This window comes from Hymenobacter artigasi (assembly GCF_012275535.1).
Classification (GTDB): Bacteria; Bacteroidota; Bacteroidia; order Cytophagales; family Hymenobacteraceae; genus Hymenobacter; species Hymenobacter artigasi.
The window spans coordinates 113,884-171,554 of record NZ_JAAVTK010000013.1 but is presented as its reverse complement, the minus strand read 5'-3'; the positions used below and the strand labels follow the sequence as shown (position 1 = coordinate 171,554).

The following is a 57,671-nucleotide window of genomic DNA, read 5'->3' as shown; positions in this document are numbered from 1 at the left end:
GCCCGGCGTTTATCTGGTGGCTGCATCCGGCAAATCAACCATTGCCTTCACTCCGCGTACCATATTCAACCACGGAGAATTACGCGATTTCGCCGCTCCTAAAGGGTTTATATTTCTGGAAGGGCCCCAGCAGCAGGTGCGGCACACCGCCCCGGCCCAGGCTACGGCGGGCCAGCCGTTGCGCATTACCGCCACCATCAGCGGCCTCTTACCCACCGACAGCGTGTTTCTGGTGGCGCAGCACTACTACGGCCCCACGCGCACCCTGCCCATGACCACCCGCAGCTACGCCAATCTGGAAGCCACCGTGCCCGCCGAGCTGCTTTATCCCGGCCAGCTCCGCTACTGGCTGGTGGTGAAAAAAGGTGCGCAGGCGCTCACGTTTCCCGGCGGCTTCAGTGGCCAGCCGCGCGACTGGGACTTTGCCCATAACGAGCATTACGAAGTACCCATTGTGGCGGCCGGCGCGCCGCTGCCGCTCTTCCAGGCCAGCCGCGACCAGGAGCGCATCGAAGCCCACGGGCTGGCTCCCATGAGCTGGACCGACTACGTGACGCTACCCGACGGCGCGCTCGCCCTGCGCCTTGTGCAAGGCCCGCCCCGGCCCAACCAGCCCGATGCTACCGGCCCGGCCGCTAGTCTGCGGGCATTTTTCGGCGATAAGCTGGCTGGCCGCACCACCGATTTGGCGGGTTTTACGACTATCGTCGTGCGGGCCCGCAGCAGCCAGCCCAATGCCAGCGTCAGCCTCACCCTGACCACGAAAGATGCCGTGGCCTACGCCGCGCCGCTGGCGCTGAGCACGGAGGTTCGGGAAATCCGGCTGCCGCTTAGTGCCTTCCGGCCGGCGGCGCTGCTGCTGATGCCCCGGCCCTACCCCGGCTTTCTGCCGCTGCACTACCAGGCTCCCGGCGCGGGCAGCCTGAAAGTCGCGGAGGCCGAAGTGCTGCATCTGACCTGGGATGCGGCCAGCGTTACCGGCAGCCCGGCGAGTGTGGATATCGAGTCGATTTCGCTGCAATAGCGGTTCTGTCAGACTGACCGAATACTTTTCTCAATAATTTCGTAAAACCCTCTACGTTAGCCAATGCGCCAGCTAACCGCCCCCACCGCTATGATGAGAAGCCTACTTTTGTTGCTGATAATGGGGGCCCTTACCGGGCTGCCGCGCCATGCGGCCGCCCAAACCCCCGCCGCTTTTGCCAAAGGGGCCGATGTGAGCTGGGTGAGCCAGATGGAGGCCGCCAACTACCGCTTCTACAACGAATCCGGCACGCAGCAGGACCTGTTTCAGCTGCTGCACGACCACGACATGAACACCATCCGGCTGCGGGTGTGGGTGAACCCGACCAGCGGCTGGAACGGCAAAAACGACGTCATCGCCAAGGCCATCCGGGCGCACAACCTGGGCTTCCGGCTCATGATTGACTTTCATTACAGCGATGAATTTGCTGACCCCGGCCGGCAGAACAAGCCCGCCGCCTGGGTGGGCCACACCCTGGCCCAGCTGCAAACCGACGTGTATAACCACACTTACAGCATTCTCGACTCGCTGAAGGCCAATAACATCGTGCCCGAATGGGTGCAGGTGGGCAACGAAACCAACGACGGCATGCTCTGGCCCGAAGGCCGCGCCTCGACCAATATGGCCAACTTCGCCAGCCTCGTGGACCGGGGCTACGCGGCTGTGAAGGCCGTGAATCCCACCAGCAAGGTTATCGTGCATATTTCCAACGGCTTCAACAACAGCCTGTTCCGCTACCTGTTCGATGGCCTGCGAAATAACAATGCCCGGTACGATGTCATTGGCATGTCGCTCTACCCCACGGCCGCCAACTGGCCCACGCTCACGGCGCAATGCCTCGCCAACATGAATGACATGGTGAGCCGCTACCCCGGCAAGGAAGTGATGGTGGTGGAAACCGGCATGCCCGCCAACGTGCCCATTCCCACCCAGCAAATGCTGCTCGACCTGATGGCCAAAACCCGCGCCGTGCCCAACAACAAGGGCCTGGGCGTGCTCTATTGGGAGCCCCAGGCCTATAACTGGATGAGCTACGGCCTGGGCATCTGGAACAGCAACGGCCAGCCTACCGGGGCCATCAATGCCTTTCTGAACAACCCGCCCAGCCCCGGCCTGGTCTACAACCCGGGCTTCGAGTACACCGCCGCCACCCAAACGCCACTAGGCTGGAGCACCGCCACTACCGCCGATGCCGACGCCGACCTGACGCAGAACTACGGCCAGGCCAGCCTCTACCAGCTGAGTCACCAAAAAACCACCGCCTACCAGGTGCGCACCTACCAGCTGCTCGCCAACGTGCCCAACGGCACCTACACCCTGCGCGCCTGGGCCCAGAGCAGCGGCGGCCAGGCCCAGTGCCAGCTCTACGCCAACGGCTTCGGCGGTACCGAGCTGGCTACCACCCTGCCCACCACCAGCACCTGGACGCGGGTGCAGGTGAGCGGCATTGTGGTGAGCAACGGGCAGTGCGAAATCGGGCTGCGCTCCGATGCCCACGCCGGCGAAACGGCTGGCATTGATGACGTAGAATTCGTATCTTCATCCGTAACTTCTTCTGTGCCTGGCGCTGCCGGGGTGGGCTTCACGGCCCAAGTATTTCCGAACCCGGCCTTTGGGGCCCGCACCGTAGCGCTGGTGCTCGACCGCGACGAAACCGTGCAGCTCACGCTGTACACCCTCACGGGGCAGCTGGTGCGCACCCTCACGCCGGCCCAGCGCCTCACGCGGGGCGCGCATCAGCTTTCGACCCACGAAACCGGGATTGCGCCCGGCACTTACCTCCTGAAAATAATGCACGGCGACCAGGTTACGATGCGACAATACGTGCAACTGTAGCCGCCTGTCACGCCCACCGCTTTCCATCATTTTCATCCTCAAACCCACTTTTAAAAACCCACCATCATGAAAATCTTTACGCTTGCAGCGATGGGCGCCCTCACGGTCGCCTCGCTCACTGCCCACGCGCAGTTCACCCTCGATGGCCAGGCTACGGCTGCGGAAATTGGTACTGGAGTTGGCAAATACCAGCTGGCCGGCAGCTACACCGGCAATCATCTGGACGCCGACCGGGGCCTGAAAGCCCTGTACGTGGGCTACACCGCCACCACGCTGAATATTCTGGTGGCCGGCTCGGCCGAAGCAGCCACTTCGGGCAGCTACCGCGCCCTCGTAGTGTACCTGAACACGCCGCTACGCAGCGGCGCTCCGGCGGGGGTGCAGCTGGGCGGGGCCGATAACCAATCGCCCCTGAAGCACCGGCCCACGTTGGATATGCAGACGGACTACGGCTTCCGCGTGTCGGTTGGGCCCGGCGCTACCGATGTCTATTTCAGCAACGCCTCGTACGTTACCGGTACCGGAGCACCCACGGCCGGCACCGACACGTACGCCGGCTCGGGCAACAAGAACGGTACCGTGGTTACCTCCTCGGCAACCGTGTTGCCCGGCACCCGCTTTGCCTACCTGAACACGGCCAGCCTCACGGCCAACACCGGCAATGCAGGGTTAGAAATTGAGATTCCGCTCGCGGCCCTAGGCACGCCCCTACTCACCGCCGGCAGCCGCCTCGACCTGTTTGCCGCCTACACCGACGGCGACGGCATCTTCTACTCCGATGTAATACCACAAATCACGGGCCGCACCACCACCCTTGGCGCCGACCCAAACTTCACCACCATCCCCGGCACGCAATCGGTGGCATTCTCGCTGGGCGCGGGCGTGTTGGCCAGCCGCAGCGCCGTGGCCAGCAGCCTCAATTTTCAGGTGTACCCCAACCCGGCTTCGGCCACGTCCACCATCGCCTACACCGTGCCGGCCGGCCGCCAGCCCGTGGCGCTGGCCGTGTACAACGCCCTGGGCCAGCGCGTGCGCGCCCTGGCCGAGGCCGAACAAGCCGGCAACCAGCAGTTTGCCCTCGGCAGCCTGCCCGCCGGGGCCTACTTGGTGAAGCTGCAAATCGGCGACCAGCTCACCAGCCGAAAAGTAGTGGTGCAGTAGGCACTCAGGTTTGAAAATTGCGCAAAGGGCGGCTCCACATCGGAGCCGCCCTTTTTTTGGCTTTTCGTATATATATTTTATTTAATATTTAAAATGATTTTTATTGATGTCTTAATAAAAAATTCATTTTTATAAGTGAATTTTTACATATATTTAAATAATCAATATAAATCTTTCAATTCCCACATCATGAAAAGGTTTTCTACGCTCACTGCGATTGGTTTGCTAACCATCGCCTCGCTCACGGCCAGTGCCCAGTTCATCGTAGATGGCAGGGCTACGGCTACTGAAATCGGTACCGGCATGGGCAAGTACCAGCTGGCAGCCACCTATACCGGCACCCACCTCGAAGCCGACCGGGGCCTGCAGGCGCTCTACGTGGGCTACACGACCACCACGCTGAACATCATGCTGGTAGGCTCGGACGAAGCGGCTAATACGGCACCATCGGGTGGGTATCGTTCTTTCGTCATCTACCTGAATACGCCAGCCCGGCCGGGCGCACCGGCCGGCACCCTGCTGGTTGGTGGCAGCGATATTCAGTCGCCGCTCAAGCACCACCCCACCATGGACAACCCCACGGACTACGGCTTTCGGGTGTCGGTAGGCCCCACCTCAGCTACGGCCAATGATGTGTATTTCAGCCGGGTATCGTATGTGACCGGCACTGCGGTGACGCCCGGCACGGATACGTTTATCGGGGCCGGCACCAAAACCGGCGGGCAGGTGGTAGCCCCCGCCACCCTGGACCTGGCCGGCAGCAAATTTGCCTACAGCAATACGGCCACCCTCGCCGCCAATACCACCAATGCGGGGTTTGAGATTGAGATTCCATTGGCAGCGCTGAGCACTGCTACCGTGCCGATTGAAACGGGTACCAGCCTGGAGCTGGTAGCGGCCTATACCGATGGCGACGGCATTTTCTTCAGCGAGCTGCTGCCGTCGATATCCGGCCGCACCACCACGCTGGGCAGCAACCCGGACTTCACGACCATTCCGGACAACCAGTTCATCACGGTAGAGCTGGGTGCGGGCGTGCTGGCCAGCCGCAGCGCCGTGGCCAGCCGCCTCAATTTCCAAGTGTACCCCAACCCGGCTTCAGCCACGTCCACCATCGCCTACACCGTGCCGGCCGGCCGCCAGCCCGTAGCGCTGGCTGTGTACAACGCCCTGGGCCAGCGCGTGCGCGCCCTGGCCGAGGCCGAACAGGCCGGCAACCAGCAGTTTGCCCTCGGCAGCCTGCCCGCCGGCGCCTACCTGGTCCGGCTGCAAATCGGTGACCAGCTCACCAGCCGAAAAGTAGTGGTGCAGTAGCTTTGGCAAGGTCAAAAGGCAAAAAAGGCGGCTCCGTAGTGGAGCCGCCTTTTTTTTCTGATTGTGATAGGGTTAGGCCGCCAGGGCCTGAATCTCGAATCCGGCGTCCTGCACGGCTTTCACAACCTGGGCAGCAGTAGCCGTAGGGGAATTGACCGTGAGGATTTTATCGGCATTGGCGGTATCAACCTGCCAGTTATTGGCCCCAACTTCTTGGTTGAGCCCGGGCGTGACGGCCTTGATGCAGCCGCCGCAGTTGATGGTGGTTTTGAAACGAAGCGTTGACATGAAATTGACCAGTTAAGTAGTGGGAAAGCGCCCGGCCTTTGGTATGGGGGCGACACTATAAAGTTACGGCTACAACTCCCGCAGGCTGGCATAGAATTCTTACGCAAAGCTGCAGAATTCTGGCGCTGGAAGGATTCTGATTACGATTTTTTGACCAGCTCCATCTCGCAGGTGGGGCACTTGCCGGGCTTGCTGCTTTGGCTGCCGGCGCAGCCCATCGGGCATTCGTAGCGGGCTTCGGCCACGGGCGTGGCGGCGGGCGTAGTCGTAGCCGGGGCGGCGGCGGCGGCGGGTTTCTGGCTTTCGCAGCTGCTCAGCAGCAGGGGGGCTGAACAAAGGGCAGCCAGCAGGAAAGCGGGAATTTTTGGGAACATGAGGGAGTCAGGAAGAAGAAAAAGCAAGGAAACGACCGCCGCGCCGGTGGCGGCAGCCGAATGGCAAATTTAAGGCGTAAGGTTGCGTTTGGGCTGCTCGCGCCGGCATTCGAACAGGCTTTTGTCATTCCGACGAAGGAGGAATTTGACTAAAACCAAGCAAGAGTTGTCATCAGATTCCTCCTTCGTCGGAATGACAGTTCTATTTTCCGGCGGCGGCTTACTCGAAGCCGCGCCCGCCGGCATCGTCGGGCTGCTCGTCTTTGCGCTTGCTGCGGGGCGTGTCGCCCGCGTTGCCGAAGCGGTAGCTGAAGCCCAGGTACAGGATGCGCGACTCGCGCTTGTTGCGGGCCAAGGACTCGAAGCCGGGGCCGTAGGCGTTGAAGTTGAATTGCAGGGTGTTGAAGATATCGGACACCCGCAGCGTGATGTTGCCCTTGTCTTTGAGCACGCTCTGCTTGGCGGCAAAGTCGGCGCTGAACTGCGTGAGGCGCTGGCCCTGGGCCGATACCACCGGCGAGCGGTAGTTGGCCGAGAGCTGCAAATCGAGCTTTTTGGTGGGCGATACCGTGGTATTGAGCCGGGCCGTGTACACGATGTTGCTGTTGTTGAAATCCAGGTTGGTCGGCGTCGAGCCTTTGATGATGCGCCGGAACGCCGAGGTATTGGCGCTCACTTTCCAAATGCTCGTGACCGGGGCCGAGGCCACCAGCTCTAGGCCGTAGTTGGTTTCCTGGCCCACGTTGAGGCGCGTGGTGTTCGTGACGAGGGCGTTGGTGACGGGGTCGCGGAAAAACGGGTCACGGATGTTGGTAATCGTATTTTCCTCCAACCGGTAAAACGCCGTAGCGCTCACCGAGCTGCTGGCCCCGAAAAACCGCTGGTTGCCCAGCTCCAGCGAGTGCACGAACTCGGGAATCAGCAGCGGGTTGCCGGTGCGCAGGTTCAGCGGGTCCGAGCGGTCGGGAAAGGGGTTGAGCTCATCGGCGCTGGGGCGCTGCACGCGGCGCGAGTAGCTGAGCTGCACCCGGTTTTCCTTGCTCACATCGTAGGCCAGCACGGCGCTCGGGAACAGGCTCAGGTAGCTGCGCGTGAAGTGGCCGGCGGGCACGTCCGTCGACTGGTCGCCCCGGGTATTGGTTTGCTCCAGGCGCAGGCCAAACTGGTAGCTGAAATCGCCGGCCGCGTTGGCATACGTGCCGTAAGCGGCCTGAATGTATTCGTGGTAGATGAAGCGGTTGGAAGGGTCGAAGGCCAGCACGGGGCGGCTGCGGTACTGGTAGTCGTTGTCGGAGCGGCGCGAGATGCTTTTGGCGCCCAGCTCGTAGCGGCCCTTCTCCCCCACCGGCATCACGTAGTCGATTTGGGCCGAGGCCAGGTCATTCTGGGTATTGAACTGCTGGTGCTGGGAGCCGGTGGTCTGGTCGCGAAAATTCACGTCCGAATTCACTCCGATGTTGTACTGCACGGGCGTGTAAATGGCATTGGCGGTCAGCTCACGGCGCTTTTGGGCGGGCCACAGGCGGCGGTAGTCGAGGCTAAAATCGGCCTGCTTCGCCGTGCCGGCGTTGGTGACGTAGCGGGTGCTGTTGCCCAGCGGCGGCATATCGCCGGTGCTCAGGTTGGTCTGGGTCGAGAGGATGTTTTCGCGGTTGTCCTGGGTGTTGAAGCGCGGCTGCACGGTCAGGGTCAGGGTCTGGTCGGGCGTGAGGGCGTAGTCCAGGCCCAGGCGCACGGCGTGGGAAATGCCCTGCGACACGCTGCTGCGGTCCTGGTTCAGCACCACGGTGGTATCGAGGCGGGTGGTGCGCTGGCGCACCGAGCCGTAGCCCGTGCGCCGGTCGTCGCGAAAGTCGTAGGAGCCGAATACGTTCACCTTGCCCTTGTGGTAGTTCAGGCCCAGGGAGGTGTTGTACTTCTGGCCGGTGCCGGCGGTGGCGCTGGCCTGGCCATTCCAGCCGTCCTGGCGCTCCTTTTTCAGCACAATGTTGATGATGCCGGCCGAGCCCTCCGCGTCGTAGCGCGACGACGGGTTGGTGACGACTTCAATGGTCTGAATGGAGCTGGCCGGCAGCTGGTCGAGTGTGACGCCGGTGGGCTTGCCGTCCACAAAAATCTTCACATTGGTCGAGCCGCGCAGGCTTACCGCGCCGCTCTGGTCCACCGTCACGCTGGGCACGTTCTGGAGCACGTCCACGGCCGTGCCACCGGTGGCGGTGAGGTCCTTGGTCACGTCGATTACCTTTTTGTCGAGGTTATCGGTCACGATGGCGCGCTCGCCTTTCACCACCACTTCGGCCAGCTTGGTGGCGGCCACGCGCAGGCGCAGCGGCCCCAGCTGCAGCGTGGGCGCGGCGGCCGTGAGGGCCACGGCGCGCTGCCCGGTGCGGTAGCCCACCACCGAGGCGCGCAGCACGTAGCTACCAAAAGGCACTTTCTCGATAGCAAACGCGCCGGTTTCCAGCGTTTGCGCACCGGCTACGAAGCTGGAGTCGGTGGCCCGCAGCAGCACCACGCCGGCAAAAGGCAGCGGCTCATTGGTGGCCGCGTCGAGCAGCCGGCCGCTCACGGTGCCGCTAGCCTGCGCCCGGGCAGTGGATGGGCTGGCCAGCACCGCCAGCAGCAACATGCTACCCCAAAACTGCTTTTGCCCCAGCCCAATGGCGCGGACACTAAAAAACCGCACGAGGGCGGCGAGTAGACGTTTCATATCCCTAAAAATCATCGATTCACTGGCGCAAACGACACCATTCCCCCGCACTAGCTGCTTGCAGCCCCAAAATTGCAGTCCGAACCTGTGGCAATTCTGTGCCGTGCTGCCGTACCGTGGACGCGGCGAGTATGCGGTACGGCCCTACGGTTTAGCAAAGCGCGGGTCGTGGGTGAACGTGGTATCGGTGAGGGTGCGTAGGAAGGCCACGATTTTAGCCTTTTCGTCCCGGGTCAGGCCCAGGGGGTGGCCGGCCCCGAGCTTGTTGTTGCTGCCGTTCAGTATCAGCGGGTCGAGGTTGGGGCTGGCGGTGGCAATGTGCTCGTTGTAGTGGCTCAACACGCTGTCGAGGTTGGGGAAACGGCCGTCGTGCATGTAGGGAGCCGTGAGGGCGATGTTGCGCAGGGAGGGCACCCGAAACTTGCCGTTGTCGGTGGGCTTGCCGGTTTGCGCGCCCAGGCCCAGGTCGGTGAGGGTGGCGTCGAGGCCGTTGTTGCGGAAGGCATGGTCGGTTTGCAGGCTGCCGCCGTGGCAGTCCTGGCAGTTGCCGCCCCGGATGCCGGCTGGCCCGTCGGGGTGCGTCACAAACAGCACCAGGCCCTGCTGCTCGTAGCTGGTGAGGGCGGCGCGGTTGCCGCGCTGGTACTGGTCGTAGCGCGAGTTGCTCGAAACCAGGGTGCGCTCGAACTGGGCCAGCGCCTTGAGCAGGTTATCTTCCGTAATCGTGCTGCTGCCAAAGGCCTTGCGAAACAGCGGCGGGTAGGCCGCCGTGGCTTGCAGGCGGGCCACGCCGGCGGCCAAGGTCTGGTGCATCTCCACCGGGTTTTCGAGGGGGATGCGGGCTTGGGCTTCGAGGCTGCTGGCAGCACCATCCCAGGTGAGCAGGGGCTCCCAGGCCAGGTTGGCCAGCGGCATGGCGTTGCGCAGCGTGGTACCGCCGTTCACGCCCTGGGCGTGGGCCAGCCCGTCGGTGAAGGCCAGCTCCTGGCGGTGGCAGCTGGCGCAGGATATTGTGCTGTTCACCGACAGGCTTTTTTCATAGAACAGCTGCCGGCCCAGCGCCACGCCTTCCACCGTCAGGGGGTTGTTGGCGGGGGTGGCAGGCAGGGGCGGGAAGTTGCCGGGCACCGTCAGGTTGTAGGCCGTGGGGGGCACTACCGGGCCTTCCGGGTCCACGGTGTCGCGGTCGTGCTGGCAGCCGACCAGGGCCAGCAAGCCAGCGCATAGCCACACGGCGGTTGTCTTCGTAGCCTTCCGCATTTAGGTATTCAGGAGTAAAGAGTGGTTAATGGGAAGGCGGGAGGGCTAAGTTAAGAGTTAAGAGTTGGGAGTTAGGAGTTAAGAGTTGGGAGTTCGGAGTTCGGAGTTACGAGCTTGTGGCTTCCCTCTTAACTCCCAACTCTTAACTCCCAACTCTTAACTCTCAACCAAAACCTTACACTTCCAGCTCGAAGCTCACGATAGTGCCCTGCCCCAGGCGCGAGCTGATGGCCAGCCGGCCGCCCAACAGGGCCACGCGGTTGCGCACCCCGGCCAGGCCAATGCCTGGCAGCGGCTGCCCCACCAGCAAAGCTGGCTCGAAGCCGCGGCCGTTGTCCTCCACGCTTACGTCGAGGCGGCCGTTTTCGTAGGCTACGTGCACCACGGCTTCGGTGGCGTGGGCATGCTTCATCACGTTGTTGAGCAGCTCCTGCACCGTGCGGTACACCCCAATCTCGGCCTGGGAATTGAGGCGGTGGCCGAGGCCGAGCAAGTGCAGGCGCACCGGCAGGCCGGCCGGCGCAATGCGCTTCACCAGCTCCTGCAGGGCCGTTTGCAGGCCAAAGTCTTCGAGCACGCCGGGCGTGAGCTCGAAGGAAATGGTGCGCGTGGCCCGGATGGCCTCATCCAGCAGCTTCAACGACTCGCGGGCCAGGCCCGGCACCCCGGCCCGGCCCGCCAGGCTCAGCTTGGTGGCATACAGGAGCTGGCCCAGGCCGTTGTGCAGGGCTTCGGCAATGCGTTTGCGCTCGGTTTCCTGCGTGTCCAGAATGGCGGCCAGCACTTCCTGCTGCCGGCGCAGGCGCTGTTGGGTGGCCTCCTCGGCCAGACGGTCGCGCTCGGTCACGTCGCGCACCACCGTGAGCACGCCGCTGGGCTGGCTTTCGCCGCTGTGGTACAGCGGCACGATGTGGACATCGTAGCGGCCAGGCCGCTGCTGAAACTCGCGGCCGAACAGGTCGATGCGCTCGCCGGCCAGCGCCCGGGCCACGAGCTGCTGCGATTCGTTGTTGAAATAAGGCAACACCTCGGCCAGGGGGCGGCCCAGCACTTCGGCGGCTTCGCGGCCAAAGTAAGTGGTGGCCTGGGCATTCCAGGCCGTAATGCACTGCGCCTGGTCAACGGCAATAATGCCGTCGACGGTGTTATCGAGGAGGCTTTCGGTAAATTCTTTGCTCTGCCGCAGCTGTTGCTGGGCCTGCCGGGCAGCCGTGATATCGCGCCACACCGTGTGCACCACCGGCGTGGAGCCACCCAACTCGATGGGCGTAAGCACGGCCTCAACCCATATTTCCTTGCCCGAAGCGTGGCGCATCACGACTTCGCAACGCTGCGAGCCAGTGCGCAGGGCTTCGGCCATGGTGTCATGAAACAGGTCGATGGTACGGCGGCCATCGGGCTGGTATTCGGGGGAGTGGGCCCAGGCCACCTGGCCTACCAGCTGCTGCCGGTCGGCGGCGCCCAGCAGACGCAGGGCGGCGGCGTTGCAATCCACAAAGTGGTAGCCCTGCACGAGCACCACAGCAGAACAGCTTTCCGTGAACAGCTTGCGGAAGCGGGCTTCGCTGGCGGCCAGTGCGGCCGTGGCCTGCTGGCGGGCCGTGGTGTCGAGCACGGCCAAGCGGCACTGCGGGCCCGCGGGGGTATCAACCCGCAGGCCTTCGAGCTGCCCAAAAAAAGTGGTGCCGTCTTCCTGCTGCAGCTTCAGCTCGATGCTCTGCGTGCTGTCGCTGCTGAACACGCGGGCCAGAAACTGCCCAAAATTCAGGCGCTGGGCCGAAACCACAAACAGGGCGAAGCGCCGCCGCACCAGCTGCTGGCGCACGGTGCCCAGCAGCCGGGCCCCGCAAAAATTGAGCTGCTCGATGAGGCCCGTATCGGTGAGGGTGAAGTAGCCCACCGGAGCGTAGTCGTAGAGGTCCACGTACTCGCTGCGGGCGGCCTGGGCTTCGGTCTGGGTCAGCAGCAGCTCTTCGTACTGCATTTCCAGCTCTATCTGGTGCACTTGCAGCTCCTGCACCAGGCGCTGCATTTCTTCGGGGGAGTGCAGCTCGGTGGGCTGGGTCACCAGCGCCCGGCGCTGTTCGGCCCGGGTGCGCAGCTCCAGCAGCGAGGCGTGCAAATCGGTGAGGGGCGCCGGAGTATCGGGGGGCAGCATGGCGGTGAGGCGAGGTAGGCTGTGAAGGTAAGCAAGGCAGCGCACCGGGCCAGTGCGGCGCGCCGGAAACGCCTAAAAACACCGGCTTTCCGGCGGCCGGGCATCTGTATCGCTTCTCCCAACAATTACCCTCCCACCGTGTGCTCAGCTAGTTCCATTCAGCTAGTGCGGCCAGCGCCTACCAGAGCTGGTAAGTGCTATCGTTTATCGCCCCGGGCTCAGGCCAGCAGCCAGCGCACGGCCGCGCCCTCGTCGGCAAAGGCTTGCAGCAGGTAGGGCTGGCCGGGCAGGGTGGCCGGCCGCATCTCGGCGGCCACTGCCGTATCGGTGGCAAGTTCCTCGGCGCGGGAGGGGGCTACCAGGTAGGCCAGGCGCAGCGGGGCGGGCAGCAGGGCCGCCGCCCGGGGCAGCCAGTCGGTGATGACCCAGCGGGCGCTGATGGCATCGGTGTAGGGGCGACGGCGCACGTCGAACAGCCAGCGGGTGGTGCGCCGGGCTTCGGGCAGCAGCAGCAGGGCCTCGTAGTCGGGGCGGGCAGTGGCCATTAACTCGTGGGTGGGCCAGCGCACGGTGAATACGTCGAGGTCGGGCCGGTAGGCGTAGTCGGGGAAGGCAGAATCGGACATGAGCAGTAGCAGAAAATAAGGGGGCTAACGGGGGTGGCTGCCAACAGATAGGACGGCGGCCACTGCGCCCCGGCTGGGCAGGCTACGCCGGCGAGGCCTGTAGCCAGGCCACGGCCTCCGCCTCGGTCATGAAGATAGCGGCCTCGTAGGGCTGGGTGGCGGCAAGGGCGGCCTGCACGGCCGGGGCCACTTCAGCATCGTGGCGCATTTGCTCCAGGCGCTGCATCGAGCTGAACACGGCCAGCCGCAGCCGGCGCGGGGCCAGCTGCGCCACGGCCACCGAAAAGAAGTTGTGGGTGAGCCAGGCGGTTTCAGCCAGGTTGAGCGGGCCCGAGCGGCGCGAGTCGAGCAGCCAGTTGCCGCAGCCGTGGGCCAGGGCCAGCGCCAGGGCGGCCTCATATGAGGCCTGCGCTTCGGCCAGGGTGTCGGGGGCCAGCCAGCGCAGGAACACAATATCGAGGTCGGGGCGGTAGTTAAGGGTATAAGTGCTCAAGGGCGTGGGAATGAAAAATATAGGGAGCGCGCCCCGGCAGTGCGCAGCCAGGGTTTAGCCCCCGTGCGGGCATTGGCGGGGGCTGGCAGCAGGCGAACTGCAAGGTACGCCCCCGGCTCCCGTGCACCACCAGCAGGGCATCCATCCCGACATAACTTTCGCTTCGGCCCCTATGCCCAGACCCCGAAACGTCAGGTACCTGGCGTGGGCGCAGGCGGGCCGGCAGCGGCCGGCGGGCCAACGCCAAAGGCGTGCAGCAGCGCCAGCAGGCTGGGGTCGTCAATGGCCGGGCCGGCCACCAGGGGCGGGCTTTCCTGCACGGCAACCAGCACCCGGTCCAGGTCGGACGTCGCTACGCGGCCAAAGGCCATGCTCCAGCCGGCAAAGTGCCGCTCGGCCGTTGGGCCGGCGCTCACCGTCACCACCTGCGTGTGCCGGGCGTCCTGCTGAATGGCGGCGTACAAGTCGCGCACGGCCTCTTCGGGCCCTTCCAGCACCTGCACAAAGTGCCCGGCGCCGTAGAGCAGCATGCCCGAAATCCGGTGCTCCACATTGAAGCGGCGGGCCGTGTGGAGCAGCTGCCCCAGCGCCTCCTCGCTCAGCGGCGCGGTGGCCCGGCTACGGTAAAGCACCTGGTACACACTGGTATCGAGCAGCTCGATAACCTGGTCGATGGTGAGGTGGCCCGCCTGGTAGCGGGCCAGCAGCTGACGCTCGTAGCGCTGGGGCGAGAGCGCCGTATTAGCCGTCATCGCAACAGCCCAATCCACGGCCCGCTGGCGCTGGCTTTCGGTTATCAGAGAGGCATCATTCATTAGGCTAATCATACGCCGCCCTCCCCTTTGCGGGTTATCCCCATTGTGCTCCGGATAAATACGGATTTTTCATCAATGGCCCCGCTCCGCATTGCCCGCCCGGCAGGCACAGGGCTTCCTGGGGGCACTGGCGCAACGGGGCGCCCAACCGAACAATAAAAGACGAGTCAAAAATTATTATGATTCTCTTATATTTAAGTCCCCTCACCCCCCGCGCCTACTCTCGAAGTCTACCCTACCCACTTCCCGCTGTACCCCACGCACTTTTTCGATTATGAGGACATACCAACTCATTTACCAGAGCCAGGCGATGGTGCCTTTCAATGCGCCCGCGCTGCGGGCCCTGCATCGACAGGCGCAGGCCTACAACGGTACCCACGGCATTACGGGCGTGCTGCTCCACACCGCCGACGGCCGGTTCCTGCAGCTGCTCGAAGGCGCAGAAGCGGCCGTGCGGCACCTCTACCATAACCGCATTGTGCGCGACCCACGCCACCGCGACTGCCACATTCTGGCCGAAGGCCCCTGCCTGGAACCCAGCTTTGCCGGCTGGGCCATGGTGCTCCGCTTCGTGCGGCCCAACGAGGTGCGCGACCTGCTGGCCCACGTGCCCGCCGACAACCAGGCGCTGCGCGTGCCGCGCGCCCGCACCGGGCCCGAGCTGGCGGCGGCGCTGCGCGGCTTCATTGCCACGGGCCAGGCGGCCCCCCAGGCGGCCCAGCGGGCGTAGGGCCGGCGGCTAGGCGGGCACTACTTCCACGCCCAGCAGCAGGCGCCCCGTGCGCGCCCCGCCACTGGTGAGGGGCCGCCCAAACAGCCGCAGCGTGCGGGGGCCGGCCTTGGGGAAATCGGCCACGTAGGGAAAATTCAGGAAGGGCTGCTCCGGGTGGCGCAGGGTGGTTTCGAGGCGCTCGCGCAGGGAGGGCTGCTGCCAGGCCCCGCCGTCGAGCTCGCGCAGCAGCTGGCCCTTGCTGCGGTCGCGGTCGAGCCCAAACAGCGTGGCAAAGGCCTCGCTGATGGCCAGTACCCGCTGCTCGGTATCGAGCACGAGCAGGGGCTCGCGCAGGGTTTCGGCAATGCTTTCGGCAAAGCGGGCGCTTTCCTGCAGCTGGGCCTCCAGGGTTTTGAGGGCCGTAATGTCGGTGAAGGTGATAACGGCCCCGCTGATGTAGTTATCCAGGGTGCGGTAGGGCAGAATGCGCATCACGTACCACTCGCCCTGGGTGGTTTGAATGTTGGCCTCCACGGTCACCAGCCGGTCGAGCACCTGTCGCACGTCCTGGGCCAGGGTTTCGTGGCGCAGGGTGTTGGCAAAGTGCATGATGGGGCGGCCCACGTCGCTGGGCAGCAGGCTCACAATGCGGTGCACGGGCGGCGTGAAACGCTTTATCACCATCTCATTATCGAGGAAGATGGTGGCAATTTCCGTAGCGTCGAGCAGGTTCTTCATGTCGTTAGCGGCCTGGCTCAGCTCCTCGGTTTTGTTGAGGTACTGCATGTTGAGGGTCATCAGCTCCTCGTTCAGGCTTTGCATTTCCTCCTTGTTGGTCATGGCCTCCTCGTTGGTGCTTTGCAGCTCCTCGTTGGCGCTTTGCAGCTCCTCGTTGGTGCTTTTGAGCTCTTCCACGCTGCTTTCCATCTCCTCAATAGTGGTCTGGAGGCGGTGCTTGGTGTATTGCAGCTCCTTTTCCAGGGTTTGCACCTGGGCGTCGTGGTCGGGGGCCAGGGTGGCTTTGCCCAGGCGCACCCGCCGGGGCGTGGGCTGCTCCTCAAACACCACCAGCAACAGGCCGGCCAGGGGCTCGCCTTCTTCCAGCACCTTCACCGTGAGGCGTAGAAGCTGCACGCCGGTTTCGAGGCGCAGCTTCACGCCCTCGGCCACCACGTCCTGGCGGGTGGCTACGGCCTTGTGCACGGCTTCGCTCAGCTCGTAGTTGAGCTCTTCGCGGGCCATGTCAAACACGTTCATGGCGCCCAGGCCGGGGGCCGGCTCCAGAAAGCGGCCGGTGCGGCCGTTCACGTACAGAATTTCGCCCTTGGGGTTGATGACCACGGCGGGCGGCGTGTACTGGCGCAGCAGCACGCGCTGGACGAGCGCAGCAAACGGAGAATCTTTGCGGGCGGTGTGAGCCATCATGGGACTAGCGGCAGAAGCGGACGGAGCCAGGGCATGCTGCCGGGCCAGGGCAAATGGAAAATTGGCCAGCCGAATGAGCGACGACGGCGTGTCGGTACGCCGCGAAATCTTCCATTTCACGTCCAGCGACTGAAACAGGTCCTGAAAGCCGGTGAGGTTTTCGCTCGGCCCCAGAAACAGCACGCCATTCGTAATCAGAGCATAGTGAAAGATGGGGATGAGGTTTTTCTGGAGCTCGGTGCTGAAGTAGATGAGCAGGTTGCGGCACACCAGCAGGTCGAGCTTGGTGAAGGGCGCGTCCTTGTTCAAATCGTGCACGGCAAACACCACCACGTCGCGCACTTCTTTCTTGATGCGGTAGCCGTCCTCGGTTTTGACAAAGTAGTGCCGCAGCCGCTCGGGGCTCACGTCGGACACCACGTTGTCGGGGTAGATGCCCACGCGGGCAAAGTCGATGGCGTCGGGGTTGATGTCGGTGGCAAAAATCTGGAGCTTGAGGTACGCGGTGGACTCCAGGCCGTCCAGGCATTCGAGCAGGACAATGGCCAGGCTGTAGGCCTCCTCGCCCGTCGAGCAGCCGGGGGCCCACACCCGCACGGTGCTGTCGGCGGGCTTGAGGCGCAGCAGCGGCAGCAGGCGCACCTTCAGCTGCTCAAACGCCTCGCGGTCGCGGAAGAATTTGGTTACCCCAATCAGCAGCTCCTTAAACAGGGCATCTACCTCGGCCGGGGTTTCCTGGAGGTAGCGCACGTAGTGGGTAAACTCCCGAATCTGGTGTGAGTTCATGCGCCGCTCAATGCGCCGGAACACCGTGTTGCGCTTGTAAAAGCTAAAGTCGTGGCCCGTTTTGGCCCGGATGAGGTGAAAAATCTTTTGCAGGGCGTGGGCCGGGCGGGCGGCGCTTTCGGCTTCCTCGCGGCGCGGGCGGGTGGCGGGGTGGCGCATGTAGGCCAGCAGCTTGGCGGGCAGCAGCTCGGCGGGCAGCACAAAATCCACAAACTCGGTGGCCAGGGCCGAGCGCGGCATCGAGTCGAACTCGGCCGTTTCGGGGGCCTGCACCATCACCATCCCGAAGTTTTCCATCACCATTTTCAGGCCCAGCGTGCCATCGGAACCCAGCCCCGAGCAGATGACGCACACCGCCCGGTCGCGCGCATCCTTGGCCATGCTCTGAAAAAAGAAGTCGATGGGCAGCCGCCGGCCCTTGGGCTGGGTGGGCGCAAACAGCAGCAGCATTCCGTGCAGAATGCTCATGTCGCGGTTGGGCGGAATCACGTACACCTGGTTGGGGCGCACGCGCAGGCCATCGCTGGCTTCCCGTACCGGCATGGTGGTGAAGTGCTGGAGCACCTGCGCCAGCTCCGATTCCTGGTCGGGCGAGAGGTGCGTGATAACCACGAAGGCCATGCCGCTATCGGCCGGCATGGCCCGAAAAAACCGCTCAAACGCGGCCAGCGAGCCCGCCGAGCCGCCCAACGCCACCAGCGGAAACTTATCGGGCGAGAAATCCGGGTGCCGGACCTCGCGGGCCAGCACGGGGGTAATGGGCTCATCGCCGTCGCGGGGCATTTCTGCGGGCGGGGTGATGAGAATGCCGGGTTCGCCGGCGGCAGGCGCTAAGTCGGGGGCAGGCGCGGAGTCGGGGGGATTCATGAGGCAACGGGTATGGCGAGGGGCTGCGGTGAAATGCTGCCGGCGGCGCGCCAGGCGGCGGATGGCGCCCGTTTGCATTGGCGCACGCAGTCGCCCCGGGAGTAGGCCCAAAACAAATTTACCGGAAAAAGCCCGAGCCCTTCGCCGTCCCCGGATATTTCCCGTAGAAAATGCCACCTCTCGCACTTCTTTCCTTTATGTCAGCGCCTGCTTATCTCATTGTCGTTGGCACTTCGGCCGGCGGCATGCCCGCCCTGGTCGAATTTGTGACCCGCCTCCCTGCCGCGCTGCCCGCCGCCATCCTGGTGGTGCAGCATTTTGCCCCCGATTCCAACGGCCAGCACCTCGTCGAGCGCCTGGCCCGCCACACCGCCCTGCCCTGCCGCCTGCCCACCGACGGCGAACACCTGAAGGCCGGTACCATTTACCTGGCCCCGCCCGACCGCCACCTGCTGGCCAAGGACGGCAGCGTGCCCCACCTGCTGGTGACCAAAGGCCCGCGCGAAAACCACTACCGCCCCGCCGCCGATGCCCTGTTCCGCTCGGCAGCCGTGGCCTATGGCGCGCGTGCGGTGGGCATCGTGCTCACCGGCATGCTGCACGACGGCACGGCCGGCCTGGAATTCATCAAGCGCTGCGGCGGCATTGCCATTGTGCAGGACCCCGGCGAGGCCGAATTTCCCAGCATGCCCGAATCGGCTTTGCACAATGTGGACGTGGACTACGTGGTGCCCCTGGGCCAGATGGCGGCCCTGCTCGACGAAATCACGCACAGTGCCGCCCCCCCGCGCCAGCCCGACATCCCCGAGGACCTCAAGCAGGAAGCCGCCATTGCGGAACGAGTGGTGGGCGACGTTGCGGCCGTGGCTGAAATCGGGCACCAGGTGCCCCTCACCTGCCCCGACTGCGGCGGCAGCCTTTGGGAGGTGAACCAGGGCCGGGTACTGCGCTACCGCTGCCACACCGGTCACGCCTTCACCGCCGACAGCCTGCTGCACAATTCGCAGCAGCACCTCGAAGAAACCCTGTGGGTAGCGCTGCGCATGATGGAGGAGCGCAAAAACCTGCTCACCGGCATAGCGGCCCGCAGCGCGGAGGCCTACCCCACGCATCAGGAAGAGCGACTGAAAGAAATCAAAAAGCACATCAACCGCCTGCGCGAATTCCTGCTTAATGGCAGCCCTACTACCATTGCCACGCCCGAAGACTAGCGCCCCGCGGGCCGCCGGCGGGCTTATCGAAACAAGCAGGCGGCCGGCTTTTCGTTGGCTGTCCGCTCAAATACCAATTTGGAAAGTCGCTTAGAAGCTATTTTAAGTTAGCGAAGAATACCGCTGGAACGGTGTATAGACGCATCTTTGCGTCTCGTCGTTGAAGGAAATTGCCCAACGACAAGACGCAAAGATGCGTCTCTACACCATCTAAAATCAGAAGATTTAACTCAAACAGCTTCTTAAGCTTCCATGCTCCAGTCGTGCCAGTGGGCCTGCCGGGCCGCGTCGAGCAGGGTGGGCACGATGCAGGGCGCGGGGCCAAGCTCCTGCTCCAACAGCTCGCGCTTCACGCGTTCGGGCACGTGCACCAGCACCAGCTGGGCGTGCTGCTCCTGCAGCTGGAAATGGGTATCCCACAGCAGCCGCGCCGCTTCGGCCGACAGCGAATCCAACATGCCGCAATCAACCCATACCGAGGGCTTGCCGCTACGCTGCGCCCGCCGCAACCAGCGCGCGAGCACCGATTCCGGCTGGCCCGGCCGGCCGGGAGCCAGAATGAGCAGGTAGCTCTCCGGCAGTAACTCATGGTATATAACGTGCATAGCAAACAGGATTTAGCCAGCAATCGAATAGGAATAAGCAAGATAATCTGACAATTTGCAGAAGCTTTCCGCGCAATGTTGCTACAAATTTCGCCAATATTATAATTCCATTCCTAATGGATAACTACGGATATCTTGATGATAAGTACTTAAATTAAACTTTTATCATTATTTTTTTCATCATATCGTCGATTATTTTGCTTGTTGTCTCAATTGACCGGACCCGAGCCGGGGGCAAGAACGGTGCGGGGCACTCCTTATCACAACAAAATAAAGTTAATTATATATTTAGCTTTAAAACAATATTCGACCGCAAAAATTCCGGTAATTCACTTTTTGTTAAAACACGATGGCAGCTCAGCCGTCATCCTGCTGTCCCTCCCGTTTGGATGGGCCCATCATCGGTGTAGCGACGCATCTTTGCGCCATGTAGCGGAACTTTACCAGATACACGGTGCAGCTGCAGAGATGCATTGCTACACCAGCCGGCAAAATATAAATCGCAATAAATCAGAGCGCACCGTGAACAAAGTGAAGCTGGCAAGCTGACCACCGCATCGCGCTTTACCACCTTTTTTCACCTTTCCCTTCCTCACTCATGAGTCCATCTGTACGCAACATCATTGCCTGGATTTTGCAGGCGCTGCTGGCCGCCTCCTTCATTTATGCCGGCAGCCAGAAGCTAATGGCGTTTGATGGCACCATGGCCATGTTTGGCAATCTGGGGTTGCCGGGCTGGTTTGGCGGCTTCATTGGCGTGGCCGAGGTGCTGGGCGGCATTGGGCTGCTGGTGCCGCGCACGGTGCGCCCGGCGGCCCTGGGCCTCATCGTCATCATGCTGGGGGCCATTTTCATGCACGCCACCAAAATCCCCGGCGGCCTGGCCAATGGCTTGCCGGCCATCGTGTCGCTGGTGCTGCTGGCGGTGGTGCTGGCACTGCGCAGCCGCCCCGCCGCCCGGGCAGCAGCCTGAGCGCTGTGCCTGACAGGCCGGCGGCCCACTCAACCCGGAGTGACACGCCTTTCTTTGCGTAGCCACTAAACCGCGCCCCAGCCCGGGCGTTATATCAAACCATTGCCGCGCCGGCCGGGTTGCTTGTCTTCCGGCCGGCCCAACCGGGCTACTGACCGGGCCACTTGTGTGTTCTCATGAAAATCCTTTATAGCTACCTGCGCAACTATTGGCCACTGCTGGCGCTGGCCCTCGGGCTGGCCGCCGTAAACCAGGTATTTTCGCTGCTCGACCCGTATTTCTTCCGCAAGCTCATCGACCATTTTGCGCCCAAGGGCGGCGATTTGGGTGCGATACACCTGGTACCGTTCGGGCCATTTCTGCGCGAGGCCCTGCCCTACATCGGGCTCATGCTGGGCGCGGCCATGGTGTCGCGCATTGCCAAAAACTTCCAGGATTACTACGTCAACGTCATCACCCAGCGGCTGGGGGCCAAGATGTATTCCGACGGCCTGCGCCACTCGCTGGAGCTGCCCTACCAGGTATTTGAGGACCAGCGCTCGGGCGAAACCCTGGGCAAGCTCCAGAAGGTGCGGATTGACGTAGAAAAGCTCATTCAGAGCTTCGTGAACGTGCTGTTTACGGCGCTGGTGGGCATCATTTTCGTGATGTGGTACGCCATCACGGTGTACTGGCCCATTGCGCTGGGCTACTTTCTCACCATCCCGCTGCTGGGCATTCTGAGCTTTTTCCTGAGCAAAAAAATCAAGGTTATTCAGAAGACCATCGTGGCTGAAACCACGGCCCTGGCCGGCTCCACCACCGAGAGCCTGCGCAACATCGAACTAATCAAGAGCCTGGGCCTGGCCCAGCAGGAAACCGAGCGCCTGAACGCCACCACCGACAAAATTCTGAAGCTGGAGCTGCGCAAGGTACGCTACCTGCGCTCGCTGAGCTTCGTGCAGGGCACCTTCGTGAACCTGCTCCGCAACGTGATTGTGCTCCTGTTGCTGTACCTGCTGGTGCAGCGCCACATCAGCCTGGGGCAGTTTTTCTCGTTCTTCATCTACTCGTTCTCCATCTTCGGGCCGCTGCAGGAGCTGGGCAACATCATTGGCGTGTACCGCGAAACCGAGATTTCGCTGGGCAATTTCCAGACGATTCTCGACACGCCCAAGGACGTGAAGCCGGCCCACCCCAAGTCGGTAGCCCACATCGACAACCTGGCCTTCGACCACGTCAGCTTCCAGCACCTCACGGCCAAGGGCAAGGCGCTCACCAATATTTCCTTCGGGGTAAAGCTCGGCGAGACAATTGCCTTCGTGGGCCCCTCCGGCTCGGGCAAAACCACGCTGGTGAAGCTGCTGGTGGGCCTCTACCCGCCCCTGGCCGGCCAGATTCTATACAATGGCATCCCCGGCGATGAAATCGACCTCGATGAGCTGCGCGAGCAAATTGGCTTCGTGACGCAGGACACGCAGCTATTCGCCGGCACCATCCGCGAGAACCTGCGCTTCGTGGCTCCCCACGCTACCGACGAGGAATGCCTGATGGCCCTGCGCCAGGCGGCCGCCGATACGCTGCTGGCCCGCGCCCCGCTCGGCCTCGATACGGTGATTGGCGAGGGCGGCGTAAAGGTTTCGGGCGGCGAAAAGCAGCGCCTCAGCATTGCCCGCGCCCTGCTGCGCAAGCCCACCCTCATGGTGTTCGACGAAGCCACCTCGGCCCTCGATTCGCTCACCGAAGAGGAAATCGGCAAGACGGTACGCAAGCTCTCCGGCTCGCGCCAGCACATGACCATCCTCATTGCCCACCGCCTCAGCACCATCCTGCACGCCGACCGCATCTTTGTACTCGAGCGCGGCCACATTGCCGAGCAGGGCGGCCACGCCGAGCTGCTGGCCCAAAAGGGCCTCTACTACGCCATGTGGCGCCAGCAAATCGGCGAGCGCAAGGAGGAGGAAGCAACCAGCGCCGTAACCGTGTAAGGCAAGGCGCTGGCGCGAGTTTAGCGCAGCGTAACTCGTGCCGGCCATGATGGGGAGGCTGTGCCTCCCCTGCCGCGCCAGCGGCAATCCGGCCCCGCACCAGCCGCACTGCTCAAACGGACCGTTCAAATGGGAAGCACAGCCTCCCCCGATAATTGGCACGAGTTACGCTGCGCTAAACTCGCGCCAGTTGGACCAGCACTAGAATCCAGCACTTACACAATCACCTGGGCGCTCACGTCGAAATTCGGCTTGGGTGGCTTCGGATTCATTTCTTCCAGCACAGCTACCACAATTTCGGCAATGGCCAGGTCCCGCACCCACTTGTGGTTGGCGGGCACCACAAACCAAGGGGCATCATCGGTAGAGCAGTGGCGCAGGGCGTCTTCATACACGCGCTGGTAGTCGTCCCATAGGGCGCGCTCTTTGAGGTCGTTGGGGTCGAATTTCCAGTTTTTGGTGGGGTCGTCGAGGCGGGCCTGCAGGCGCTCAGCCTGCTCGTCCTTGGAGATGTGCAGGAAGAATTTGAGCACGCGCGTGCCGTTGCGGGTCAGCAATTGCTCAAAATTATTGATATCCTCGAAGCGTTGCCGGGCCGTGTCGTCGTCAATCAGGCCATGCACGCGGGTGATGAGCACATCCTCGTAGTGTGAGCGGTTGAACACCCCAATGCGGCCCCGCTTGGGCGTTTGGGCATGAATGCGCCAGAGAAAATCGTGGTTCAGCTCATCGGTGGAGGGCGCTTTGAAGTTGGCCACCTGCACCCCGGCCGGGTTCACGCCCGTGAGCAGGTTCTCGATAAGGCCATCTTTGCCGCCCGTATCCATCGCCTGAAACACCAGCAGAATGCTGTGCCGGTGCTCGGCATACAGTAGCTCCTGCAGCTCGCAGAGCCGATGGCGCAGGGCATCCATAAACGGGTGGGCCTCGTCCTGGTTGGTGAGGCGATGCTTGAACGGCTTCTCCGAATCCGGGTCGACATCGGCCAGCTTGAAGGACTTGTGCCTGACCTGCACGGCGGGCGTTTCGGGATAGTTAACTTTCATGAGCAGCTTGCTGAAAACAAGGATTGAAAGGAATGCCTACGCGAAAGTCGGGGCGGCGGCCTAGCCGCCCACGGCCCGCGCAATGCCAAAGGCCGCCGCTGCCGCCAGCGCACCCACCACGGCCATTTTTACGGCTCCGGCCACGGGCGGCTGCCCGGTCATGCGGCTCTTGAAATAGCCAAACACGAACAGGCACACCAGCGTGATGGCCGCCGACCACGCCAGCCCCTGCTGGGGCGTGTCGGTCACGAAGTAGGCGCTGAGCGGAATCAGCCCGCCCACCGCGTAGGCCAGGCTGATGGTGACCGCGCTTTTGGGAGCCTGCCGGGGGTCGGGCTCCTCCAGGCCCAGCTCGTACTTCATCATAAACTTCACCCACTGCTCGGGGTCGGCGGTGAGCTCAGCTACGGCCTGGCGGCGGGTTTCGGCCGAGAGGCCCATATCGGCCAGCAGCTCGTCTACTTCGGCGCGCTCCTTGTCCGGCACTTCCTGCACCTCGCGGTGCTCGCGGCCCAGCTCCGAGGCGTAGTGTTCTACCTCGGTGCGGCCGGCCAAGTAGCCGCCCAGGCCCATGGCAATGCTGCCCGCCACTATTTCGGCCAGCCCCGCCGTGATAACCAGGCTGGAAGACGACACGGCCCCGCTCAGCCCCGCGGCCAGTGCAAAGGGCACCGTCAGGCCGTCGGACAATCCAATGACCACGTCCTGCAACATGGCCGAGCTGGTAAGGTGGTGCTCGGGATGCACGTCGTGGGGCAGTTGGGTCGTCGTCTTTGTTGGTTCGGTCATAAAGGAAATTTTAAGAATGTGGCCTGAACCCGGCCGGGTGCTTTACGTACGAAGAACATAGAATTTTTGGTGCCGAAATGTTTCGGCAGCTTCCCTCACCTCACTCGTTTTTATCATTATGGCTGCTCCTGCCAAAACCGCTGCACCCAAAACTGCCGCACCCAAGAAAGCTGCCGCCCCGGCCGCCCAAAAAGCCCCCGCCAAAAACGCCAGCAATACCGGCAAAGGTGCCGGTTCCAACGCCGCTGTCGACATTCAGCCCATTCTCAACCAGCAAAACCACGCCCCCGCTCCCACCCAACGCTACGGCACCGTGAGCCAGCGCCTGCCCATTGGCCTCGACGAAGCCACCCGCCAGGAAAGCGTAACCATGCTCAACCAGCTGCTGGCCGACACAATCACGCAGCGCGACATGTACAAAAAGCACCACTGGCAGGTAGTGGGCCCCACGTTCTACCAGCTGCACTTGCTGTTTGACAAGCACTACGAAGAGCAAGCGGTATTGGTCGATGCCATTGCCGAGCGCATCCAGATTCTGGGCGGCGTGGCTGTGGCCATGGCCCACGACGTGGCCGAGCTCAGCAGCATTCCCCGCGTCCCCCGCGACCGGGAAGAAGCCCCCGTGCAGGTATCGCGCCTGCTCGACGGCCACCAGCGCATCCTCAAGAATTGCCACGACTACGCCAAAAAAGCCGATGAGTCAGGTGATGACGGCTCCAACGACCTCATCGTGAGCCAGCTTGTTCGCACGAACGAAATGCAGGTTTGGTTCGTGTCGGAACACGTAGTCGATTCGCCCCTCACCCGCGCCGAGTAATTGCTCGGGTTGCAAGACCGAAAAAGGGCTGCCGCATAATCTGCGGCAGCCCTTTTTCGGTCTTGCAACCAGGGGAAAGCTGATGGCTAGTTGGTACCTTCTTCGACCCGCGCCTCCAGCTTGTCACTCTCGTTGTCTTCGGCCTCTTCCACCGAATGGGTTTTGCCGAGGTCGCTGTCCTTTTTGGCCAATTCGGCCAGCGCGCAGTAGAAATTGTGAAGCAGCTTGATTTCTTCCTCCGAAAAATCCTGCGCGTTGATGAGGCGGTTGCTGGCCCCCTGCGTAGCCGCAATCAGCTCGTTCAGCTTGAGGTGCAGCACCAGCGAATCCTTGTTCTGCGCCCGCTGAATGAGAAACACCATCAGAAACGTGATGATGGTGGTGCCCGTGTTGATGACCAGCTGCCAAGTTTCGGAATAATGAAACAACGGCCCCGTCACGCCCCAGATGACAATAATGGCCGACGCCCCGATAAAAGCAGCCGTGGAACCCGAAAACTTGGTAATACCCTCGGCCATGCGGCCAAAAAAGGAAGTAGGAGACGATTTGAAGGTGGAATTCATGGCCAAATGAACAGTAGGATTGAGAAAGCTCACCGCCTTCTTCTACGAAACCACAAGGTAAACGACTGAATGATGGACTGTTGATGAAAAAGCGTGGCAGAAGGTTGTAGGAGCCGATTTCGCCTCCTATCTTTGCACCCGCTAAGCTACCTCAGCGACGCCGGCCTCGGCCGAATACCCGGTTTAGTTGCTCTCATTTGCGCACGTGGTGAAACTGGTAGACACGCCATCTTGAGGGGGTGGTGCCTTCGGGTGTGGGAGTTCGAATCTCCCCGCGCGCACGCAAACAAGAAGAGCCCGCTGCAAGCAATTGCAGCGGGCTTTTTGCTGTAGTGCGAAGCGGTGCTTCGCGCCCCAGTTGCTTCACGGTTGCGAAGCACCGCTTCGCACTACTGTTGCGCATCAAACGGGTTGCCGGGCTTCACCAGCACTACCCGTTCGCGCTCAACTACCACTTGGCCGGGCAGCGCGCCTTTGGGCTTGCGCACAAATTTCTTGGGCGTGACCGTGACCGGGCACAGCGTGTCGTGCTGGCGGCGCGAGTACCAGCCGGCCAGCATGGCGGCGTGCTCCACCACGGGCTCGGGCACGGGCTGCCCCGCCTTGTGCCGGATAACGACGTGCGAGCCCGTCACGTCTTTGGCGTGCAGCCAGAGGTCGTCTTTGTGGGCATATTTTTGGGTGAGCAGGTCGTTGTTCACGGCGTTGCGGCCCACGAGGATGGTGAAGCCCCGGTCCTCAAATACCTTGAAGGGCAGCTCCGTGGCCGCCTTGGCGGCTGTGGGCGTGGGGTCGAGGCCGTGCTGCTTGCGCCAGGTGCGCAGGCCGCGTAGCTCGGCCAGGGCGGGCTGGGTATCCATGTCTTCGAGGCGCTCCAGGGCCGAGAGGGCTTCGGCCTCGCGGCGGGCAATGCGCTCGGTGAGCTGGCGCTCTTCAATTTGCTGGTTTTTGCCTTTTCGGTAGAGGTTTTCGGCGGTAAACTGGGGTTTTTCGGTGCGCTTAAGCTTGATGAGCCGCGGAAGGTTGGTATAAAAGTCAACCACCTCAATCTGCGTGGCTCCGGCCGGAATGGCATGCAGGTTGGCCATGATGAGGTCGGCGGTGTGGCGGTAGCCGGCTTCGTGGGCCAGGGCGTGGAGGCGCTGGCGGGCATGGGCGGCGGCGGTATCGGCTTCGGCGGCGCGGCGCTCCAGCAGCTGGCGCAGCTGCTTAGTTTCCATTTCGAGGGCGCGGCGGCCCAGGGCCATGGGCACGAAACGGCGCAGGGCGGCCACAGGGTCATCACCAGCAAAGGTTTCCAGCACCTCCCCTATCGGCAGCAGGCTGAGCCGCGTGCGGCCGTCGAGCTGAATGAGGTAGTAATGGGCGGGCTTTTCGAGCTGGGCCAGCACCTGATTCACTTGCCGGGTTTTGGTTTCGGACGGGGCCTCGTCGTAGCCTTGCTGGCGCAGGTAGCGCAGGGGCAGGTCGGCCAGCGGCGGCGGGAGTTTCGGGACCGCAGATTTAACGGATTTGACGAATTGCGCTGATTCGGATGAATTTGGGGTTTCGGCTGGGGGTGGCGTGGGTTGGGCCTGGGGGCGCAGGTCGGCATCGGCCAGCAGCTTTTGGTGGAAGAGCTGGGCCTTGCCATCGGGCGCAATGCGAAAAATGGCGTTCGGGCGCGGGCCGTAGAGCTTGAACACGAGGCGGGCACCACTGCGGAAATTGAGCTGCACTACCCGGTCCTGGGGCCAGGCGGCCACGGTTTCGACCTGCTCGCCCAGCATATCCGGAAACAAATCGACGGAATTGGCACGGGCGCGCTGGAAGGTTTCGGGCAGGGCCAGGGCGGGAAAGTTGGCCCCCAGCTGCGCTTTCAGCCAGAATTCGGCCGTGCCGTTGGTAAGGCCGATGACCAGCTCGTCCTTTTCCTGGGTGAAGCACACGGCCACGCGGTAGCCCCGCAGCCGCTCGGTGAGGGCGGGGGCCAGCTGGCGCAGGAAGTAGTAATTGGTATGCACGGGGCCGCTTAAATCCGGGGCTGGTCGTGGCGCGTCAGGTCGTGCTCTACGGCACCGGTATGCCGGGTAGCCTGGGGCTCCATGAGCATTATCCAGGTTTCCTGACTGGTATGGGGCCGATGTTCGACGCCGCGCGGCACCACCAGCATTTCGCCGGCATTAATGGTGGCCGTATGGTCACGGAACTCGATGTGCAGCTGGCCCTTCACCACGAAAAACAGCTCATCCTCGGCTTCATGGCTATGCCAGATGAATTCGCCCTGCACCTTGGCCAGCTTCACCTGCTGCCCGTTCAAATCGGCCACTACACGCGGGTGCCAATGGTCGCTGAATTGACCAAATTTCTCTTCAATATTAATAACTTTCATCGCAAGCTGAGTATGAGTTGGAGACAAATATGGCTATGATTACCAACTGGTTCGCCGTAATCGCCTATCAGGTGCAGGCATAGCGGTTAGTTCATATTGCCACTTTCAGCCCATCATACGCCAGCCGAATCCAGGGCGGCAGTTCGGCTTCTACTTCGCGGTGCAGGCCCAGCTGGTGGCTGATGTGGGTAAGGTAGGCACGTCTGGGCGCGGCTTCTTCCAGCACGGCCACGGCCTGGGCCAGGGTGAAGTGCGAGATGTGCTCCTCGCGGCGCAGGGCGTTGAGCACGATAACGTCGGCGTCGCGGAGCTGGGCGCGGGTTTCGGGACCGAGGTGGTTGGCATCGGTGAGGTAGCAGAAGCCGCCGATGCGGAAGCCCAGCACCGGTAGGCGGTGGTGCATGGCCCGCAGGGGCAGCACGGGTACGCCCAGCACGTCGAACGGCACGTCATCGCGCTCGATGGGGTGCAGCACCACGCGGGGCACGCCAGGGTACTTGTGCTCGGCAAAAATGTAGGCAAACTCCTGCCGGAGCTGCTGGAGCACGCGGGGCTCGGCAAAAACCGGCATGTCGGTTTTCTGCCGGAAGTTGAAGGCCCGGATGTCGTCGAGGCCGGCGGTGTGGTCTTTGTGCTCGTGGGTGAAGAGCAGCGCATCGAGGTGGCTAATGCGGGCGCGCAGCATCTGCTGGCGGAAATCAGGGCCGGAATCGACCACGAAGCTGCGGCCGTCCACTTCCAGGTGCACGGACACGCGCAGGCGCTGGTCGCGGTGGTCGAGCGAGCGGCACACTTCGCAGGTGCAGCCAATCATTGGCACGCCGGAGGACGTACCCGTACCTAAGAATGTTACTTTCACTGCGTTCAAATTATGAATTATAAATTATGAATTATAGATGGCGACGGCAGCAGAGACTACCCGAAAGCGAATACCCCCCGCAAACCCCATTCATAATTCATAATTTATAATTCATAATTCTCTCCTTAGCCCACGTACTGCTTCACCACGCGCACCAGGGCGTCGAAATCGAGCGGCTTGGGCAGGTAGTCGGTCACGCCGGCCTCGCGGAACTGGTCCATCGAGTAGTTGTTGGCGTTGCCGGTGATGGCGATGATGGGCAGCTTGTTGATTTTGGGGTCGGCGTGGGCGCGGATTTCGCGGGTGCACTGCATGCCGTCCTTCACCGGAATATTGATGTCCATCAGCACGCAATCTACCGCATTACTTTCCAGCTGCTTCAGTACTTCGCCGCCGTTTTTAGCCAGCACGATTTTATACTTCTGCAATTCCAGAATTTTGCGGGTAAGATTGAGAATTACCGAGCTGTCCTCAGCAATTAGAATGGTTTTGGATGCGGGTTCGGCGGACATTTTCGAAGGGTTTTGGATTGGGTTCATAGGGTAGAGCAGTAAGAGATTCACCGCGCTTAGGCGGCAGATGGGTTGGCAGCACGCTCGACTGCGCCGGGGTATTCGGCCACGAACTGTGCAAAGTAATGTTCCAAAAGTTGAAACCCCACGGCGCCTTCATCCAGACGCTCCTCTTTGAACTGATGCTCAAGGTGCCGGGCCTGCGCGGCCAGGGCCACCCCGCCGAGGGTAGAAGCCGTGCCCTTGAGCTGGTGCAGCATGGGCAGGAGCTCGCGGAAGTTGGCTTCGGCCACCAGGGGGGCGGCGTCGCGCAGCAAATCGCCGGCTTCCTGCTCAAACTCCTGGTAGAGGTCGGACGCAAATTCGGCCCCGCCCAGCTCTATCAGCTGGTGCAGAATATTGGTGTCGAGCGTGGGCTCCTGCGGCTTGGCCACGACTGGCGCGGGTAGCGGAGCGGGGGCGGCACCATTGTTCGGGGCGGCGGCGGCCACTGCCGGTAGAAGGGCGGGCATGGCCCGCGGCCGCAGCCAGCGGTGCAGCACTTCGTAGAGGTGGCGGCTTTTCACGGGCTTGCCCACGTAGTCGTCGAGGCCCTGGCTCATGAAGCGGCCGGCGTCTTCCTGCATGGAGTAGGCCGTCATGGCCACCACGGGCGGGCAGGCGGCCCCCAGCAGGCGCCGGATTTCGGCGGTGGCGGCTACTCCATCCATGTCCGGCATCTGGATGTCCATGAAAATAATGTTGTAGCTAATGCCCGGCGTACTGACCAGTCGAATGGCCTCGGGGCCGCTGCCGGCAATGGTCACATCGCAGCCCAGCTTGGTGAGCAGGCGCTGGCCCACCTTCTGGTTGATGGCGTTATCATCGACGAGCAGCACCTGCGGGGCGGCCTCGAAGGGCTGGAACGCGGCTTCGCGTATCGGGGCCACGGTGGGCGGGTCGACGTGGTGGGCCTCGCGGGCGCTGATGGTGAACCAGAACACCGAGCCCTCGCCCTCGTCCGACAACACCCCGATTTCGCCGCCCAGCAGCTCGGCCAGCTGCCGGCTGATACTCAGGCCCAGGCCCGTGCCGCCGTAGGCCTTGCTAGGCGTGGTGTCGAGCTGGGTGAAATTGGTGAAGAGCAGGCTGGCATTATCGCTCGAAATACCGATGCCCGAATCCTGCACCGCGAAGCGCAGGGTGTGCAGCTCGCCGTCGGTGCTCACGCTGCTCACCACGATGCCCACGGTGCCTTCGTTGGTGAACTTGATGGCGTTGGCCACCAGGTTGGACAGAATCTGGAGCAGGCGCACCTCGTCGGTTATCACGTAGCGCGGGGTGTGCGGCGTGATGTGGTAGGTGAAGCGGATGTGCTTCTGCTCGGCCCGGTAGATGAACAGGGCGCGGATGCGCTCCATCACGGCCTGCAGCTCAATGGGCGCTTCGTGAATCTGGAGCTTGCCGGCCTGGATTTTCGACAGGTCCAGGATGTCGTTGAGAATGGTGAGCAGCGCGTCGGAGCTCTTGCGCAGCGTGTCCACGTAGTCGAGTTGCTCGTCGGTTTCCACCGTCTGGTCGAGCAGGTCAATCATGCCGATGATGCCGTTCATGGGCGTGCGCAGCTCGTGGCTCATGTTGGCCAGGAACTGGGTTTTGGCCTCCAGGGCGGCTTCGGCCTCGTCTTTGGCGTGGCGCAGGTCGTCCTGCATCTGCTTGATTTCGGTTACATCGCGGGCAATGCCCTGGGTGCCCACCAGGCCCTCGCCCACAATGCGCGCATTCACGAGCATGCTCACCGGGTAGCCGTCCTTGTGCCGAAGCTGGGTTTCGAAGTTGCGCAGGCCGCCGCTGCGCTCCACCTCCTCGTTGCCCCGGAGCCGGTCGGCGGTGTCCACGTAGAAATCGGCCACGGCCTTGCCCAGCACTTCTTCGGGCTCGTAGCCCAGCACGTCGCGCACCGAGGGGCTGACGATGGTAACCAGGCCCTCCTCGTCGGTGCGGTAGTAAATGTCCTGAAACGACTCGAAGATGGAGCGAAACTTCTCCTCCTGCCCTTCCAAAGCCAGCTGGGCACGCTTTTGCTCGGTTATGTCGTGGGCAATGGCCGAAATTTCCTCAAACGAGCCATCGCCCAGGTAAATCGGGTTCAGGTAAATATCCGTCCACACATCGTAGCCCCGGGCGTCGCGCAGGCGCATCTCGAAGCGCTGGGCTTGGCCATTGGCGGCCGCGTCGTAGTGCGCCACGAAGGTGTCGCGCTCGTTGGCGGGCATATTTTCCAGGTCGGCCTTCCACAGGTTGAGGCCGCGCATTGGGTAAGTGCCGTTGCGCCGCAGGAACAGGGCCGCGTAGTTGCGATTGAAGTTCATGAGGTTGGCGCGGGTGTCCACCGTCCACATCACGTGCGAGCCGCTCTCGAAAATAGCGTTGAGCCGGGCCGTTTGCTTGCCAATCTGCTCCTCGTTGCGCTTGCGCTCAATGGCCAGCGCCACCTGGTTCGAGATGAAGTGCAGCACGTCGAGGTCGCCGGGCGTGTAGGCATCGGCCCGGCCATAGTCCTGCACGGCCAGCACCCCGATAATGCGGTCGCCGATGCTCAGCGGCGAGGCCAGCATCACCTCCGGGGCCTGCCCGAAGGCCGTGACAACCCCGCTGCGCACCAGCTGCTGGTAGTCGGTGTGGGTGAGGTAGCGCGGCTGCCCGCCGGCAATGATGTATTCCGACACGCCCGCCGAAAACGGCCGCGTGCCCTGTGCCCGGGCCTGCGGATGCTGGTCGACGTGGTATACGAACTGCAGCTGCGTGCGCGCATCGTCGCAGAGGGCGATGAACAGGTTACTGGTTTCGATAATCTTGCTCAGCTCACGGTGAATGGCCCCGTAGAGGCTGGGCAAGTCCTTGGCCGAAATGGCCAGGTTGGCAATGCTGTAGTAGACTTTTTGCAGGCGCTCGGCCTTGATGCGGTCGGTAATGTCGTGCAGAATGGCGCGGCTGCTCACCGGTTGGCCTTCCTCGCGCACCACGTTCATGCTCCCGATGAGGTGCACGGGCTTGCCCTGGCTGGTCAGAAACACGGTTTCCACCTTGTTCACCGGCTCGCCGTCGTACAGGTTGCGCAGCTGGTAGAGCAGCTTGGCCTTGTAGTAGGGGTGCACCACATCGGCCAGGGTGCGGGTGGCCAGCTCGGCATCGGTGTAGCCCAGCTTTTCCTTCCAGGCCTTGTTCACAAACAGGAAGCCGTTGTCGGCCCCGAGGTGCTGCACCAGGTCCTGGGCATTATCGAGGAAGTCCTGCAGGTGGGTACTGTCGCCGGCCAGGGCCGGGCTCACCACGCTGTGGCTGGCAACTTCGTGCCCGGCCAGCCACATGCCCGTAACGCGCCCGGCGGCATCGTGCGTGAAGCCGGCCTGCCAGGTCAGGTAGCGCAGCTGGCCCGTGCGCGTCAGTACCGAACGCTCGTACCTGGCATTTAAAACCTGATTATCAATGCATTCGAAAAATTCGCGCCGCCGAGACTCGCGCTCGGCCGGCGGGGAAAACAGCTGGTGGTAGAGTTGCCCCAGCACCTTATCGCGGGTGTAGCCCGTGAGGGCCAGCAGGGCCTCATTTACGTCGATGATAGTACCCTTCAAATCGGCCAGCAGGTACATCTGGCCAAGCTGGTCGAGCAACGCCGCCAGGGGCGGTGCCACGGGGCGGGCAGTGGAAGTAGCCGAAAAAGAAGCCATAAATGACACGTACTACCGGTTGATATTTCCGGCTAAGATAGCCACCGCGCTGCGAGGCGGCGGTGTAAATTTGACCAAAATAAAATAACCCCGGCCGTGCCCGCATGGCCAGCCCTTGCCCCACTCCCCCATTGCCGCTCCCAACCAAGCCGCTGCTTTTCACCGTCACCACCGATTTGTGCTTCGACCAGCGCATGCAGCGCATCTGTGGCAGCTTGGCCGCCGCCGGCTACCGGGTGCAGCTAGTGGGCTGGCAGCGGCCTACTTCGCCCCCGCTCACGCCGCAGCCCTACCACCAGCACCGGCTGCGGGGCTGGTTTCAAAAGGGAAAGTTTTTTTACCTCGAATACAACCTGCGGCTGTTTTTTTACCTGCTGGGCCAGCGCGCTGCCGCCTGGTGCGCCTGCGACCTCGACACGGCCCTGCCCGTGTGGCTGCGCGCCCGGCTGAGTAGCCAGCCCTTCGTGTACGATGCCCACGAGCTATTTACGGAAGTGCCCGAGGTGGTGGCCCGGCCCGCCGTGCAGCGCCTCTGGTGCTGGGTGGAGAGCTTCATCGTGCCGCGCGCCCGGCTGGCCTACACCGTGGGCCCGGCCCTGGCGCGGGTGTTTGAGCAGCGCTACGGCCGGCCCTTCGCCGTGGTGCGCAACGTGAGCCGCCTGCGTACCAACGAGGCGCTGCCCCCCGCCCCCACCGCGGCACCTCCCGGCGGCTACATCCTCTACCAGGGCGCGCTGAATGTGGGCCGGGGCCTGGAAAGCCTGATTGATGCAATGCCGCAGGTGGCGGGCCGGCTGGTGATTTGCGGCGAAGGCGACCTCTCGGCCGCCCTGCGCGAGCGGGCCGAGCGGCTGGGGCTGCTGGCTTCCGCCTCGAACCCGGTAGGGAAGGTTGAATTCCGGGGCTTCGTGCTGCCGGAGGCATTGCGCGACGTGACGCGGCACGCGGCCGTGGGCATCATGCTGCTGGAGAATATCGGCCTGAGCTACTACTATTCGCTGGCGAATAAATTCTTCGACTACGTGCACGCCGGCATCCCGCAGGTGCTCATCGACTTCCCCGAATATCGCGCCCTCAACGACCAGTTCGACGTGGCCGAGCTGGTGAGCGACCTGGAACCCGCTACATTGGCCGCCGCCCTCAACCGCCTGCTGCGCGACGAGCCCGCCCGCTACCAGCACCTGGCCGAAAACTGCCGCCGCGCCGCCCCCCAGCTCAGCTGGCAGCACGAAGAACAAGTGCTGCTGAAACTGTTTGCAGACCTCATTCCTTAGCCCCGTTTTGCATGAAAAAACTTCTTCCCTCGCTGCTGCTCGGCGGCGCCTGCTTTATAGCCGGGGCCTTTGTGGCCCGCCCCACCGCCCCCGATGAAATTACGGTACCCATTCTGCGCGCCGCGCAGCAGGTTTTCGGGTTGAATTTCAACGATGCCCAGCTCGATTCGACCCGCCGCAACCTCACGGGCTACCGCGACAGCTACGAGGCCCTGCGCAAAATCCCCCTGCCCAATAGCGTTGCTCCGTCCGTGGTGTTCGACCCACGCCCGCTGCGGATGCGGCAGGCGCAGCTCTCCGCCACTAACAGCAATGCCGGCAAGCTGCCGGAATCCGCCAAAGTGAAGCTGCCCGCCAACCGCGACGCCCTGGCTTTTTATACCGTGCGGCAGCTGGGCGAGCTGCTGCGCACCCGGCAGGTAACTTCCGAGGAGCTGACCACCTTTTTTCTGGCCCGCCTGAAAAAGTACGACCCGCGCCTGCACTGCGTCATCACCCTCACCGAGGACCTAGCCCTGCAACAGGCCCAGCAGGCCGACCAGGAAATTAAAGCCGGAAAATACCGGGGGCCGCTGCACGGCATTCCCTTCGGGGTGAAGGATTTATTCAGCGCCAAGGGCTACAAAACCACTTGGGGCTCGGTGCCCTACAAAGAGCAGACCCTGGACGAGGACGCGGCCGTGGTGGAGCGCCTGCGCGCCGCCGGGGCCGTGCTGTGCGCCAAGCTCACGCTGGGCGAGCTGGCCCAGGGCGACGTATGGTTTGGCGAGAAAACCCGCACGCCCTGGGACGTGACCAAGGGCTCCAGCGGGTCGTCGGCGGGCTCGGCCTCGGCGGTAGCGGCGGGGCTGCTGCCGTTTGCCATGGGCACCGAAACGCTCGGCTCCATCATCAGCCCCAGCACGGCCTGCGGCGTGACCGGCCTGCGCCCCACCTACGGCCGCGTGAGCCGTGCCGGGGCCATGGCCCTGAGCTGGACCATGGACAAAGCCGGCCCCCTCACCCGCTCGGCCGAGGACTGCGCCATTGTGCTGGCCGCCCTGTGCGCCGCCGGCCCCGATGCCCGCGACCCCGCCACTATGCTGGCTCCCAACCGCTTCCAGTACGCCTTCGGCACCAATATCAAAAAGCTGCGCGTCGGCTACCTCAAGGCAGCTTTCGACCAGAACTACCCTACCAAAGCCAACGACCAGGCCACCCTCGACGTGCTGCGCAAGCTGGGCGTGGAACTGGTACCTCTAGAGCTGCCGGCCATCTCGCCCGCCGCGCTGCGATTCGTGCTCACGGCCGAGGGCGCGGCGGCGTTCGACGACCTCACCCGCTCGGGCCGCGACGGCCAGATGGTGCTCCAGAACCGCTCGGCCTGGCCCAACGGCTTCCGCTCGGCCCGCTTCATTCCAGCCGTGGAATACCTGCAGGCCCAGCGTGTGCGCAGCCTGCTCATTGAGCAGATGGACGCCCAGCTCAAGGGCTTCGACTGCTACATCGCGCCCTCGTTCAGCGCCAACCTCGTGCTCACCAACCTTACCGGCCAGCCCGCCATAGCCCTGCCCAACGGCTTCACGGCCGCTGGCCTGCCCACCACCATCACCTTCATGGGCCAGCTGTATGAGGAAGGCACCCTGCTGGCCCTGGCCAAGGCCTACCAGGATGCCACTGATTTCGACGAAAAGCATCCGCCGCTGTTCTAAATCATTGGTCTGTTTGCCCCGACCCCACGGCCGCTTTCCACCCGGAAGGCGGCCGTGGGCGTTATCTTGCCGGCCTGATGGGTAGCATTACACGCGGAAATTATTGCTTTGTAGCTGCTTACCCTGGTTTCCTGTTGCTCCGGCCTATGAAGATTTTTCTGCTGCTGGTTTTGTTGGTTTGCCAACTGGCGTTGCGGGCGCAGCCCACGCCGCCAGCCACCCAGTACACCAACGCGCTGGCCCGGTACCAGCTGGCGTATGCGCGGGGCTGGGTGCCGCCCCGGGCAGTGGGCGGGCCGGTGGCTACGTTCACAGCCGGCGCGCCCGTCGTGGGCGCAACGGTGAAAGTCAGCCAGCAGTCCCTGCCCGACGACCGGCGCGACCTGCGGCTGCTGGGCGCGGGCCGGCCCGATTCGGTGTGGCAGCGCATTCAGCGGCTGCCCCGCGTGCAGGTGCTGCGCCTCGACCAGCACAGCGACGGGCCCACCGATGAGATTGACTATGAATATACCTACGCCCCGCCAGCCCCGGCGCTGCGCGCACACGTGCTGGGCCGGCAGCTGTGGCGCGGCGGCTACGAGTTTCGGGTAGAATACCGGGCCGCCACCGCCCAGGACGGCCGCTATCTGGCCGAAGGCCGGCAGCTGGTCGAATCCTTCGCCTTCACCAATGCGGCCTGGCCCAGCCGCCGCTACGCCGACCAGATTTGCGACGGCAAGATGTACGGCATCGCCGCCCTGCGCTTTCACGACGGGCAATGGGAAGATGACTGCCGTACCATCCACGAGTTTTCGACTTCCAACCCCACGGCTACCCCCAGGGCGCACCGCCTGGTGCTGCCGTTTCAGTCCTACGCGCTGGCCAAGGGGTTCGATAACTGCCTGTATTCCGTTACCAAGGCCCCCACCAATGCCCCCGAGCGCGTGTACCGCTACGACCCCGCCGCCCGGCGCGGGGCCTACACCGACTGGCAGCTGCCCGCCCAGGGCCCCGAGAACGTTTGGATATCCGCCGCCACCGACGACCACGGCGACCTGTATTTCATGACTTCCGACGCCAACCAGCTGGTACGCGTGAGCCCCCACGAGGGCCGCGTGAGCGTGGTGTGGGCCGCCGACCCCATCCGCAAAGCCCCGTATTATTCGCTCATCGGGTTTGCCAGCGCGGGCACGCACGGCAACTTCTGCCTCGACGATGCCAACACCATGTACATGGTGTACAGCACCGATGGCTCGCTGCTGAAAGTGAACATGAACACCAAGCAGCCGTCGCCCGAGCGCATCATGCTCGACGGCCTGCCCGTACGCGGCGGCTACAGCGACCTGCTGATGCAGAACGACGCCGCCGGCCGCCGCCGCATGTACCTGGCCGGCCCGCACGGACTTTATCAGGTCGATTTGGCGCGCCGCCAGGCCACCCGCGTGCGCGGCGGCACCTATACCGACCTGGCCGGCTGCAACCTGTTTGGCGTGGTGCCGCCCGCCCCGGCCGTGCCGCCGCCCACGCCCACCACCGCCACCTGGGAAGGCCGCGTGCTCGATGCCACTACCTCGCTCCCCCTGCCGCAGGCCCAGCTGCGCCTCGACCGCGATGAGGCGGGCACGGCCGTGCTGCTGTCGGTGCGCGGCAGCTTTACCTACACCACCGCGCCGGGCCGCAGCTACCAATACCACGCCCAGCATCCCGGCTACTTCCCGGCCGACAGCACCTGGGCCGCCGCGCCCGGCCCGCTGGTGCATGACATCCTGCTCCGGCCGCTGGCCGTGGGGGCCACCCAGCAGCTGGCCAACGTGCAGTTTGAGCAGGGCAAAGCCGCTATGCTACCCTCGTCGGCCGCCGCCCTCAACAAGCTAGTGCTGCTCATGATTGACAACCCCAACCTCACCATCGAGTTGCGCGGCCACACCGACAACGTGGGGCCACCCGAAAAAAACGTGGTGCTCAGCCAGCAGCGCGTGGCCGCTGTGAAAGCCTACCTCGCCGACCACGGCGTGGCCGGCACCCGCATCACCGGCCTGGGCCTGGGCGGGGCCGAGCCCATTGCCAGCAACGAGCAGGAAGCCACCCGCCGCCTCAACCGCCGCGTCGAGTTCCGCATTGTGGGGCTGCAATAGATTATAGCGCAACGTAGCGCGAACTTTGTAGTTCGCATCCACGCGCCATCTCTTACGATTCACGTTCCGGGACGCGAACTACAAAGTTCGCGCTACTCTCACTCCACCGTGCCCTTACTTCCGCCCGAAATCCTCGCCCAGCTGGCCCCCACGGCCGCCGACCCGCGCCCCGTGCTGCTCACCATTGCCGGCCCCACGGCCGTGGGCAAAACGGCGCTGTGCGTACAGCTGGCGCAGCAGTTTCACACCGAAATAGTCTCGGCCGACTCGCGCCAGTTTTTCCGTGAGCTTAGTATTGGCACGGCCAAGCCTACGCCCGCCGAAATGCAGGGCGTGCCCCATCATTTCATCGACAGCCACAGCATTGCGGAGGACTACAGCGCCGGCCGCTTCGCCACCGATTGCCTGGCCGTACTCAGCGAATTGTTCCAAAAACACTCGCTTGTCATCTTCACCGGCGGCTCGGGTCTTTATGTGCAGGCCGTGACCGATGGGCTGGATGAGCTGCCCGGCGTGCCGCCCGAGGTGCGCGCCCGGCTCCACGCCGAGCTGGCCGCCCACGGCCTCCCCCACCTCGTGGCCGAGCTAGCCGCCACCGACCCCGTAGCCCACGCCCGCATCGACCAGCAAAACCCCCAGCGCGTGGTGCGCGCCCTGGAAATCACCCGCGCCACGGGCAGGCCGTTTTCCAGTTTCCACACCGACGGCCCGCCCGCCGAAAACCCGCTCTTCCGCAACGTGAAAGTGGCCCTCACCCGCGAGCGGGAGGCACTCTACCAGCGCATCAACCTGCGCGTGGAGCACATGCTGGCCGCCGGCCTGCTGGCCGAAGTAAAATCGGTGCTCCCCTACCGCCACCACCACGCCCTGCAAACCGTGGGCTATCAGGAAATTTTCGGTTTTCTGGATGGGGATTACGACTGGGCCGAAGCCGTGCGCCTGCTCCAGCGCAACACCCGCCGCTACGCCAAGCGCCAAATGAGCTGGCTGCGGCGCGACCCTGGCTATGCTTGGGTCGATTTAAGCAAAATCCAGACAAAATAGAACGTCATGCTGAGCGCAGCCGAAGCATCTCTACCGCGAAGAGTAATTAGTTACTTCCCCAGTAGAGATGCTTCGGCTGCGCTCAGCATGACGTTCTATTTTTCTTTCTGAGCTTAAACTGAAAGAATCTCCACCATCCGCATAAAGCTCTGGTTGATGATTTTTTTCTTATTAATAGTATCCGTAAACGGCGTATAAACCAGCTTTTTATCCACAATGCCGGCCATTACGTTGCGCATGCCGTTCATGAGGCCTTCCACGGCGGCAATGCCGATTTGGGAGCCCAGCAGGCGGTCGGCGGCCGTGGGGGAGCCGCCGCGCTGAATGTGGCCGATAACCGTGACGCGGGTATCGAGCTGCGGGATGGCTTCCTTCACGCGGGCGGCCGTGGTGGTGGCGTTGCCCTCTTCCTCGCCCTCGGCCACGATGACGATGAACGAGGTTTTGGAGCGCTTCCAGCCCGTTTGCAGGGTTTCAATCACCACGTCCACGCTCATTTGCGTTTCCGGAATCATCACGATTTCGGCCCCGCCGCCAATGGCGCACGGGATGGCGATGTAGCCCGAATCGCGGCCCATCACCTCTACAAAGAAGCACCGGTCGTGCGAGTCGGCCGTGTCCCGGATTTTATCGATGCACTCCAGCGCCGTGTTCACGGCCGTATCGTAACCAATGGTGTAGTCGGTGCCGTATAGGTCGTTGTCGATGGTGCCCGGCGCGCCCACCGTGGGGATGCCGAACTCCTCCTCAAAAATCATGGCCCCGGTGAAAGTACCGTTGCCGCCAATGGCCACCAGGCCTTCAATGCCGTTGTTCACCAGCTGGTCGAAGGCCTGCTGGCGGCCTTCCTTGGTCATGAATTTCTGGCTGCGGGCCGATTTCAGAATGGTACCGCCCTTCTGCACCGTGTTGGACACCGAGGCCGAATCGAGGCGCACAAACTCGCCCTTAATCATGCCACTGTAGCCCCGCATAATACCGTATACCTCAATGCCGTGGTACGTGGCCGTGCGCACCACGGCCCGGATGGCGGCATTCATGCCCGGCGAATCGCCCCCACTCGTGAAAACTGCTATTCTCTTCATCTGAACTGTCATAAATGCAGCAGGGCGCGCAAATGGCACCCAAACCGCGCAAAGTTGGTGAAATGAATGCAAACCCTCAACCCAAGCGTAGAAATTGGCGTTATGGAAACGATTGTAATTTTACTTAGCAGAACAATAAATTGATAACAATAAGCCGATTTTACGTGTATCTTACCCCTGAAATCGCAGTTTCGTTTCCAAAATCATCTCCCACTTGTTAATTCCCACGTTTATGTTCGGTTTTTTCGAAAATGAGCAGGCCAAAAAAATCAAAAGCCACCTGTTGAATCTCGCGGCACTGGCTAAAGCCGACGGCCATATCGACGCCCGGGAGATGAATTTCATCCTGGCGGTGGGCAAGAAGAACGGCATCAGCTCGTCGGAAGTGCAGGCATTGGTGTCGGGTGCCAAAGGCAGTAGCAATGACCTGCCTACTACCGATTCGGAGCGTTTCGACCAGATTTTTGACCTCGTGGACATGATGCTGGCCGATGGCATTGTGGACGATACCGAGATGGACTTCTGCATCATGATGGCCGAGAAGCTGGGCTTCCGCAAGGCCATTGTGGGCGTACTGGTGCGCAAGATTTCGCAGGGCGTGAAAGACGGCCTGCCCAAGGAGCGCATCAAGGAGGAAAGCACTTCTTTTCTGAATTACAACGAATTACCCCGACCCAAAGTGGTGGTATAGGTGGTATAGGTGGTGAGGTGGTGAACTAGTGAAATGGTGAGTTTGATGTTCTGTCTGCGCAAATCGCGCTGCTCAAACATCAAACTCACCATTTCACCAACTCACCAATTCACTATTTCACCACCGCATCGATGGCCCGCAGTAGTGCGGCGCAGGCTTCGTCAATTTCCGCATTGCTGATGGTGAGCGGCGGGGCCAAGCGCAGCGAGTTATCGCAAAACAGGAACCAGTCGGTGAGGATGCTTTCGTGCTCCAGGGCGTAGTCGATGATAGGCTTGAGCACGGCGAAGGAATCGAATTCCACGGCCATGAGCAGGCCGCAGCCGCGCACGTCCCGGATGGCCGGGTGCCGCAGCTGCTCCCGGAACCGCGCCGCTTTGGCGGCCACGCCCTCGGCCAGCTTTTCGTCCTGCATTACTTGCAGCGTGGCCAGGGCCGCCGCGCAGCTCACCGGGTGCCCGCCAAAGGTGGTGCAATGCCCCAGAATGGGGTTGGTTTTGAAGCCCGACATGATTTCGGTGCTCGAAATGAAGGCCCCGATGGGCATGCCGCCGCCCATGCCCTTGGCACACACCAGAATATCGGGCTCGATGCCGAACTGCTCGAAGGCCCACATGGTGCCGGTGCGCCCGTAGCCGCACTGAATTTCGTCGAGGATGAGCAGGGCCCCCACTTCCCGGCAGCGGCGGCGCAGCGCTGGCAGGTAATAAAGCGAGGGCACGCGCACGCCAGCCTCGCCCTGCACGGTTTCGATGATGACGGCGGCGGTGCGCTCGGTAATCAGCATCAGGTCGGCAAAGTCGTTGTGGCGGATGTGGCGCACGTCGGGCAGCAGCGGCCGGAAGCTGTTTTTGAAGTCTTCGGAGCCGGTGATGGACAGCGCGCCGTGCGTGGAGCCGTGGTAGGCATTGAGGCAGGAAATGAGCTCGGTGCGGCCGGTGTGGCGCTTGGCCAGCTTCAGCGCGCCCTCAATGGCCTCGGTGCCGGAGTTGGTGAAAAACACCGAATCGAGGTGCGCGGGCAGGGTTTGGTGGATGGCCTCGGCCAGCTGCGCGGGCACGGCCTGCACCAGCTCGCCGTACACCATCAGGTGCAGGTACTTGTCGAGCTGGGCCTGGATGCCGGCCAGCACGCGCGGGTGGCGGTGGCCCACGTTGCTCACGCCGATGCCGGAAATGAGGTCGAGGTAGCGGCGGCCGTCGGGGCCGTACATGTACACGCCCTCGGCCCGCTCAATTTCCAGCAGCAGTGGGAAATCGGAGGTTTGGGCCTGGTGGCGCAGGAAGAGTTGGCGGGGTGTCAGGACCACTGATTTATCGGATTTAAGCGGATTTCACGGATTTTGTAGTCGATTTCGCGTTTGCCTTCCTGAGCAGAGACGAAGGACCTTGTTACGCTCACAGCCTCTGAATTACTGCAAGCTGTTTTGACGTGCTAAGGTCCTTCGCAAGCTCAGGATGACAGCCGGCTTCAGGGTAAACCAGTCATTACCGGTTTCGATTATTCCGCAAAAATAAAGAGGCCGCTGCGGGGGCAGCGGCCTCTTGGCATAGCTCAGAAGGAAATTGCCTCAATTGGTATCGATAGCCGGCTGGCCGCCGCCGCCGGCCACGCGCTTGATAACCTCCTTGGTGAAGTCGCGCTCGGCCTGAAACAGCTGGGCTACCTGGCGCAGGGAAATGACTTTCTGAAACTTATCGAAGTATTCCTTTTCGAGGTTCAGCTCCTGCTGGCGCATGTTGAAGGCCTGGGTGAAATTGTCGCGGATTTGCGGGTCGGTCATGCCCTCGGTCACGTCGCGGCGCAGCAGGCGGCCGCTGCGGTTGAGCTCGCGGCGGCGGGTCGAAAACTCGTTGTAGAGCGGCCAGAACTTCTGGGCCTGGTCCTGGGTGAGTGAAACGCGGTTGGTGATGAAGGCAATTTTGGCGTTTTCGAGCTGGCCCAGGCGCTGGCCCCGGCGGGCGCCGTTCTGGGCGTGGGCAGCCGGCGCAAGAACCAACAGCGCGGCGGCAAGGCTCAGCAAACGAAAAAGGAATGATAAAACGGACATGATAGCGAGGTAGGAATGCGGTAATTAGAGGTACGTGGAATCGTCGGAAGGTTGCGCGTCCAGCGCATCGTTCAACTCATCTTCCGACGCTTGTAGGAAGCCTTTGGTGATGGCCGGATTGGCGGCGGTGAGCACGGCCAGGTCGGAGTTTTCGACGCGGGCCCCGCTAGTGAGCAGGTAGTTGGCCAGCTCGGTGCGGGGCACGGCATCAAGGGAGGCGGTGGCGGCCGTAGCGGGCACCAGCGGCGCGCTACCGCTCAGGTAGAACGAGGCCGCGAAGCCGCCCAGCACCGCTACCGAGGCCACCCCCGTGCGCAACGCCGGCGACAAAAAGCGGAGCCAGCCCCAGACCGACACAGCTTCGCGGGCTTCGGGCTGGGGCAGCCGGGCCATTATCTGCATTGGGAGCTTATCGAAATAGTCGGCGGGCGGGCTGCTCAGCAGCGGGCGGGGCCGCCGGGGGTGCGCGTCGAGCTTGAAGGCAGGTTTCATGAGGGTTTGATGATAGCGCGTGGCGAACGTTTAATTCAACGAATAATAATTTGTATAAGAGCCGGGTTAATCGGCGGCCGTGCGGGTCACGTATTCTTCTACTTTTTTCACGGCGTGGTGGTAGCTGGCTTTCAGGGCACCTACGCTGGTGCCGGTTACCTCGGCCATCTGCTCGTAGGGCATCTCGTCGTAGTAGCGCAGGTTGAAGACGAGGCGCTGCTTGTCGGGCAGGCGCAGAATGGCTTGCTGGAGCTTCAGCTCAATCTCATCGCCGGCCAGGGCGGGGTCGGCCTCGATTTTGGCGGCCAGCTCGGCCCCCACGTCGGTGAGCGGCAGCAGAAACTTACGCCGCTTGCTGCTCAGGAAATTCAGGCACTCATTGGTGGCGATGCGGTAAATCCAAGTAAAAAGCTGGGCATCCTGGCGGAAGTTCTCGAGGTGCTTCCAGACCTTGATGAACACGTCCTGAGTGAGGTCGTCGGCGTCGTCGTGGTCCACCACCATTTTCCGGACGTGCCAGTACACCTTACTCTGGTACTTGCGCACGAGCTGGTTGAACGCCAGATTGCGGCTGGCGGGGTCCTGGAACTTGAGGAGAATTTCGTGGTCTTCCAAACGGGGAGGCCGGGGTGTAGGCGGTAGGTAGTGGGGGTTGGATGCCGAAACGACCGGCAGGTTTAATGCGGAAAAGCATCAAATGTTGATAGCAGGCTGCATTTCGCCTTGTAATACCGCTTACAGCCCCGCCTATCCACAAGCAAAAGCCCCCGCAGCTTCTGAAGTTGCGGAGGCTCTTATTTTTGTTTCGCTCTATTCTTCCAGAAGGTCCAGTAAGGCCAGCACCTGCTGGTCGCTCACGGAGCTTTGTTCGGATTTATCATAAAGCGCCAGCAGGAAAACAGTTTCATTCACTACCTGCACGTAGGTGATGAGGCGGGCACCACCACTTTTACCGCCACCTTTGCTGGCAATAGCTAGGCGAATTTTATAGCAATGATGACCGATGGGCGTGCCTGATTGCGGCTGCTCACGCAGTTGGAGTATTATGCTATCGAGGTCGTTGGGCAAAGACCTGAATTTTTTACTGAGTCGCTTGGCATCCCGCGCGAATGCGGGAGTCAGTTTAATCGCAAAGCTCATGAAGGCACCTCCCGGTTTTGCTTGACTGGTGCAGCTACGCTACCCGATGGTGCCGCTATAGCCTTGCCCGGCAAATCGTCGGCAACCGATTCTGCTTCTAATTCGGCGTACAAACTTTCCCAGCTTTGCAACTCAATTTCGCCGCGCTGATGGCGCTTCACGTTCTCGACGGCCTCTTGCAAGCCACTCAGAAAATTGATGGCGGTTGGGGTCAGAGGCGCGGCCTGTACCGCCACCACCCGCACCTTTTTAATACCCCTGATGAGTTCCAGCACGCGGGCGGCATCCTTATCCGGCACTTCCAGCACAATTTCCATAACCTCGGGTTTTATCAGTTTAGTTAAAGATACGCAACGCGGGTGCTCGGGCTGAAAGTGCCGAATCAGAGCTACTTCTTCCGCTTCATCACTGCTTCAACGGCTGCTACAATGGCAGCATCGGTGAGGCCATATTTCTCCATCAGCTGGTCGGGGGTGCCGCTTTCGCCGAAGCTGTCGTGCACGGCCACCATTTCCAGGGGCAGGGGCTCTTCGCGGGCCAGCAACTGGGCGATGCTGTCGCCGAGGCCGCCGTTCATCTGGTGCTCTTCGGCGGTTACCACGCAGCGGGTTTTGCGCACCGATTTCAGGATGGCTTCGGCGTCGAGCGGCTTTATGGTGTGGATGTTGATAATTTCGGCATTGATGCCTTTCTCGGCCAGGAGCTTGCCGGCTAGCACGGCCTTCCACACGAGATGGCCGGTGGCGAAGATGCTTACATCAGCACCTTCGTTCATCAGCCAGGCTTTGCCGATTTCGAATTTCTGGTCGGCGGGCGTGAAGTTGGGCACCACTGGGCGGCCGAAGCGCAGGTACACCGGGCCTTCGTAGTCGGCAATGGCCAGGGTAGCGGCTTTGGTCTGGTTGTAGTCGCAGGGGTTGATGACGGTCATGCCGGGCAGCATTTTCATCATGCCCAGGTCTTCCAGAATCTGGTGGGTGGCGCCGTCTTCACCCAGCGTGAGGCCGGCGTGGGAGGCGCAGATTTTCACGTTCTTGCCGGAGTAGGCAATGCTCTGACGAATCTGGTCATACACGCGGCCGGTGCTGAAGTTGGCGAAGGTGCCCGTGAAGGGGATTTTGCCGCCAATGGTCATGCCGGCGGCCACGCCCATCATGTTGGCCTCGGCAATGCCCACCTGGAAAAACCGCTCGGGAAAGGCCTTTTTGAAGGCGTCCATCTTGAGCGAGCCGGTGAGGTCGGCGCAGAGGGCTACTACGTTGGGGTGGGTGGTGCCCAGCTCGGCCAGGCCAGCGCCGAAGCCGCTGCGGGTGTCTTTGGATTCGGTGTAGGGGAAGTCTTTCATGGGTATATTAAGGAGGTTTCGTTAGAACAAACTCCCCTCCTTTTTTAAGGAGGGGACATTTTCACGCAGTGAAAATTGGGGTGGTTGCGTTCGTTGAACGACTCGCACCAAAAAAATCAAACAGTATGAAATTTACTTACAATGGCTTGCAATACAGTTTCCAGGGCCGACCAAATCAATTTATTCTCAAATCGGACAACCTGAATACCAAGCGTATTGAGGTAGGCAGTGCGGGCAGCGTCGTGCAGGTTCCCCGCTGCAGTGTAGTGGCCGGCACCATCAAGCTCCACGGCTATTCTTTCTTCGGGGCAATAGAAATCCAGAATATAGGCTCCAACGCTGTGCTGGCGGCGAAACTTGCGGCCGGCTAGCTGGCCACCTTTTAGGGATTTCCATAGGGTTGCCTCGGCGGGGGTGAGGATGTTTCGGAGCGTGCGGCGGTCGTCTTTTTTTTGCGACAGGTTGTGGTAGTTGTCCATGGCGACTTGGCTTTGTTTTTTGGTGCGCATCGTTCAACGAACGCAACCACCCCAATTTTCACTGCGTGAAAATGTCCCCTCCTTAAAAAAGGAGGGGAGTTTCCGTTCTCACGTCATTTCCCAAAAATGGCTACTGATGTCGTCTGCCCGCTCCGAATACTGAAATTGCGCACATCAGTAAACTTGCTGCCGATGCTGGTTTTGGTTCGGAACACCAGCCGGTAGGCTCCCGGCTGCATGGGCAGGTTGATTTTGCTGCTGCCGCCATCCGGCAAGGAATATATCCAGGTTTGAGATTCATCGTCATTCAGCTGGTAGATGCTGCCGTAGCCTTTCAGGTCGGAGGTAATATTGAGGGTGCCGGGGGCATCGTAGGTGAAAGCGTATTCCTGGCCTTGCTTGATGGTGATGCGGCGCACGGTGCGCGGCAGGGTCAGCGCTTCCACTTCGTAGTTGCCGGCCAGCAGCTTCTGGCGGGTGCCGAAGGTGCCGGCCGTGACGGTGGTCCCCGCCGGACTACGCACTACTGCCCGGATGGTACCATACGGGTTGGGTGTGAGAGGTGGATTCTGGAGCCAGAGGGTGCCCTGGGACGTTTTGTAGGTGAGCACGTTGGCCTTGCCGGGGGTGATGGGGATGTTGGCCTGGCGCACGGGCGGCACGGTGTTTATCACAAGGTCGTAGCTCTGGAGGGCGTCGATGTCCACGACATCAGCCTTGCCCTGGGCGTCGCGGTAATGCACATAGTTGTACTCCGGCTGCTCGGTCACGTTGTTGACGAACGTCATGTTGACGTTGCTTTCCACGGGCTTGCCGTTGGCATCGGTGAGATTCACCGAGACGGTGGTTTTGCTCAGCGTTTTGGCAATTACGTCGTTCATCACCGTGCGAAAGGTGGCGACCTCGGCGGCGTTGTAGTACTGCCCGAGGCAGGCGAGCTGCTGGCCAAAATCGCGCTCGGCCCCAATGCCAATGACGAAGGGCTTGAGGAAAACGTGCTTGCGCTGCAGGGCGATGGAAGCCGCGCAGGGGTCGCGGTTGCACGATTCGAGGCCGTCGGTTATCAGCAGCAGCACGTTGCGGGAGGACTTATCAGTGGGAAAATCGTTGGCCGACTGCTCCAGCGAATACGTGATGGGCGTGTTGCCCTGCGCCTTGAGGGTCGTCAGCTTCTTCTTGATGGCGGCGGCGTTACGCGGCGCGAAGGCCACTTCCAGCTTGGAGTCCTGGCAGTTTTTCTCGGAGTTCGGGTACTGGTGGCCGTACACGCGCAGGCCCAGCTCCAGGTTGGGGTAGGCGTTGAGCGAGTCGACCATTTTGCTGAGCATGCGCTTGGCCACTTCCCAGCGGGGCTGGCCCTCCCAGGGGGCCATCATCGAGCCCGAGGCATCGAGCAGGAAGAGAATGCGGGTGACTTTGGGCTTTTCGACGGGAGCGTTTTGGGCGTGGGTTGTGCTGTTAAAAATCAGCAGTGCCAGCAAAAAAAATAGCGCCCTCCCCGTCCACCTCACCCCCTGACCCCCTCTCCAAAAAAGAGGGGGCACCGGAAATGCTCCTATTAATTCCGGCTGAGGAATCACCATCACGAGCCGGTGCCCCCTCTTTTTTGGAGAGGGGGTCAGGGGGTGAGGTTGACGCCGCGCCGAATACCACATGCCTAGTAGTCGCCTTCCGTCCCGGTTTTCAGCTCATCGAGCGCGGTGGCCAGCTGGGCATCGTTCGGTGCCACGCCATGCCACTTGTGGCCGTCCATCATAAAGTCAACGCCGAAGCCCATTTTCGTGTCCATGACGAACATGACGGGCCGGGCCTTTCCAGTGGCGGCTACGCAGTTTTCGAGCAGGGTGATGAGGGCATCGAAGTGGTTGCCGTCGCCTTCGATGACGTGCCAGCCGAAGGCTTTGAACTTCGCCCCAATGTCGCCGAGGCCGCCGATTTCGTCGGTCGAGCCGTCAATCTGCTGGCCGTTGCGGTCCACGATGCCAATCAGGTTGTCGATTTTGTGGTGGCTGGCGTAGAGCGCCGCTTCCCAGTTCTGGCCTTCTTCCAGTTCGCCGTCGCCCATGAGCACGAACACGCGCTGCTTGTCGCCGTTCATCTTTTTGGCCTGGGCCGCGCCGCAGGCCACGCTCAGGCCCTGGCCCAGCGAGCCCGAGGCCACGCGCACGCCCGGCAGGCCTTCGTGGGTAGTGGGGTGGCCTTGGAGGCGCGAATTGAGCTTGCGGAACGTGCTCAGCTCGCTGACGGGGAAGTAGCCGGAGCGGGCCAAACACGAGTACATGGTGGCCGAGGTGTGGCCGTTAGACAGGAAGAACAGGTCCTGGTCCTTGCCGTCCATGTCAAAGGGCTCGGGGTGGTGCTTCATCACCTTGAAGTAGAGCGCCACCAGCAAATCGGTGATGCCGAGCGAGCCGCCGGGGTGGCCCGAGTTCACGGCGTGCACCATGCGCACGATGTCGCGGCGCACCTGGGTGGCAATTTCCTTGAGCTCCTCGTTCGTCTTTTCAGGTTTTTCGACGGTCTTGGCGGTGGTATCGGTCATGTCGGGAATAGTTGGGTTCAGGGGTAAAGGTAGTAAACGGCGGGATGGGCAAAGGGGCCTTTTTTGAGGGCTGCCTATTGCAATCGGTTACGATAGGCCGCAATCGGTGGCGGCTACTTCAGTAGCTGCGCGGCGTGCTCCTTGGTGTCTACTTTCTTGATAACCTTTTCAATCAGGCCGTTTTCGTCAATCAGGAAAGTGGTGCGGACGGTGCCCATGTAGGTCTTGCCGTAATTTTTCTTTTCCTGCCAAACGCCGTAGGCCTGCACGATGGTTTTGTCGGTGTCGACGAGCAGCGGGAAGGGCAGGTCGTACTTGAGGGCGAATTTCTGGTGGGCCGCCGCACCGTCGATGCTCACGCCGATGACTTTGATGTTGCTTGCTTTGAGCTCCTCCTGGTGGTCGCGCAGGTTGCAGGCCTGGGCGGTGCAGCCGGGGGTGTCATCCTTCGGGTAAAAGTAGAGGGCGACTTTCTGGCCGCGCAGCTCGTGCAGGCTGACGGTGTTGCCATCCTGGTCCTGGGCGGTGAAATCGGGGGCGGGTTGGCCGGGTTCGAGGGACATGGTTGTTAGGGTATGAGGGTAAGAGGGTATGGGGGTAGGAGGTTAATGTGAGCAAAAGGATGGTTCGTCATCAGGCATTAGGCAGGCGTTAGAATCACCTCATACCCTCTTACCCCCATACCCTCCTACCCTATCAAAGGCTCAGCGGAATTACCCGCTCATTCCCCGCCTGGTCGGTCAGGCGCAGTTCTGCGGGGCCTTTCAAGCGGGCACCCAGCGTATCGGTCGGCACCGAAAACAGGGTGGAATTCTTGTGCTCGAAGCGCAGCATTCGGAATTTTCCGCCCACCAGCAGGCGGTAGGTGGCCAGGCCGGAAAGGTCGTCGCCGACGCGGAAGAGCACCTGCCCGCCGGGCCGCCCGATTAGGCTGCCCTTGGGGGCCACGGTATCGGTGAGGATGCGGTAGGAGGCGAACTGGCGGATGTTGGCCGTGATGTTGCCCTGCTCGTCCCACTTGCCGCCCAGGTAGGCCTTGCCGCCGGCCGCCGTGGCCGTGTAGATGGCGGTGCGGGCCGGGTCGGCGGGCGGGGTGGCGGGCTTGAGGGTGAGGGTGGCCGTGTGGTAGAGCGGCAGCAGCGGCGAGCCCACCGTCCAGAAGCCGCTGCCCGTGGGCTCGGGCTTGTAGCTGGTGCCGAGGTAGATATTGCCAAACAGGCTCTCCTTGCCGAACATCACGTTGAGCTTGGCCGTGGCGTAGTTGGTTTCCTTGCCGGCCGGAATCATTACCTGCCGGTCGAATTTCTTGGTGATGGTGCCGAAGCGAATGGAATCGGGCAGGCCGGCGCGCAGGTCGTAGAGGTACACGTTTTCGCTGTTCTGGGTGTAGCTCGGCTTGATTTCGAGGCGGCGGTTGCCGCGCAGCAGCACCAGGTTGCCTCCTACTGAGTCAGCGCTGGGGTCGGCGGCCACGGCTTTCAGCAAGTTGCGCGTCACCTCGAAGCGCAGGGCGGGCTTTTTCACCCCGGCGGCGCGGGTTTTGAAGTATTCGGGCTGCTCGCCGCGCAGCACCAAGTGCAGGGCCGTCTGGTTGTTGTAGGAGTCGGCCAGGGTGATGTCGACGTTATAGATTTTGCCGGCCTCCACGGTCAGGCGGCCCTTGGTGGGACTGGTGGTGGCGTACATCAGCAGGTCGTTGCCATCGTCTACCCACAGCTTTTGCAGGGTGCGGCCCTGGGTATTCTGATACAGGAAATCGACGAAGTTGCCCACCTGCCGGGTGCCCGTCGGGAAGGGAATCGCGTCGATGTTGTGTTGGTAAAACGGCTGCCCGTTCACCGTCATGGCCACCCGCTGGATGCCGTTGCGATTCCAGGCATTGTCAAACCTATCGAAGCCCTGCACCAGCACGCCCACCGTGCCAAAGGCACTGATGGTATCGGCCCAGGTGGTAGCCACGCCCGGCCCCGGCTGCACTTTCGGCGCAAACAGCGCCTTGGCAAACACGTTCTTCACCCGCGCCTCAATAGTAAGCGGCTCCAGCGCAAATGCCTGCAGCGTAGGGGCCACGTGGTCCTGAATCTCGGGGAAGCCGCCCCATTGCAGGGGGTTGTACTGCCGGTCCTGGGCATCGCGCACTTCCCAGTGCAGGTGCGGGCCGGCCGAGCCGCCAGTGTTGCCGCTCAGGGCCACCAGCTCGCCCCGCTTCACCGGAAACCGGTCCTTCTCGAAGAAGCATTCCAGCTCGTAGCTCTGCTTGTCGTACTGCCGGCGCAGCAGCTCAGCCGCGAAGGCCCCTTTGAATTCGTTGAGGTGGCCGTACACGGTGGTCAGGCCATTGGGGTGGGTGATGTAGAGCACGTTGCCGTAGCCGAACGACGACTGCTTGAGGCGCGACACGTAGCCATCGGCGGCGGCGTACACGGGCTGGTTCACCCCGCCGCCGGTCTTGATGTCGAGGCCACCGTGGAAGTGGTTGGGCCGCAATTCGCCCATGCTCCCGGCCAGGAAGCCCGGCTTGCCCGGCGCAATTGGAAACATAAAATACCCCGGCGCCACGGTAGCCCGCCCGGCATTCAGCAGCTCGCCGGGGGCGCGGTCGCGGTCGGAAGTGTCGGCCTCCTGCCCTCCTACCCGCCATGCCAGCAGCACCAAAAACACACTTCCTATCAACCGCACAGTTAGCTTTCCCTTTTGCACAATAACGCTTCTTTTAATTCAGCTAATTCTTTTCATCAACGGATGTAGAGACGCATCCTTACGTCTCCACCACCGCGCCAATCAGACTCGTTCACAGCCCAACCGTTCAACGCCAAGACGCCAGGATGCGTCCCTACATCGTTCTAATTATTCTTACCGGATGCCCAGCTCCAGCAGCTTCTCCCCTTCCAGGAATCCTTCCAGCTGGTCGCCCATTTTTACGGGGTCCACGCCGGCGGGGGTGCCGGTAAAAATAAGGTCGCCCATTTTCAGGGAGATGTATTTTGAAACGAAGCTGATGATTTTGGCGAACGGGTGCAGCATCAGGCCGGAGTTGCCGGTCTGGCGGGTTTCGCCGTTCACGGTGAGGTGGAAATTGATGTTGGCCAGGTCGGCAAAGTCGGCCACGGGCTTGAAGGTGGTCGAAATCGGGGCCGAGCCATCGAAGGCTTTGGCCAGCTCCCAGGGCAGGCCTTTTTTCTTGAGCTCGGCCTGCAGGTCGCGAGCCGTGAAGTCGATACCCAGGCCAATAGCATCGAAATAATTAAGGGCAAACGACTCGTCGATGTGACGGCCGTTCTTGCTCACACGCAGCACCAACTCTAGTTCGTGGTGAATATCCTGCGAGAATTCGGGGATGAAAAACGGCTGGCCGCGTTGCAGCAGCGCCGTTTCGGGCTTCATAAAGATAACGGGCGCGGAGGGCACCTCGTTGTGCAGCTCGGCAATGTGGTCGGCATAGTTGCGGCCGATGCAGATGATTTTCATGGCGACGGGAAAGGCGGGTCGTAGATAAGTCAAAACTACGGCTCCCCGCTGGCTTACGGCCATCGGCCGGCCCCTTTTTACGGCCCGCCGGCCCGGCCCGGCCAAAACTTTACCCCGCCCTGCCCCCGTATAGCCCGCAACGGCAGCCCGCGCCGGAGCCCGCCACGTTGGCGTGGGGCCGGCGCATTCTTCCACTTTTTCACTCATGCTCATGCTCAAAAAACTCACCCTCGTGGCCAGTCTGGCCCTGCTTTCCGCCTGCTCTACGGTGCCCATCACGGGCCGCCGCCAGCTCAGCCTGGTGAGCGACAGCGAAATCAACACCCTGGCTGCCACGCAATACCGCGAGGTTATTGCCAAAGGCCCGCTCTCCACCAGCTCGCAGCAGGTGGCCATGGTTCGCACCGTGGGCCAACGCATTCAGGCGGCGGTAGAAACGTATTTCCGCCAGCAAAACGCCTCCGACCAGCTGGCCGGCTACCAGTGGGAATTCAATGTGATTCAGGACGACAAGCAGCAAAACGCCTGGTGTATGCCCGGCGGCAAAGTGGCCGTTTACACCGGTATTCTGCCTATTACGCAGGACGAAAACGGCCTGGCCGTGGTGATGTCGCACGAAATTGCGCACGCCGTAGCCAAGCACGGCTCCGAGCGCATGAGCCAGGGCCTGGTGCAGCAGTTGGGCGGGCAGGCGCTGTCGGCTGCCCTTTCCACCAATGCGCCCGCTACGCAGCAGCTGGCGTTGCAGGCGTTTGGCGTGGGCTCGCAGCTGGGCCTGTTGCGCTACGGCCGCAACCAGGAATCGGAGGCCGACCACTTGGGCCTGATTTTTATGGCCATGGCCGGGTACAATCCCGACGGTGCTATTACGTTCTGGCAGCGCATGGATGCCCGCGAAAACCAGGCCTCGCCGCCCGAGTTCCTCTCCACTCACCCCTCCAACGGCACCCGCATCGCCGATATTCAGCGCGAATTGCCGGAAGCGCGTAAGTACTACAAAGGCCGCTAGGTAGCGGCTCCTAAGGCCCAACTTTTTGCTATTCTACCATGAAGCTTTTTCCGCGTTTGCTTGGGTTGGGCCTATTGAGCATTTTGGTGCTGCTGCTGGTCATGTCGTGCGAAAGCACCAAGCAGGCTACCAGCGAGTTTGGCAGTCCCAACCGCATCAAAGGCGAAGTAATTGCCAAGCCGGAAAGCCGGCAAATCGTGCATTTCACCGACAGCTCCACGGAGTATAACACGCCGCGCAGCGAGCTGGCCCAAGCCTTTATCCGGCAGTTTGGCGATGGCACCGTAGTCGATAAGATTCAGGTGCGCAAAGCCCCCACCGGCCCCGACGAGCCCATTAGCTACTACCTCATTGGCATGGGCCTGCGCAACGGCATGTTTCGGGCCATGGCCCTGCCCCTCACCGCCGGCGGCGACAATACCTACTACCTACGCCCCACCGCCGAGCGCTACACCATCACCGGTCAGGGCTGCCCCATGTGCTTCTTCAATTTTGAAAACGGACGCATCGTGGGCACCACCTGCGGCGAGAAAGTGGGCGGCAGCACCTGCGACCTGAAAGTGGACATTAATAATTCGCTCTTTTCCGCAGCTCCTGTCAAATGAATACGCGCAATAAATGGCTGCTAAGGGCCGCGCTCACGGCGCTGGCCCTGCTCATCACCACCGATAAGAAACCAAAAAAGCCCGCTGAATAGCGGGCTTTTTTGGGTGGTTGTCTACTCCGGTCCGACCAGTTGAAGCAAGCACGGTCTGATGTAGACCGGCAACCAGTTAGGAAAAACACGTTCTGATAAACAACGACAACCGGTCGGACCGCCTAGGGCGGTCAGACCGGAACGTCACGTATTCAATCAACCCACAATTTCTGCCGCCAGGCCATTCAAGTCCAGCCCGTCGAACGTGCCCGACGACATGAGCAGCAGGTTGGCTTTGTCCCAGGTCTGGCTTCTTAAGAATGCGGCCAGCTCGGCGCTGTCGGTTATCACTTTGATATCCGGCCGCTGGAAAGCCTCGGCCACGGTGGCGGCGGCCAGCGGCGGCAGGCGCTTGTGCTCCAGCACGTGGGGGTTGAAGTAGACCACAGCCACGTCGGGCGCATCGAAGCAGTGCGCGTACTGCGGCAAAAAGGCTGGGTTGAGGCTGCTGAACGTGTGCAGCTCCAGGCAGGCCACCAGGCGGCGCTTGGGGAACTGCTTTTTCAGGGCCGTGGCCGTGGCCTTTAGCTTGCTGGGGGCGTGGGCAAAATCCTTGTAGACCACCGATGTAGTGCCTTCGCGCACCAGCTCCAGCCGCCGCGCCGCGCCGGGGAACGTGGCTACTGCCCGAAAGAAATCCTTTCCCTTGATGCCCAGCTGCTTACACACTTCCTTAGCGGCCGAGATATTGCGCAGGTTATGCTCGCCGAACACCTGCACGGGCACTTCCTCGTCTTTTTTGGTGATGAGGAACGTGCGGCCGTCGCGGATAACGTTTTCGTGCGGGCCGTAGCCGATGTAGGTCACGTCGGGGTTGGTGGGCACGGCGATGAGCTGGGTTTGCTCGTCGTCGCGGTCGTAGATGAGCACGCCGGCCTTGGGCGTCATATCGGCGAAGATGCGGAACTGCTCGCGGTAGATTTCCTCGGTCGGAAACACGTTGATGTGGTCCCAGCTGATGCCCGAAATCACGCCGATGTGGTGCTGGTAGAGGTGAAACTTGGGCCGTCGGTCCACCGGCGACGACAGGTACTCATCGCCCTCGATGATGATGATGGGCGCATCGTCGGTCAGTTGCACCATCAAGTCGAAGCCCGCCAGCTGAGCCCCCACCGCGTAGTCGAACTTGCGGCCGTGGAAACGCAATACGTGCAGAATGCAGGCCGTGATGCTGGTTTTGCCGTGCGAGCCGCCGATGACGATGCGCTGCTTGTCGCGGCTGGCCTCGTAGATATACTCGGGGAAGGAGTGGATTTTCAGGCCCAGCTCCTGGGCCCGCAGCAGCTCGGGGTTGTCGGGTCGGGCGTGCATGCCCACGATGACGGCCGACAGGTCGGGCGTGATGCGGGCGGCATCCCAGCCTTCCTGAGCGGGCAGCAGGCCGGCGGCGGCAAGGCGGCCTTTGGCGGGCTCAAAAATCTCGTCGTCGGAGCCCGTGACGTGGGCACCCCGGCGGTGCAGGGCCAGCGCCAGGTTGTGCATAATGCTGCCGCCCACCGCGATGAGGTGAATGGCTTCTGGGGGGGTTACCGGTTGCTGGTTGCTGGTTGCTGGTTCCAAAGGAGTTGATTCAGGACACTTTATGCTGGATTCTACGCACTGATTTGTACCCCGCCATCCGAAAAGGCTAAGGGGGGTAGCGGCTAACGTAGCTAACGTTCAACCAGCCACCAGAAACAAGAAACCAAAAACTATTTCGGTGGGGCGCGAAATTACAAACTACCGGCTGCCGCCGCCATTCCATAACCAAAAGAATCGAATTTGTCCACCAATCTTTTCTCCGTTGGCGGGGTTAGCTTTGTATATATCACGGCCGGCCCGGTTTTATTTTCCCGGCCGGTTTCCTCGTCTCCGCTATTTCGTTACTTTAGTTCCCCAATTCCCCTATGCCCGACCAGATGGACGACCGCCTGAAGCAATCCGCCGCCCGCGCCAAAGCGGCCTGGACCAATCGGGGCGGCATGGTGGTTCCTCAAAATGCCAGTGCGGCCGGCAAGCTGCCGCCCCAGGCCCCCGAGCTCGAAATGGCCGTGCTTGGTGCTCTAATGCTGGAAAAAGACGCTCTCACCTCGGTTATTGACCTGCTCAAGCCCGAGAGCTTTTACAAAGATGCCCACCAGCGCATTTACCGCGCCGTTATCCGGCTGTTCGATAAGTCGGAGCCCATCGACCAGCTCACCGTGGTACACGAGTTGCGCGAGATGGGCGAGCTTGAAGCCGCCGGCGGCCCCTTCTATGTAGCCAACCTCACGCTGAAAGTGAACTCGGCGGCCAACGTCGAGTACCACGCCCGCATCATCACCGAAACCGCCATCAAGCGCGAGCTGATTCGGATTTCGAGCGAAATCCAGCGCGATGCCTTCGAGGATACCACCGACGTATTCAAGCTGCTCGACGATACCGAATCGGCCCTGTTCGAGGTGTCGGAATCGAACATCCGCAAGAACTTCGACGATATGCGGAGCCTGATGGGCAAAGCCATCAAGGAGCTCGAAGAAAAGAAAAACCAGGCCGACGGCCTGACCGGCGTACCCACCGGCTTCACGGCGCTGGACCGCGTCACTAGCGGCTGGCAACCATCTGACCTTGTGATTATTGCGGCCCGGCCAGGGATGGGGAAAACTGCTTTCGTGGTATCGGCCATGCGCAACGCGGCGGTTGATTTCAAGAAAGCCGTGGCCATTTTCTCGCTGGAAATGTCCTCGCTGCAGCTCGTCAATCGTCTGATTTCGGCCGAGGCGGAGCTAGATTCGGAGAAAATCAAGAAGGGCAGCCTCGCCGACCACGAGTGGCAGCAGCTCAACCACAAAATCACGGCCCTCTCGGCCGCGCCGATTTATATTGATGACACGCCGGGCCTGAGCATTCGGGAGCTGCGCACCAAGTGCCGCCGCCTGCGCTCGCAGAAGGACGTGCAGATGATTATCGTCGACTACCTGCAGCTGATGAGCGGCAACACCGACGGCCGGGGCGGCAACCGTGAGCAGGAAATTGCCAGCATCTCGCGGGCCCTCAAGGGCATTGCTAAGGAGCTAAATATTCCCGTACTGGCCCTGTCGCAGCTTTCGCGTTCGGTGGAAACCCGGGGCGGCGACAAGAAGCCCCAGCTGAGTGACCTGCGTGAATCGGGCTCCATCGAGCAGGATGCCGACATGGTTATCTTCCTTTACCGCCCCGAATATTACGGCCTCGACCAGGATGCCGAAGGCAACTCGACGCAGGGCGTGGGCGAAGTCATCATCGCCAAGCACCGGAACGGCTCGCTCGAAACCGTGCAG

The 57,671-nt window shown here is 62.1% G+C and carries 50 protein-coding genes and 1 tRNA gene (2 of these 51 only partly in view); 18 read left to right on the top strand and 33 right to left on the bottom strand.

Features of this window, described 5'->3' with window-relative positions; translation table 11 throughout:
- From HBN54_RS18605 to HBN54_RS18590, 4 genes are all read left to right on the top strand, one after another.
- On the top strand, positions 1-1,024 hold the end of the coding sequence (locus HBN54_RS18605) for a cellulase family glycosylhydrolase (RefSeq protein WP_168674727.1). Its footprint begins 1,577 nt before the window's first position; the window shows 1,024 of its 2,601 coding nt (coding positions 1,578-2,601); its start codon lies off the left edge, out of view; its stop codon occupies positions 1,022-1,024.
- A 90-nt stretch (positions 1,025-1,114) separates the two neighbouring features.
- Positions 1,115-2,860 carry a glycosyl hydrolase 53 family protein gene (locus HBN54_RS18600; protein ID WP_168674726.1) on the top strand — a complete coding sequence of 582 codons (1,746 nt, stop codon included), beginning with the start codon at positions 1,115-1,117 and terminating at the stop codon, positions 2,858-2,860.
- Positions 2,861-2,926: 66 nt separating this feature from the next.
- Positions 2,927-4,021 carry a T9SS type A sorting domain-containing protein gene (locus HBN54_RS18595; RefSeq protein WP_168674725.1) on the top strand — a complete coding sequence of 365 codons (1,095 nt, stop codon included), beginning with the start codon at positions 2,927-2,929 and terminating at the stop codon, positions 4,019-4,021.
- Positions 4,022-4,210: 189 nt separating this feature from the next.
- On the top strand, positions 4,211-5,335 hold the full coding sequence (locus HBN54_RS18590; protein ID WP_168674724.1) for a T9SS type A sorting domain-containing protein: 1,125 nt from the start codon (positions 4,211-4,213) through the stop codon (positions 5,333-5,335).
- 72 nt (positions 5,336-5,407) lie between these two features.
- Here HBN54_RS18590 and HBN54_RS18585 read toward each other — a convergent pair whose 3' ends face one another.
- The 8 genes from HBN54_RS18585 to HBN54_RS18550 all read right to left on the bottom strand — a co-directional run bounded on the left by HBN54_RS18585 (position 5,408) and on the right by HBN54_RS18550 (position 14,059).
- Positions 5,408-5,623 carry a heavy-metal-associated domain-containing protein gene (locus tag HBN54_RS18585; protein ID WP_168674723.1) on the bottom strand — a complete coding sequence of 72 codons (216 nt, stop codon included), beginning with the start codon at positions 5,621-5,623 and terminating at the stop codon, positions 5,408-5,410.
- Positions 5,624-5,763: 140 nt separating this feature from the next.
- Complete coding sequence (locus tag HBN54_RS18580; protein WP_168674722.1) at positions 5,764-5,997, bottom strand: heavy metal-binding domain-containing protein; 234 nt, start codon at positions 5,995-5,997, stop codon at positions 5,764-5,766.
- Between the two features lie 220 nt (positions 5,998-6,217).
- Positions 6,218-8,707: an outer membrane beta-barrel protein gene (locus tag HBN54_RS18575; RefSeq protein WP_168674721.1), complete on the bottom strand. Its 2,490-nt coding sequence runs from the start codon at positions 8,705-8,707 to the stop codon at positions 6,218-6,220.
- Positions 8,708-8,851: 144 nt separating this feature from the next.
- On the bottom strand, positions 8,852-9,967 hold the full coding sequence (locus HBN54_RS18570) for a cytochrome-c peroxidase (RefSeq protein ID WP_168674720.1): 1,116 nt from the start codon (positions 9,965-9,967) through the stop codon (positions 8,852-8,854).
- A gap of 175 nt (positions 9,968-10,142) precedes the next feature.
- Positions 10,143-12,125, bottom strand: coding sequence for a sensor histidine kinase (locus HBN54_RS18565; protein WP_168674719.1), 1,983 nt, complete (start codon positions 12,123-12,125; stop codon positions 10,143-10,145).
- 218 nt (positions 12,126-12,343) lie between these two features.
- A complete protein-coding gene (locus HBN54_RS18560) occupies positions 12,344-12,751 on the bottom strand; it encodes a hypothetical protein (protein ID WP_168674718.1) in 408 nt (135 codons plus the stop codon).
- An 82-nt stretch (positions 12,752-12,833) separates the two neighbouring features.
- On the bottom strand, positions 12,834-13,244 hold the full coding sequence (locus HBN54_RS18555) for a hypothetical protein (protein WP_168674717.1): 411 nt from the start codon (positions 13,242-13,244) through the stop codon (positions 12,834-12,836).
- A gap of 191 nt (positions 13,245-13,435) precedes the next feature.
- Entirely contained in the window at positions 13,436-14,059 is a 624-nt protein-coding gene (locus tag HBN54_RS18550; RefSeq protein WP_168674716.1) for a BLUF domain-containing protein, read from the bottom strand.
- Between the two features lie 274 nt (positions 14,060-14,333).
- Here HBN54_RS18550 and HBN54_RS18545 point away from each other — a divergent pair, with 274 nt between their 5' ends.
- Complete coding sequence (locus tag HBN54_RS18545; RefSeq protein WP_168674715.1) at positions 14,334-14,789, top strand: BLUF domain-containing protein; 456 nt, start codon at positions 14,334-14,336, stop codon at positions 14,787-14,789.
- A 9-nt stretch (positions 14,790-14,798) separates the two neighbouring features.
- Here HBN54_RS18545 and HBN54_RS18540 read toward each other — a convergent pair whose 3' ends face one another.
- Positions 14,799-17,849, bottom strand: coding sequence for a CheR family methyltransferase (locus HBN54_RS18540; protein WP_168674714.1), 3,051 nt, complete (start codon positions 17,847-17,849; stop codon positions 14,799-14,801).
- Positions 17,850-18,046: 197 nt separating this feature from the next.
- On the opposite strand from HBN54_RS18540, the gene HBN54_RS18535 reads away from it, so the two are divergent.
- On the top strand, positions 18,047-19,060 hold the full coding sequence (locus HBN54_RS18535) for a chemotaxis protein CheB (protein WP_168674713.1): 1,014 nt from the start codon (positions 18,047-18,049) through the stop codon (positions 19,058-19,060).
- A gap of 242 nt (positions 19,061-19,302) precedes the next feature.
- Here the strand turns inward: HBN54_RS18535 and HBN54_RS18530 are convergent, their stop codons facing one another.
- A complete protein-coding gene (locus tag HBN54_RS18530; protein ID WP_168674712.1) occupies positions 19,303-19,665 on the bottom strand; it encodes an STAS domain-containing protein in 363 nt (120 codons plus the stop codon).
- 598 nt (positions 19,666-20,263) lie between these two features.
- Between HBN54_RS18530 and HBN54_RS18525 the strand changes: the two genes are divergently transcribed.
- The gene (locus HBN54_RS18525; protein ID WP_168674711.1) at positions 20,264-20,638 is read left to right on the top strand and encodes a DoxX family protein; all 375 of its coding nucleotides are present in this window, start codon (positions 20,264-20,266) and stop codon (positions 20,636-20,638) included.
- Between the two features lie 176 nt (positions 20,639-20,814).
- Entirely contained in the window at positions 20,815-22,605 is a 1,791-nt protein-coding gene (locus tag HBN54_RS18520) for an ABC transporter ATP-binding protein (RefSeq protein ID WP_168674710.1), read from the top strand.
- 215 nt (positions 22,606-22,820) lie between these two features.
- On the opposite strand, the gene HBN54_RS18515 is transcribed toward HBN54_RS18520, so the two are convergent.
- Both HBN54_RS18515 and HBN54_RS18510 read right to left on the bottom strand, forming a co-directional pair.
- Positions 22,821-23,651 carry a polyphosphate kinase 2 family protein gene (locus tag HBN54_RS18515; RefSeq protein ID WP_168674709.1) on the bottom strand — a complete coding sequence of 277 codons (831 nt, stop codon included), beginning with the start codon at positions 23,649-23,651 and terminating at the stop codon, positions 22,821-22,823.
- Between the two features lie 60 nt (positions 23,652-23,711).
- Positions 23,712-24,440 (bottom strand): VIT1/CCC1 transporter family protein, encoded by a 729-nt coding sequence (locus tag HBN54_RS18510; RefSeq protein WP_168674708.1) that lies wholly within the window; start codon positions 24,438-24,440, stop codon positions 23,712-23,714.
- 118 nt (positions 24,441-24,558) lie between these two features.
- Here HBN54_RS18510 and HBN54_RS18505 point away from each other — a divergent pair, with 118 nt between their 5' ends.
- A complete protein-coding gene (locus HBN54_RS18505; RefSeq protein ID WP_168674707.1) occupies positions 24,559-25,257 on the top strand; it encodes a Dps family protein in 699 nt (232 codons plus the stop codon).
- Between the two features lie 86 nt (positions 25,258-25,343).
- On the opposite strand, the gene HBN54_RS18500 is transcribed toward HBN54_RS18505, so the two are convergent.
- The gene (locus HBN54_RS18500; RefSeq protein WP_168674706.1) at positions 25,344-25,820 is read right to left on the bottom strand and encodes a low affinity iron permease family protein; all 477 of its coding nucleotides are present in this window, start codon (positions 25,818-25,820) and stop codon (positions 25,344-25,346) included.
- A gap of 199 nt (positions 25,821-26,019) precedes the next feature.
- On the opposite strand from HBN54_RS18500, the gene HBN54_RS18495 reads away from it, so the two are divergent.
- Positions 26,020-26,101: transfer RNA gene (locus HBN54_RS18495), tRNA-Leu, on the top strand.
- Positions 26,102-26,209: 108 nt separating this feature from the next.
- Here HBN54_RS18495 and HBN54_RS18490 read toward each other — a convergent pair.
- The 5 genes from HBN54_RS18490 to HBN54_RS18470 all read right to left on the bottom strand — a co-directional run bounded on the left by HBN54_RS18490 (position 26,210) and on the right by HBN54_RS18470 (position 33,272).
- Positions 26,210-27,823 carry an NFACT RNA binding domain-containing protein gene (locus HBN54_RS18490; protein ID WP_168674705.1) on the bottom strand — a complete coding sequence of 538 codons (1,614 nt, stop codon included), beginning with the start codon at positions 27,821-27,823 and terminating at the stop codon, positions 26,210-26,212.
- An 8-nt stretch (positions 27,824-27,831) separates the two neighbouring features.
- The gene (locus tag HBN54_RS18485) at positions 27,832-28,191 is read right to left on the bottom strand and encodes a cupin domain-containing protein (RefSeq protein ID WP_168674704.1); all 360 of its coding nucleotides are present in this window, start codon (positions 28,189-28,191) and stop codon (positions 27,832-27,834) included.
- A 91-nt stretch (positions 28,192-28,282) separates the two neighbouring features.
- Entirely contained in the window at positions 28,283-29,050 is a 768-nt protein-coding gene (locus HBN54_RS18480) for an MBL fold metallo-hydrolase (RefSeq protein WP_168674703.1), read from the bottom strand.
- 125 nt (positions 29,051-29,175) lie between these two features.
- Positions 29,176-29,562 carry a response regulator gene (locus HBN54_RS18475; protein WP_168674702.1) on the bottom strand — a complete coding sequence of 129 codons (387 nt, stop codon included), beginning with the start codon at positions 29,560-29,562 and terminating at the stop codon, positions 29,176-29,178.
- 56 nt (positions 29,563-29,618) lie between these two features.
- Positions 29,619-33,272, bottom strand: a complete 3,654-nt coding sequence (locus HBN54_RS18470) for a PAS domain S-box protein (RefSeq protein ID WP_168674701.1) — start codon at positions 33,270-33,272, stop codon at positions 29,619-29,621.
- Between the two features lie 131 nt (positions 33,273-33,403).
- Here HBN54_RS18470 and HBN54_RS18465 point away from each other — a divergent pair, with 131 nt between their 5' ends.
- From HBN54_RS18465 to miaA, 4 genes are all read left to right on the top strand, one after another.
- A complete protein-coding gene (locus tag HBN54_RS18465; protein WP_168674700.1) occupies positions 33,404-34,546 on the top strand; it encodes a glycosyltransferase in 1,143 nt (380 codons plus the stop codon).
- Positions 34,547-34,557: 11 nt separating this feature from the next.
- Positions 34,558-36,237, top strand: a complete 1,680-nt coding sequence (locus tag HBN54_RS18460; protein WP_168674699.1) for an amidase — start codon at positions 34,558-34,560, stop codon at positions 36,235-36,237.
- A gap of 146 nt (positions 36,238-36,383) precedes the next feature.
- Positions 36,384-38,351: an OmpA family protein gene (locus tag HBN54_RS18455; protein ID WP_168674698.1), complete on the top strand. Its 1,968-nt coding sequence runs from the start codon at positions 36,384-36,386 to the stop codon at positions 38,349-38,351.
- A 108-nt stretch (positions 38,352-38,459) separates the two neighbouring features.
- Positions 38,460-39,395, top strand: a complete 936-nt coding sequence (gene miaA, locus HBN54_RS18450) for a tRNA (adenosine(37)-N6)-dimethylallyltransferase MiaA (RefSeq protein WP_317170249.1) — start codon at positions 38,460-38,462, stop codon at positions 39,393-39,395.
- Between the two features lie 113 nt (positions 39,396-39,508).
- On the opposite strand, the gene pfkA is transcribed toward miaA, so the two are convergent.
- Positions 39,509-40,480, bottom strand: a complete 972-nt coding sequence (pfkA, locus tag HBN54_RS18445; RefSeq protein WP_168674697.1) for a 6-phosphofructokinase — start codon at positions 40,478-40,480, stop codon at positions 39,509-39,511.
- A 232-nt stretch (positions 40,481-40,712) separates the two neighbouring features.
- Here pfkA and HBN54_RS18440 point away from each other — a divergent pair, with 232 nt between their 5' ends.
- The gene (locus tag HBN54_RS18440; protein WP_168674696.1) at positions 40,713-41,171 is read left to right on the top strand and encodes a tellurite resistance TerB family protein; all 459 of its coding nucleotides are present in this window, start codon (positions 40,713-40,715) and stop codon (positions 41,169-41,171) included.
- Between the two features lie 112 nt (positions 41,172-41,283).
- Here the strand turns inward: HBN54_RS18440 and HBN54_RS18435 are convergent, their stop codons facing one another.
- From HBN54_RS18435 to HBN54_RS18375, 13 genes are all read right to left on the bottom strand, one after another.
- Positions 41,284-42,474, bottom strand: a complete 1,191-nt coding sequence (locus HBN54_RS18435) for an aspartate aminotransferase family protein (RefSeq protein ID WP_168674741.1) — start codon at positions 42,472-42,474, stop codon at positions 41,284-41,286.
- Positions 42,475-42,741: 267 nt separating this feature from the next.
- The gene (locus tag HBN54_RS18430; RefSeq protein ID WP_168674695.1) at positions 42,742-43,221 is read right to left on the bottom strand and encodes a hypothetical protein; all 480 of its coding nucleotides are present in this window, start codon (positions 43,219-43,221) and stop codon (positions 42,742-42,744) included.
- Positions 43,222-43,245: 24 nt separating this feature from the next.
- Positions 43,246-43,713: a hypothetical protein gene (locus tag HBN54_RS18425; RefSeq protein WP_168674694.1), complete on the bottom strand. Its 468-nt coding sequence runs from the start codon at positions 43,711-43,713 to the stop codon at positions 43,246-43,248.
- A gap of 66 nt (positions 43,714-43,779) precedes the next feature.
- Positions 43,780-44,328: an RNA polymerase sigma factor gene (locus HBN54_RS18420; RefSeq protein ID WP_168674693.1), complete on the bottom strand. Its 549-nt coding sequence runs from the start codon at positions 44,326-44,328 to the stop codon at positions 43,780-43,782.
- A gap of 195 nt (positions 44,329-44,523) precedes the next feature.
- Positions 44,524-44,853: a type II toxin-antitoxin system RelE/ParE family toxin gene (locus tag HBN54_RS18415; protein ID WP_168674692.1), complete on the bottom strand. Its 330-nt coding sequence runs from the start codon at positions 44,851-44,853 to the stop codon at positions 44,524-44,526.
- Positions 44,850-45,170, bottom strand: a complete 321-nt coding sequence (locus tag HBN54_RS18410) for a hypothetical protein (protein ID WP_168674691.1) — start codon at positions 45,168-45,170, stop codon at positions 44,850-44,852. Before HBN54_RS18410 ends, HBN54_RS18415 begins: the two co-directional genes overlap by 4 nt.
- Before the next feature lie 71 nt (positions 45,171-45,241).
- The gene (locus HBN54_RS18405; RefSeq protein WP_168674690.1) at positions 45,242-46,198 is read right to left on the bottom strand and encodes a transketolase family protein; all 957 of its coding nucleotides are present in this window, start codon (positions 46,196-46,198) and stop codon (positions 45,242-45,244) included.
- 116 nt (positions 46,199-46,314) lie between these two features.
- Positions 46,315-46,707 (bottom strand): endonuclease domain-containing protein, encoded by a 393-nt coding sequence (locus HBN54_RS18400; RefSeq protein WP_235955596.1) that lies wholly within the window; start codon positions 46,705-46,707, stop codon positions 46,315-46,317.
- 83 nt (positions 46,708-46,790) lie between these two features.
- Complete coding sequence (locus tag HBN54_RS18395) at positions 46,791-48,158, bottom strand: vWA domain-containing protein (protein WP_235955595.1); 1,368 nt, start codon at positions 48,156-48,158, stop codon at positions 46,791-46,793.
- Between the two features lie 176 nt (positions 48,159-48,334).
- The gene (locus HBN54_RS18390) at positions 48,335-49,219 is read right to left on the bottom strand and encodes a transketolase (RefSeq protein WP_168674687.1); all 885 of its coding nucleotides are present in this window, start codon (positions 49,217-49,219) and stop codon (positions 48,335-48,337) included.
- A 113-nt stretch (positions 49,220-49,332) separates the two neighbouring features.
- Positions 49,333-49,782, bottom strand: coding sequence for a thioredoxin-dependent thiol peroxidase (gene bcp, locus HBN54_RS18385; protein WP_168674686.1), 450 nt, complete (start codon positions 49,780-49,782; stop codon positions 49,333-49,335).
- A gap of 133 nt (positions 49,783-49,915) precedes the next feature.
- A complete protein-coding gene (locus tag HBN54_RS18380; protein ID WP_168674685.1) occupies positions 49,916-51,898 on the bottom strand; it encodes a M23 family metallopeptidase in 1,983 nt (660 codons plus the stop codon).
- Between the two features lie 174 nt (positions 51,899-52,072).
- A complete protein-coding gene (locus tag HBN54_RS18375) occupies positions 52,073-52,687 on the bottom strand; it encodes a fumarylacetoacetate hydrolase family protein (protein WP_168674684.1) in 615 nt (204 codons plus the stop codon).
- A 211-nt stretch (positions 52,688-52,898) separates the two neighbouring features.
- Here HBN54_RS18375 and HBN54_RS18370 point away from each other — a divergent pair, with 211 nt between their 5' ends.
- Both HBN54_RS18370 and HBN54_RS18365 read left to right on the top strand, forming a co-directional pair.
- Positions 52,899-53,696 carry a M48 family metallopeptidase gene (locus HBN54_RS18370; protein WP_168674683.1) on the top strand — a complete coding sequence of 266 codons (798 nt, stop codon included), beginning with the start codon at positions 52,899-52,901 and terminating at the stop codon, positions 53,694-53,696.
- A 38-nt stretch (positions 53,697-53,734) separates the two neighbouring features.
- A complete protein-coding gene (locus tag HBN54_RS18365) occupies positions 53,735-54,301 on the top strand; it encodes a hypothetical protein (protein ID WP_168674682.1) in 567 nt (188 codons plus the stop codon).
- 248 nt (positions 54,302-54,549) lie between these two features.
- On the opposite strand, the gene HBN54_RS18360 is transcribed toward HBN54_RS18365, so the two are convergent.
- On the bottom strand, positions 54,550-55,953 hold the full coding sequence (locus tag HBN54_RS18360) for a UDP-N-acetylmuramate--L-alanine ligase (protein ID WP_262888291.1): 1,404 nt from the start codon (positions 55,951-55,953) through the stop codon (positions 54,550-54,552).
- Between the two features lie 401 nt (positions 55,954-56,354).
- Between HBN54_RS18360 and dnaB the strand changes: the two genes are divergently transcribed.
- Positions 56,355-57,671, top strand: the 5' portion of a protein-coding gene (dnaB, locus tag HBN54_RS18355; protein ID WP_168674739.1) for a replicative DNA helicase. The gene runs 216 nt beyond the window's last position; only the first 1,317 of its 1,533 coding nucleotides appear in the window; the start codon lies at positions 56,355-56,357; its stop codon lies off the right edge, out of view.

Coding starts and splice junctions, on each gene's coding strand:
- HBN54_RS18520 (WP_168674710.1), top strand. CDS start 20,815: ATGAAAATCCTTTATAGCTACCTGCGCAACTATTGGCCACTGCTGGCG.
- HBN54_RS18500 (WP_168674706.1), bottom strand. CDS start 25,820: ATGAATTCCACCTTCAAATCGTCTCCTACTTCCTTTTTTGGCCGCATG.
- HBN54_RS18600 (WP_168674726.1), top strand. CDS start 1,115: ATGATGAGAAGCCTACTTTTGTTGCTGATAATGGGGGCCCTTACCGGG.
- HBN54_RS18525 (WP_168674711.1), top strand. CDS start 20,264: ATGAGTCCATCTGTACGCAACATCATTGCCTGGATTTTGCAGGCGCTG.
- HBN54_RS18375 (WP_168674684.1), bottom strand. CDS start 52,687: ATGAAAATCATCTGCATCGGCCGCAACTATGCCGACCACATTGCCGAG.
- HBN54_RS18440 (WP_168674696.1), top strand. CDS start 40,713: ATGTTCGGTTTTTTCGAAAATGAGCAGGCCAAAAAAATCAAAAGCCAC.
- pfkA (WP_168674697.1), bottom strand. CDS start 40,480: ATGAAGAGAATAGCAGTTTTCACGAGTGGGGGCGATTCGCCGGGCATG.
- HBN54_RS18535 (WP_168674713.1), top strand. CDS start 18,047: ATGTCAGCGCCTGCTTATCTCATTGTCGTTGGCACTTCGGCCGGCGGC.
- HBN54_RS18405 (WP_168674690.1), bottom strand. CDS start 46,198: ATGAAAGACTTCCCCTACACCGAATCCAAAGACACCCGCAGCGGCTTC.
- HBN54_RS18370 (WP_168674683.1), top strand. CDS start 52,899: ATGCTCAAAAAACTCACCCTCGTGGCCAGTCTGGCCCTGCTTTCCGCC.
- HBN54_RS18470 (WP_168674701.1), bottom strand. CDS start 33,272: ATGGCTTCTTTTTCGGCTACTTCCACTGCCCGCCCCGTGGCACCGCCC.
- HBN54_RS18595 (WP_168674725.1), top strand. CDS start 2,927: ATGAAAATCTTTACGCTTGCAGCGATGGGCGCCCTCACGGTCGCCTCG.
- bcp (WP_168674686.1), bottom strand. CDS start 49,782: ATGTCCCTCGAACCCGGCCAACCCGCCCCCGATTTCACCGCCCAGGAC.
- HBN54_RS18505 (WP_168674707.1), top strand. CDS start 24,559: ATGGCTGCTCCTGCCAAAACCGCTGCACCCAAAACTGCCGCACCCAAG.
- HBN54_RS18585 (WP_168674723.1), bottom strand. CDS start 5,623: ATGTCAACGCTTCGTTTCAAAACCACCATCAACTGCGGCGGCTGCATC.
- HBN54_RS18545 (WP_168674715.1), top strand. CDS start 14,334: ATGAGGACATACCAACTCATTTACCAGAGCCAGGCGATGGTGCCTTTC.
- HBN54_RS18570 (WP_168674720.1), bottom strand. CDS start 9,967: ATGCGGAAGGCTACGAAGACAACCGCCGTGTGGCTATGCGCTGGCTTG.
- HBN54_RS18540 (WP_168674714.1), bottom strand. CDS start 17,849: ATGAATCCCCCCGACTCCGCGCCTGCCCCCGACTTAGCGCCTGCCGCC.
- HBN54_RS18580 (WP_168674722.1), bottom strand. CDS start 5,997: ATGTTCCCAAAAATTCCCGCTTTCCTGCTGGCTGCCCTTTGTTCAGCC.
- HBN54_RS18510 (WP_168674708.1), bottom strand. CDS start 24,440: ATGACCGAACCAACAAAGACGACGACCCAACTGCCCCACGACGTGCAT.
- HBN54_RS18365 (WP_168674682.1), top strand. CDS start 53,735: ATGAAGCTTTTTCCGCGTTTGCTTGGGTTGGGCCTATTGAGCATTTTG.
- HBN54_RS18550 (WP_168674716.1), bottom strand. CDS start 14,059: ATGAATGATGCCTCTCTGATAACCGAAAGCCAGCGCCAGCGGGCCGTG.
- HBN54_RS18530 (WP_168674712.1), bottom strand. CDS start 19,665: ATGCACGTTATATACCATGAGTTACTGCCGGAGAGCTACCTGCTCATT.
- HBN54_RS18455 (WP_168674698.1), top strand. CDS start 36,384: ATGAAGATTTTTCTGCTGCTGGTTTTGTTGGTTTGCCAACTGGCGTTG.
- HBN54_RS18410 (WP_168674691.1), bottom strand. CDS start 45,170: ATGGAAATTGTGCTGGAAGTGCCGGATAAGGATGCCGCCCGCGTGCTG.
- HBN54_RS18390 (WP_168674687.1), bottom strand. CDS start 49,219: ATGACCGATACCACCGCCAAGACCGTCGAAAAACCTGAAAAGACGAAC.
- HBN54_RS18485 (WP_168674704.1), bottom strand. CDS start 28,191: ATGAAAGTTATTAATATTGAAGAGAAATTTGGTCAATTCAGCGACCAT.
- HBN54_RS18575 (WP_168674721.1), bottom strand. CDS start 8,707: ATGAAACGTCTACTCGCCGCCCTCGTGCGGTTTTTTAGTGTCCGCGCC.
- HBN54_RS18460 (WP_168674699.1), top strand. CDS start 34,558: ATGAAAAAACTTCTTCCCTCGCTGCTGCTCGGCGGCGCCTGCTTTATA.
- HBN54_RS18415 (WP_168674692.1), bottom strand. CDS start 44,853: ATGAGCTTTGCGATTAAACTGACTCCCGCATTCGCGCGGGATGCCAAG.
- HBN54_RS18515 (WP_168674709.1), bottom strand. CDS start 23,651: ATGAAAGTTAACTATCCCGAAACGCCCGCCGTGCAGGTCAGGCACAAG.
- HBN54_RS18475 (WP_168674702.1), bottom strand. CDS start 29,562: ATGTCCGCCGAACCCGCATCCAAAACCATTCTAATTGCTGAGGACAGC.
- HBN54_RS18565 (WP_168674719.1), bottom strand. CDS start 12,125: ATGCTGCCCCCCGATACTCCGGCGCCCCTCACCGATTTGCACGCCTCG.
- HBN54_RS18400 (WP_235955596.1), bottom strand. CDS start 46,707: ATGCGCACCAAAAAACAAAGCCAAGTCGCCATGGACAACTACCACAAC.
- HBN54_RS18560 (WP_168674718.1), bottom strand. CDS start 12,751: ATGTCCGATTCTGCCTTCCCCGACTACGCCTACCGGCCCGACCTCGAC.
- HBN54_RS18430 (WP_168674695.1), bottom strand. CDS start 43,221: ATGTCCGTTTTATCATTCCTTTTTCGTTTGCTGAGCCTTGCCGCCGCG.
- HBN54_RS18590 (WP_168674724.1), top strand. CDS start 4,211: ATGAAAAGGTTTTCTACGCTCACTGCGATTGGTTTGCTAACCATCGCC.
- HBN54_RS18425 (WP_168674694.1), bottom strand. CDS start 43,713: ATGAAACCTGCCTTCAAGCTCGACGCGCACCCCCGGCGGCCCCGCCCG.